This window comes from Paenibacillus tyrphae (assembly GCF_000722545.1).
Classification (GTDB): Bacteria; Bacillota; Bacilli; order Paenibacillales; family NBRC-103111; genus Paenibacillus_G; species Paenibacillus_G tyrfis.
The window spans coordinates 1-57,671 of record NZ_JNVM01000043.1; the positions used below are offsets into that span (position 1 = coordinate 1).

A 57,671-nucleotide genomic window follows, 5' to 3' on the forward strand; every position below is an offset into this window, starting at 1 on the left:
TTGGAAGGTGTCGTTCCACCTCACAAGGAAGTGGTTAAAGACAAAGCGAGCGCACCCAAACATCTGGTGGATCAGCGTCGTTTGCTCCTCCGTAGGATAGATGCGAAAGCGGAAAGCTTTATGATGCAACATGCGGGATTCACCTCCTTTGGTGATTTTATGATAATTATAGCACATATGTTCGTATTTATGCACAAGAGATGCTGATTCATCTCCCCCTTATCGAAGAGGGAGTCTTCTCAGCCTTAACGATAAAATTTTTGTCAAATTTACTCTATACCTTTATTGGATTCAAACAAGAACATCGGCCAGCCTCAAGGAGCTGGCCGAAGATCCAAAAGCGCAAAAAAACGAACGTTCAAAATTGACTTCCCGTTTATCTCGCTGCACAGCTCCCCCTCGTATTTTGCAGAATGTACAGCCTGCGATCCTCGACGACAAACTCCACATATCTTGGCGTCCGGTAATAGCTTTCCAGCTCCGTGAAAAATACCTTAAGCTGATCGTACGCTTCGGGGATATCGTCCCGTAATTCCCGTAAATCTTTTTTCCGCTCCAGCGGGGCTAGATTCAAATACACCCCCGACTGCCGCATCAGGTATTTGCCGAAATCATCCGCCTGTCCCGTGCGCGGGTTCCGGGTATAAGCCCATCCGCTGCAGGACTGCGCATTCCAGTTGGCGTACACCATTTGCTGAATGATCAACCATCGGTTAAAATGGTGCTGTCCCGCTTGCTCCAGCTCTTGAAAATGCGCATAGATCCGTTCGATGTAGTAAAGCAGCTCGTCAACCGCGCTCCCGAACGGACCATGCGACGGGTTCCGGGCCGCTGCCCCGGCAAGAAGACTGCCTTGAAATTGCTGCGCCTGCATGGCGTATTCTTCTTGAAGAATGCCGAGAAACGCATCGGATGGCTTCGCTTGTCCCTCGGCTTGAGCCAGTCCGATATTGACCATGGACTCCGGCAGCCTTACGTCGCCGTTTTTGTCCCCGCATCGCAGGGAAAACAACAAAGGAGGCTTGTCCGATTCGAAAACGCCGATTTTTTGCCCGATTCGGCGCTCGATGTCCGACAGATGCGAGGCCAACGCAGGACCAAGCCCCTTCGGAAGAGCCCCCTCCTCAACAAATGCGCAATAAGCTTCCGGAACGATAATCAGCCCTGTAGGAACACGGGCACCGAGCTGCGTTGCGACGGACAAGCCTTTGATTTTCTCATCCATATCGCTATCCGGCAGCCGCATCGTGTCCTCCCAATGGACGACATACTCCTTGACTTGTATATAATTCACCCCCTATATTATTTAGAAATATATTTAATATTTTACATAATATTACTTATTTAAGTTATATAGCTAATTATAGGTTCTGATTAAAACTTTGTAAATATTTACTTTTGTTTGACGCTGATATCGGCACAAAATCAATCAAAAAAAATCGGCTCTGTTTATCGCATCATTTGCGAAAGAGCCGATTTATATTTTTTATAGCAAATAGGGTCAACCCCCGGGTTGAAGCTGCCACAAAGCCGGAAGAATTGAAGGTATCCAATTTACTTGCGACGTATGCGCAAGAACACATTTATATGTTTTCCCTTCGTAAATCACCAAATCGTTTACGGCGTAAGAATGATAAGGCTCCCAGTTTGATACGGATGAAGCTCCATTCGTTGTTACACGAACTGAATTGCTGAATGGGGATTCGTTGCCCGCGGTATCTCTTGCTTTGACCGTGAAGGTGTACGATGTGATTGGCGATAGACCGGTCACTGTTGCAGAAAGAGTCGTCCCGCTAACACTGAGAACTTTATTTCCATTCTGATACACATCATAACCTGTTACCCCAATATTGTCGCTGGATGCATTCCAGGCAAGCGAAACGGAATTGTCGGATTTACCGGTAGAGACAAGATTGGCAGGTGCTGTCGGAGCTTGTGTATCTATCTCTCCAGGGGTCACATTATCCGTGTAAGTAATGGATTGTGAGCGATAGTTCTGTACTTCGGTTTCTACCTGTGCCGGAGTAAGCTCTGTATTCTTCGCGTGATATACCCAATCGACATCCAACTGATAGCTTCTTTTCCCGCTTACAGACATTAAAGCTTCAGGTAAGAACCACTGATTAAAGTCGATAGCCATATTAGCTCTTGGATAATATTTTCCTGAATGTGTCGCCAGCAGGGCCCCATCTGCAAAATATTTTATTTGCCCGTCTTTGACAACCAAGACCAAAGTATGCCACCCGTTGTAACTCTTGTTGCTATAATTGTAGACATTATCCTTGCTCCATGGATTATTACTGTATGTGTACCATGAGGTAGTCCACAATGCCGGACCCGATACGCCCCATCCTCCGTTGACAAGGTACTCATAGTCCAGTTCGCTGTAAGCAGGATCATTATCATACCTAAGATTAGAGATCGTAAAAAACGTTTGTGCCACGCCATCGCCATCGACTCCGGAAACGGGTGTGTCCGAGAATTTTACTCTCGCTGCATATGTTCCTTCAAAATATTTCATCGGGGTCAGTATTTCCGCCTGACTGGTACCTGCCGGAGTACCGTCCGTGCTTGAAGTTAATCTCAACAGTTTGTTAGCCGCGTTATCAGGATCAGTAACAAATGTAATGTTGCTTGCGGACCATGAACCTCCTACGGGGCCCGGTCCGGCTACGCCTGTTTTAACGGACCATTGATGTTCGGTAAGAACGGAATCGCTAGAACTTGTATAGTTAAAATCATCAAACATCGCATACGTTACATTTGACGTTGCTGCGGCTCGGGCCCCGCCTGCAACCGTAGTCATCACAAGACACGAAATCAGCAAAGTCGCTAGAAACCTCTTTTTGCTTACGGAAGATGTGTTTGATTTCATCGTAACATCACCTTTCACAGTTTATTTTTTATGCAACCTGGAACATGAAGTATTGCAGCCCACGTTTTCCGGTATTCACTCACCTCCCTCAAAAGTGCATCCAAACATATGAATGCGCTTTCTTAAATTGAGATACTTATGACTATAGGTAAACTAAGGATGAAGGTGTTAGATTGATTCGAGATAGGAGTAAAGGAAGAGGCCGCCTTGCTTCGCCCGCTTTAGAGGGAGGAAGCTGCTGTTTGGTAGAAACAAGACGACCGAAGTCTTGGAATTGGAGAACTTGAAATATAACATTAGGAAGTCGAATGGATTCGTTAATGATAGACTTTGAAAAATTGATTGTTCATTATCGTGGCTGCTCCCTTTAAATAAACTTGTTCGCCAAATGAAGGCGACTTTAATCTGGCAAGCTCAAAAGGGAGCGGAAACGGAAATTGAGCCAACTCGTATTTTAACTCCTCCATCAGTTTTTCCGATTCATAAATCCAGCCGTACAGAATAACCGCTTCCGGACTTATAAAATTAATGGCTGCAGCCAGAGCTTGAAGCAAATATAAGCACGTTTCTTTCATTAATTTTACCGCCCACGTTTCGGACCGTTCGTAGGCTCGTAAAATGTCGGAGAACGTTTCCGGAATTTTCGCCCCCTGTTCCGATCTAGCCCTATTTTGGCCATACATCAAGATGTATCTTTTGTTCAATTTGGTTTCAATGCATCCTTTTCTGCCGCAGTGGCATAATAGCCCGTTCCTATCCACTTGGATGTGGCCTATTTCTCCTGCAGCGCCTCTGTAACCGGAGTAAACCTCGCCATTTATTATTAATCCCGCACCGATTCCTTCATCAACGGAAAATAACAAGAGGTTTTCAATTCCCATGGCAGCACCGCAATAATGCTCGGCAAATGCTGCCGCTTTGGTATCGTTAATAATCACGACAGGCAGATTATAGGTTTGAGTAAGGATTTTTTTTATCTCCAACTGGTGGATTTTCAATAAAGTCGACTTGACGATAATTCCATCATGCTCATCCACGATACCGGGAGAAGCGATGCCTATGCCTTTGACAAGCGAACCGTCCTTGACTATATTGAGGCTGAGAATTTTATCAACGGCGCGTTTAATAAAAGTAGAAATCTCATCGTTGCCATAAACAACGGATTGCTTGAACTCGAACGTAATATCATTATGAAAATTAAACAATGCGCAGCGAAACGATTCGTTTTGTAAACTGATCGCGATGACAAAGCCTTTATCACGGCTGATTTCCAACGCAACGGCTTTTCGGCCGGCGCCGACTGACGACCTTTCCCCTATTTCATCGATGTAGCCTTCCGAGATGAGTTCCTCTACCAAAGAAGAAACCGTGGCCCGGCTCAATTTTAATCGATCCGCAATCTCCGCTCTGGACAGTATCCGCTCGCGATGCAATAAATTAAGAATTAAGGAGCTGTTGATTTTTTTTATCAATTGCAGGTTACCTGTTTTATTTTCCATATTCTCTTCCTTTGGATAGAACGGTTTGAGCAGCTTTATCTGCACTTGTAAGCATTTTATCAATATCTATTTTCCCTGACAAATAATCGCCGATTATAGGTTTAATCGCTCCGTGCCACTCTTCCCAAACCGGACTGTCGCCCAAATCGCCGGCATATTGCATACTATCGAGGAAGACTTTTATATGTTCTGGATTGCCTTTATAGTTATGGATAGAATCCTGCGCCACTTTCTTGTTTGCGGTAATTCCTTCAGCCAGCGAAGCGTTGAGTTTCTGAGCTTCTTCGCCTAAAAAGTATTTCACAAATTTCCAGCCGGCATCCTTCTCAGCAGCACTTGCCTTAGCGTTTACTACCCATGTGTTGGCGACAAAGGCACTGTAACGATCGCCTTTTAAGCCTTTGGGAGGCATGGCAACGTCATAGTTTAATCCTTCTTTATCGTTGGTCAATCTTCTTGCATAATTATCATAAAACATCGCAACAACGTTTCTGGACATCCAGGTGTGCTCGGCAGTTCCAATTTCACCCTCCTGATCTTTCATATTGGGTGTCAGACCTTGCTCCCAAAATTTCTTTATATACTCGAAAGCTTCTCTGACTTTGGGGTCGGAAGCCATGGTACTTTTCTTTCTCTCTTTATCGATCATATCTCCGTCAAATTGGCGCACGACCGAATACCAGCCGTAACGAATATGATTCGGCAGCCCAATGCCAAATTGCTTCTTGCTTTTGTCCGTTAATTTCACAGCCGCTTGATATACATCGTCAGTCGTCCAATTTTGATCCGGATAAGTGACTTTGGCAGCATCGAACATATCTTTGTTGTAGTAAAGCACATTGATCTGAATCGCTTGCGGTATGGCAAAAATGTTGCCTGAAGGATTTTTCACGGCGTCAAAACCATAATAGTCATCTAATTTAATTTCTTTTACTCTCTGACTCAGGTTCTCTATCGTACCTTCGTTGGCATACTGGGGAATGTAAGGCCCATCAAGCAAGAATACGGTAGGACCTTGACCGGACGCCAAATCCACCTTCAAATTGTCATAATGCGTTTGCCAATCGGTAGCTGTAATATCCACTTCGATATTCTTATTTTGTTCCTTGAATTGATCAATAATTTTGTTCATGGTATCGCGTGCCGTTTCATCGGCGTAATAAGCAACCCGGATTTTAACAGGTTTTTGATTGCCATTATGGTTTTGCATATCACTTCCCTGCGTCTCGGCAGATGAATTACAGCCACTTAAAACAAGGGATAAACTAAGGAATACCGCCGGAAATAAGCTCCATTTTTTCATAGTCGGATTGGTCCCCCCAAATTAAGTTTTGAAAAAGGCTTACCCTTTTACACCAGAGGATGTGATACTTTGAGCGAAATATTTCTGTGCGACGATGAACAAAAGGATAACCGGAAGTACCAGCAGCAGGTTTCCCGCCATTTCCAGCTCAGGTCTTGAATTGTACTGCCCGGTCGAAATATCTTTGATTCGCAATACGATCGTCCACAGCTCCTGCTTTTTACCTATGTAAATCATCGGATTTAATAATTCTGCCCACTTTTCCTGAAAGGTTAGAATCGCAAGGGTAATCATCGGTGATAAAACTAACGGCAAATGGATCCGCCGGAAAATACCGAACCAGCCACAACCATCGATTTTGGCCGCTTCATCAAAATCCGAGGGTATGGTTAAGAAAAACTGTCTCATGAGAAAGATGCCAAACGCCGCGCCAAAAAAAGAAGGAACATATAGCGGCAAGTGCGTACCTATCCACTTTAACTTCGTAAATACGACAAACAAAGGAATGATCGTAACTTGTGAAGGCAAAAACATGGTCATCACCGCAAAGGCGAATATCAGATTTCTTCCCGGAAACTTGATTCTGGCAAAGCCGAAACCAGCTAATGTGCAGGCTACCACCATCCCGATGACAGATAATATCGTTACTTTAGCGGTGTTGAAAAAATAGTGAACAAAACCAAATCCTTTTTCCGGAAATAATAATTCTTTGTAGTTGTTCCAGTGCAGCCGATCCGGAATCCACTTCGTCGAATTATAAAACTCGGCATTTGTCTTTAAGGATGCCAGGAGCATCCAGAAAAATGGTAGCAGCATGGATATCGCGCCGATCATAATCATCATCGCGCTCAGGATTTCAAAAGAAGTAAAGCGCTTTCGAAAACGTGTTATTTTGTACATGACGCTTTTATTTTCATTCACCGCGAAGTCAGTTCCGGCCATCGCTGTCACTCCTTGTGTGATGAATTTAGTGTTCGTAATGAACCCATCTTTTTTGCAATTTCAATACAACCAAAGTAATCAAAATCAAACAAACGAATACCACCCATGCGATTAGGGATGCATACCCCATATCCAAATATCGAAATGCTTTTTCGTACAAATAAACCATAAGATGCGTTTTATTGTTAGCCGAACGGTTGAATACCATCGTGTAATGCTGGTCGAAGCTTTTGAAGCCATCGGATATGGCCATGATCAGAATTAAAAAAATGGTCGGGGATAATAAGGGGACGGTTATTGTTTTAAGCTTGTGCCACCAGCTTGCGCCGTCAATTTTTGCAACCTCGTATAAAGTTTCAGATATGTTCCTCAATCCGATGTAATAGATAAACATTCCGTATCCGAGTCCTTTCCAGACAGCCACGGCTGCAAGCGAGGGAATTAATGAAGGGGAATCGGTCTGCAGAAAAGGAATTTTGGATAAGCCGATAGCCGAAAGTAATTGATTGATGATTCCCGCATCGCTATTCAGCAGCCACAACCATACCGTACCGATAATGAACCACGATGGAATCGCGGGGAAATAATAAACGGCACGAAGAGCGGTTGCGAATTTTCCCTTTATAAGCGAGATTGAATTATAAAGCAAGACCGCAAAGATCAAAGGCAGGATAACCTGGCCTGGAACATAAAGCGCAACAAAATAAAACGTATTTTTAAAGGCTTCCCAAAAAATCGTATCCTGGAGCATTTGCCTAAAATTGTCCAAGCCAACAAATTGAGGAGGGGAAATGACTTTATACCTTGTGAAAAGATAATAAAAGGACATCAAGGCCGGCAGCAAAAAAAACACGAGTGCACCTGTAACATAGGGCAAAATGAAGAGATAGCCCGCTGTGTAGTCCACAAGCTTCTTGTTCATAACCTCTCCCCTTTTTCAGAATTGTAAACGCATTCAAAAATCAATTAATTAATTCGTTCAGTGAACTAATTTATAATGTACTGGTAATTCCTTGAAATGTCAAGTGGCCTTGGCAAATCGCTCGCCATCAAAATCGGATCTGGATGATACTCCGACCGTTACTCCCAGCGCTCTAAGCATCTGCATCAATGTGTTAGATATCCAGGTACCAGCAAACAATTCGATTAAGGTTTCGTTCTTAGCAATGAATATAAGTGTTAGACTGACCCCAGAAAGTGAAACAGCGACAGCCATGGACGCGAAAAAAGTCCTAGACTGTCGCTGTTTCATTGAACTAACGTTTCCCGTCGTATTCGCTTAGCAGACCGCCGATCTTTTACTCGGCAGCCTACTATCGTACCAGGTTATTCATAATCCAGCACGGAATCTACCATTCCGACATCCGTGATGTCGAGGACCGCCTGAAAGAGATTTGGCGGATATTCAGCAATCCGATGGCATAGATACAAATACCACTCATGACCATACGTTAAATAAATGCGAACAGGATAACCCGCGTTCTTCAATCGGCTGCTCAAATCCGGCCGTATCCCGTATAACATCTCGAACTCAACCCCCGGCTCATGGATCCATTCCCGTTTGATGACTTCATCTGCGATAGACTCATCATGGGTGGCGATAGACACACGATGGCCTTTGCGGATGGCCTGCTCCACAAGCTGTAAATATCTTTCGTTTAGAGCGGATGAACGCGGTATCGTTTGCTGTTCTGGCTCCTGGTACGCCCCTTTCACGATGCGGATCCGGCCAGGGACGGGCTGCAAGTCGTTCAAGTCCTGAGTCGTCCGGTTCAATTGTGTCTGAAGCGTTATGCCGATGTTCGCATATGCGGCTGCCGCTCTTTCATAGATCCAAAGGATCGAGTCGGTCTTGGCCGATTCTTCCATGCTGACAAACAGCTCGATACCGACCTGCTGAGCTTGTGAGGCAAGTGCCGTCAGGTGCTTATACGCCAGCTCGCCGTCTATCGATAAGCCGATGTGAGAAAGATCGAACGAAACGCGAGCCGGTATTTTACGCTCTGCCAAAGCTTGAATGAGCAGCGACAGCTCGAGTGCCGCTGCTTCACAAGCTTGGACATCTGTCGTATTTTCGCCGATATATTCAAGTGATATGGCGTAACCTTTATCAACCAGCCGTCGTCCAGCCTCAAGACCGTCCTGCCGCTTCTCCCCCGTCACATACTTTGCTGCCGCACTCTGCAACAGCTGGTAGATGGCCGGCGTCTTCTCAACATAAGCCTTCAAATCGGATCGGCGGGCGATGGATTTCATCGCTACAGTAAATTTTTTTTCCAGACTACTCATTGTCACCATATAGTGATTCCTCCTCTTGTCTAATAGTGTACATTCGAGACAGGATGAGAGGATTGTAAAAAATTGCGCTTATCTAATACAGACATGGCATAAGTTTGAGGTGTTGTACCGACGATTCTAGCAAAGGCCTTCGCAAAATGGCTCTGGTCATAGAAGCCGGTGTCCACGGCAATTTCGGCAATGGGCCGCCCATTTTTCAATTCCTTCTTGGCGTGATTGATACGCAGCAGATTTTGATATGCATGAGGCGGCAGATGCGTGCTTTTTTTATACAAGCGAATGAGATGATAGCGGCTGATCCCGGCTACGTGTTCCAGAATTTCGAGTGTGATCCTATCCGTATAATGCGCGTGGATATATTCCTTGATCCGCTTCACGTACTTCTGTTCCAACATGCCATAAGGTTCATGCGTTAGATCGGAGGCATGCTTGTATACGAGCGTAGACACCAGTTCGATTAAAGCAGTTTCGATTTCGAGCGGCGAGGCGCTCCGGCTCATCGCATCCATTGTACAATTGAGCATCTTGCTGCAAGCTTCATTCTTCCCATCTTCGAGCAAGAAAGGAAACTGAAGCCGATCGATATCGGGCAGTTCAAGATGAGCGAACCATTCCGGCTTAATAAACAACATTTTGTATTTCCATTTTATAGACTCCGCAGGCTGACAGGCGTGCAGAATGAGCGGCGGAAAGCTGATCATTCGTCCCGTCTCTACCCGCCACAAGACGCCATCACACCATGCCTGCGTTTCTCCTTCATCGATTAAACCGATGGAGTACTCTTCGTGAAAATGCTTTTGATACTTCAGGTCGTTCTTCTGGCATTGCTTCGCTTCCACAAAAGGCAGCGACTCGTCTCGGTAAAAGGTCACATCCGTCATTTCCAAGCCTCCAAATTAAAATAAGCCGAATCAACACATACCGATGCCTGCCGCGTATGTATGTACATATCTAACATTACAGTTCATAGTGGTAGAACATATTGTTTATTTGTATTCTTGGAAATCGTTTTGGCAAACTGACCAGCACTAACCGGTATTCGAACTGTCGTCCTTGGCGGCATTGACAGTATCTTTTAAGTAACTGTTAACATTGATATTGTACCTGAATTGATACAAGGGGACAAAGAAGAGCAATTTAAAAAATAGATAAAAGAAGTCCACACATCTTCATCTTCGTAATTACACTCACACGGAGTCATATGACAATAAGGGCAACAGACACACCAAACGTTTTTGCACATCGAACAAGGAAAACATTATCTTCGCTCATTTTTACTCCTCTCAAATTCCGAAAGTTCCATTTCATAGCCACTATTAAGCACTATTTCTTTTCTGATTGTGTGTACCATCACTTGTGGTACGGTTCACCGCGCTGTCTATAACGGCAAGTTTTTGGGCCATCCTTTTGCGGGATGGCCCTTTCTTTGATTCGCTTTGATCACGCCATTCAGGTTCTTACTTGGATTCGATACGACCTAACGGATTGGCGTCCTCCTCCAGAGCTTTCCGGGCTGCCAGCCAGCTGGAATCGTCGAGATTGAGCTCATCGCGAAGGTAAGACCACGTGAGCTGCCGGAGCAAAGCAACTCGTTCGGGGTTCTCGTCCGTCGTTTCCGCGACGTTGTACCCGGCAATTCCGCCAAGAGAGTGTTCTGCCCCAAAGAGGGTGAGCAGGCTCTTGCTGCCCGGACTCAGGAAATAGGGGTCGGTGAACCAGTCCGGCCCCCGAGTGGACAGCAGGGATTGGTCATGATCCCCCGCCACCACCAGGGTCGGCGTCCTCATGTCGGAAAAGCTCGGGTTCATGAATGGGAAGTGCTCTGCCGCGAACGGAGTCAAGTCATCCCCACCCAGTCCGGTCGTGGCAAGCAATACGCCCGCCTTGATACGCGAGTCGGACATGTTCTCTCCCGGTTCGCCGTGGGCATCGAGGACGAGCGCACCGAGCAGCATGCTGACCGTTTGACCTCCCCACGAGTGTCCGGCTGCGGCGATACGGCTTCGGTCGAGGCGTCCGCTGAGGCCTGGAACGGAAGCTTCAATATGATCAAGTTGGTCAAGGATGAGCTTCGAGTCTTCGACGCGGAAACGCCAGATCAGTGGTGCACGGGGATCGTCAGGAGGAAGATTCAGCGTCCTCGAGTCGAGATGGGTGGGTTGAATGACCACGAAGCCACGAGCAGCCCAGTAGTCGACTAACGGAGCGTAGCCATCCAACGACCAACCAAAGCCATGCGAGAAAATAATAATAGGCAATTGGCTCCCCATCGCTGGCGCTGATACCCGCACTTGCAAATCCTCACCGCGGTCCGGGGCTGACAGCGCTACCGGCTTTACCGAGATGACTAGAGTAGAAGTACTTACGTTCATTTCCATAATTGATGTTCCTTTCTTGGTCTTCTCAATATCAGCATAGGTTGACACATCAACCTATAGCAACTGTAGCATATTGCAGTTGACACGTCAACCATGCTATTATGTTCCCATGGATAAGAGCGAACTAAACGAAGAAGAATTGAGATTATGGTATATGTGGAAAGGCTCCTTTCACAACATCTTCGGTCGCGTAATAAAAGAGATGTCCGAGCACACCGGACTATCAGAGGGCGATTATGGGATATTGGACCGGTTAGTCCTTCTGGGGGACGGCAGCCTTCGCCAACAGGAGCTGGCCGAATCAATGGACTGGGATAAGAGTCGATTGTCACATCATCTGACGCGGATGGAAAAACGCAGACTTGTGATGAGGAAACCATTAGACACAGATCGCGGTGTTCAAGTCATCATCACTACCGTTGGAAAATCGGCATTGGATGATGCCCGTCCCATCGTCTCCAAGGCAATACGCAAACATTTTCTTGATCAATTAACCGATCAAGACATTGAGTCGATTACTAAGCTGGCGGAAAGAACAAAAACAGGGTCTACAGCGTCTTGCAGTGCCCCGCCGCCATGACCGCGTTTTTTGAAGTAGATATGTTGAACGTTATTTGAACTGGCCCCTTCTACCAAACAACGGAGGGACTTTTGCTTCAGCAAGCAAAAGTCCCCCTCTAGGTACCCCATCGTTCTGTGCTCCAAAAAGCAAGCAGCAGCCCGTTTACACAGACTTTTCAGCCGAGTATGATCCATCCCAAACCCAAGCCTGGCAAAGTGCCTTTCCAAGCCCTCGGGAATCTCCAATAAACTTGCCGTTACTTATATACAGTTCACCGCGTATGATCTTAAACTATCCTGCCCGTTTGTTCAACGATCTGGCCAATTTATATCCACTGACATTTTCAACGGTTTTGATAGGCTTCTCAAGCCAGTAAAGAGGAACAGAGTTAGCAAATAGGTAGGCTCACTTGGCGAGAAGAATTGCATTATCAGATATTTTGAATCCATTTTTAAGATAAAATTTTTCTGATGGGAATCCCTTGGAAGTTGTTAAAACAATAGTATTTATATCCTGCTTTTTAATGTCAGATTCGATAAGCTCTAGAAACTTGCTGCCTGCTCCTTGTCCTTGGAATTTTTCACTTACACAAAATTGATCAATGAAATATTCCATTCCTTTTAGACATGGCTTTTTTGCTCCTAGGCTCAATCCAACAAGTTCATCGCCTATTTTTAGAACGTAACCAATAAAATAATTGTTTTTCATGTAATTCTCAAAAAAAACTACAACTTGTTCTCTTGACTCATAGACATCATTCCAAGGTTCTTTTGAGAAAGTGTCAATGAATAAATCAACACAGTCATCAAGCATGTCGTATTTCAACGAGTGTAGATCAACCTCTAATCCCATATATATTTACCTCCATCAAATTTAACGTTTCTTTGGTATTAAATTAAAATTAATAATATAGCTTGATGTTTTTCTATAATTCCTTTGAGCTAACTTATCACAATTTCCGGTAGCTGACCATGGTGCTCTGGGACGTAGAATCCGGCAAGCTCGCCGCTGTTCAAGCCGTCCTGCGGCGTCTTCGCATGCTTCATCTGCAACGGCTCGGTGAAACTTGTTTTTCATTTCAATCTCTTCCACATATAACTCCATTCTTTCTCATTGAACAACCAATGCCACACCAGACTGTTCTCATGAGACCGGACGTTGAATCCCAACTGCTCGTACAGCTTCCTGGCGCGCAGGTTTTTACCGGAGACATAGAGACTTAACCGGTCCACCCCCGGCTCTTGTTGCACAAACTGTTCCGCCCAGCGCAGCAGCAGCTTACCGACCCCCTGGCCGCGATAATCGGGATGAACCACCACGTCCGCAATATAACATTCACCCGCTTGTGGCTTATAGTCGAATAGCGATAACCCTATCCGAATTTTGAACAAGTTCCATCTCCCAAAACGGTGAATACTTTGCCAGGAAGGCGATTTTTGCCGCTTTATTGACGCGCTACTGCTGGATTGGGTCAACCATTTGATCGCGATTGTACCGACGATCTCCCCCCCTTGCAAAGCGATCATCCTTCGATTTCCCGGCAAATCGGGAACTTGTTCAAGCCATAGTTCGAAAAAAAGAGCCAGCTCGTCGCTGGCAATACTGGTTAGATGCCGGAATTTCCCGTGCAACAAGTACGCTAGTAATCGGCCAACCTGTTGGTGATAAATCGGTTGCATCGGTTCAAACGTGATCGGTGTTGTCATCTTCATTCCCTTCCTTCTCTATCGGTTTTTACCGGGGCGCGCAATTCCATTATAAAGTCTCACACGATGTGAAACTCAATAGGGAAGAACAACCGAACCCGTCGCTGGAGGAAACTTCGTACGCTACTCGGCACTGATCGCTACGCTCACTTCCGTCACGAATGCTTGCTCATCGGATGTCACCCATCCGTCTGTATAAAAAGTTTCTATAAAAGGTCCTTGAAACGGGTACCCGCCTGCTGTTGCTTAATCGTGCAAAGCGCGGCGTCAACAACCCTTTTTCGTCGTAGTATCTCAACATCCGTTGCGATTTTTTGTTGATTTTAGAGAATTATTATTATTCTGTTGGATGACAATAATGTTTTGAAGTGCAAAAATCCAGCAAGAGCAAGACCTCGCTGGATTTTTCCCGTTTTTTCAATTACAAATAAAGTTTTGAAGTAAAAAATTATGACTGAATGTCATAGTTGCAAATTATGTTTTGAAGTAGGTGATGTGGAGCGAAGCTTTGAGCTTTAGGCGTCCCAGTTTGAAACTTCGGGTGTTTTACAAGTAACGATAATTATTTCAAACCGGACCCAAGTCAGCTTATACTTATTACTACATACAGTTTCACTTCCGGTTTCCCAAAAGCAAGCTATTAACTTAGCATGTGAATACAATGAATTGCTTTTCGCTCAAAAACTCCACTGTCCTCTCGACATCCATCATCGCAGATACATGCAGTTCTTTCTGCTGCTCCTCGCTTAAGTAAAACGAAAACTTCGTCCTATATATCTCGTGGGAAAATGTTACATCCAACAATTCCTGAGTGTTCCATTGTCTTTTTGCAACAGACTCCAGCAATTTAAGAATGCCATCCTGGCGTCCGACAATCTTGATATGACCCAACCCATTAGTTATTACTTGTTCGACTCCCAGCGCTCTAAGCATCCACATCAAAGTGTTAGATATCCAGGTACCAGCAAACAATTCGATTAAGGTTTCGTTCTTACCGATGAAAATAACCCTTTGATTTGGCATCACACCAAGTTGAGCATAAACTTCACGCATTCCTATCAATTCATGCGCCGCGGCGTCGTTCAAATAGGAATATAAATGATTCGAACAAAGTACCTCTTGCATTTTCTCGCTAATCTTTCGGTGAATCGCTCCTCCAGATCCAAGGAACACAGGTCGCTTGGCATCTATAGCCGGTACCACATAAACCTTATCTTTTTTATCTATCGATTCAATTGACCAAAGCTTTCCTGCAAGAATGAGGTTATTTCCTATCTCAACAGCAGGCGTTTTATCTACAGCACCGATTCTTCGATTCAGATGAAATACATCATATTCTTCTTGAACGGAGAATACACTGTAGAATTCTCTGCTTCGCAGGATTCGTTCCCCCTCGAGCCCGACTATAAACTGTTGCCCTCCCGGTACTAGCTCTAGATATTCTTTTTTGACCATATGTTCTACTAAATCTATAATATGTTCTCTTGGAATCTCTTGATAGACCGGGTTACGAAGGATACAATCCATCAGGTCATCCAGGTGCAAACCATTTCGCTCACAACACATAGACAATATCTGATGGAACAAAACATCATAAGGCTTCGCATAAGGATGCGGTGGCTCTACCCATTTTTCCAGAAATAACTCCGTTACTGCTATGGCATGAAGTAAATGACTGGCCTTAGTTGTGTACATCTGTAAAATTTGAGGCATACCTTCTCTACGACCAGTTCTACCGATTCGCTGCTTTAAAGAAGCAACCGAAAAGGTCGAATCAATTTGAATCACCATATCCATACTGCCGATATCAATACCTAATTCAAGCGTCGCCGTGCAGACTACAGACTTCGGTTTGTTCGCCGTTTTTAGTATCTCTTCCACATACTCCCGCTCGGACTTATCGATAGATGAATGATGAACAAGATAGTCCCGGGTCGCTCCTTCGTGCTCCGCTAAACGGTTTAAGAGAACTGCTGATTCCTCAACCAATCCTCTGTCATTAGCGAAAATCATGCTCGAGTACTCTTTCGTAAGATCCCTTATATCCTGATATAACTCCAAAGGTAGTTTACTTTGCGCCTCATTCGGATAATGGTGCAGGGCATAAAATATCTCTTTATCTCCTTCATCCGATTGTATAAGCTTCACTTGATTAGTTCCCTCGGGGGATAACCAACTCGCTACATAACCATCCGGATCATTCACTGTTGCTGATAAGCCAATAATACGGATGGGATTTGCCGTATACTCTTGAACTCTAAATAATAATGATCTGAGCTGTGCCCCTCTCTCCGTAGCCAGGAAAACATGGATCTCATCGATCACTATATACGAGACTTGCTTCCATAATGTCTGCAAGAAGTTGGACCGATTAATGAAAAGACTCTCAAGTGACTCAGGTGTTATTTGCAAAATACCTGCTGGTTTATTGATAAATTTCTTTTTGTCATTTCCAGATACGTCCCCATGCCATTTATAAACCGGAACATCCACATACTCACAAAGCTTTTCAATTCGCTCAAATTGATCGTTAATTAAAGCTTTTAAAGGAGCTACATACAATACCTTTAGGTACTCCTGTCCAGATTGCTCAATATCGCTAAGGATTGGTAAAAAAGCCGCTTCGGTCTTTCCCGAAGCGGTTGCGGCTGATAGCACCAAATGATCGGTCGTTTTCAATATTTCCGGGACCGCTGCTTCTTGGATTGGACGTAGAGCAGGCCACTTAAGATCCCATATTGCTTTTTTAATTTTTGGAGATAGCAGTTCAAATGCGGACATCCTCAGTACTCTCCTTACTGATTGGTCTTTTGAAATCGTTGTAGTACGTTTGCGGTTTGTTCCGAGGACTGGTGAAGCGAATCGGAAACCTTTTTAAAGATAGTTGTGCGGTCCATAGCTGGATTTTGATGTAAGACATTAAGAGCTCCAATAAAATCTCTTACGACTTCTCCAGGAGTGATCATGGTTTCTGCGCCTGGTCTTGAATAGATGGCCATTAAGAAGCCCTTTAAATCATGCTCCGTGATATTTTCCTGATAACCATGATGGATGGAGTGGATAGTAGTGATTTTTTGAAGCAAGACAAATAATTCCTCTTTGCGAAGTGTCGATAATCGGATAACAGGCTGTGTTAAATCACGAAATTCTGCTGTTTCAAATCGGTTGGTTACTAAACGGCGCTTTAATGCTTCGTAACTGAATAACCCTCTGCGTTCGTCTTCAAGAAATTCAGAGGTGCCTGCAAATGTCACGTACATGTGCTCGGCTTTCCCTTGCGTAATATCATTAAACATACTCAGAATAATTTCGTAGTTCTTTTCTCTGGTTTGAGCATGACTAATTTTATATAAATTAATGGCCTCGTCGAAATTGATCACTAGTCCTGAGTATCCTACATGCGTTACAAACTTTGAAAATAGCTTTAAGTAATCATACCAGTTTTGGTCATCGATAATGTCCCTTACTCCGAGGTCATTTCTTGCTTCGGTCTTTGTTGCATACTCCCCTCGAAGCCAACGAAGTACACATGTTTGAAGATGACGATTGTCTTGAATATAAGCATCAAAATAACTGGCTAATATTTTTGCAAAGTCAAACCCACCCACTAAATCCTCAAGCTGAGATAGAACATTACTAATTTTCATCTTCACAGACGCAACAAAGTTAGGATCGTCATAGCTGAAATCCGTCATGTTGTTCTCTTGCTGAACGGCAAATTGAACATTCGTTATCCATTGTTCTATTATAGTTTGTAATGCTCCCCCGTCCTGCCGAGTTGCCGTAGACAAGTTTTTCATAAATTCGGAGTAAGTCGCTACGGCCTTACCTTCCCCACCAAACAACCGTCTTTCAGGTGTAAAATCAACATCAGCAACAACAAACCTCTCCTTAAAAGCAATATGTCTTACAATCGATAACATGAAGCTTTTCCCACTGCCAAAATCCCCGATAAAGAATTTAATGACCGAAGCCCCGTCTTTAACTTGAGCTAGCTCTCCCATAACTTGCTCCGTCTCTTGACGACGACCAACAATAATATGCTCCAGACCTGTCCGTGGTACCACTCCACCTGCAAGTGATTGTAAAATGGCACTGCTATCTTTTTTCCTTATCACTTTCACCACTCCTAGTTGATAACTTCGTCAATAATATCGATAAAATCAACAACGACGATATAATTTTCTCCATCTTCTTCTAAAAGGACATCTCCGAGATGCTCGATAGCTTTTTCATTAATAGCATTTATTAGAGTATTCAGCATCATTCCTCGCTGTTTAGCAAAGGCAGTACAACTTTCGATCGGTTCAACTTCATCAGTAAACATAGTCAGGAATTCTCGTTCATGGTCGGTCAGATGCGAAGCAAACAAAGTAACCTCTTGTGACGCACCACTACCTAATGAGGCTAATGGATTTTCGTTATTAACTTCCTGTAATGGCTTTTCCTTTTCAACAACTTCAGTTGAAACTGCTGCTTCTTGTTGGACTAAACTCTCCATTTCTTCAACTTGTAAAGCCGATTGAATAGCCTCGCTATCGAGCTTTAATTGTGCTATTAACTCTGTATTTAATTCAAGAGATTCTATACGATTTAAAGTCGGTTCCGGTGGTATAGTAGATGATTTAGTACCCGTTGTTGATTTTTGGACTAAGGAGAACCGTTGTTCCAATCGTTTTTGTAAGGCTTCAGGTATCATCTTTTCATCCACCTTTATTTTCCTCTTAACCCCTTGATTTGCTCGAACCAGATTCTCGACAAATCGAATCAAAGCACTCAATTCGTGATGTGCTTGGGGTGTCGGACCTCGTCGTATCACTTGTTTAACAGTAGAAGTTCTTGTACTTGTAATAACGGCAGAACGAAATATATGAGTTGATTCTGACTTTTGCTTTGGAAACCAGTGATCGATTAACGTTCCACCACTAGTTTCTAGATAATAACGGTTTGTCTCTTCAAGCGCTTTTTTATATGCTCGAGTAAGGAGTTTTGCATGTTCCTCATTAAACTGGTTTGTCCTATAATAAATAAATTGCTTTTTCCAAAGTCGGAATGGAATCTTACTAAACATTTCATCAGAATTAAAACGATCAAACGCCTCATACTGTCCGACATGTGAAGCAGACCGGATGGATGAACGAGCATACCACTCTTCTGCCAGATCTTTCCTCTCACCTTCGTAAAACAAATCCCCAATCCATTCAGGTAAATAGATATTTAATTTGGGATATCTTTCTCGATACGCTTCATACATTCGTATGAGTAATGCAACGGATCTATTGGGGTTTGGTTCAAACGAGTAAGCCATCAATTCATATGTTAATAAGAAAATGTAACTTAAATCGGTGTCTGGGTAGTTGTCGTTAACAACCTGTTCGCGCCAATAGAAGTACCATAGTTGTTGGTACTTAGTCATACTTTCAAAGGTCGGCCAATATGTATGAAAAGGTTCGAATGTAGCACTTTTCACAGTATGATTGCGGTATTTACAGGATTCTTCATAAAATCTATCAAAATGACGTGAATAGGTAATTTCAATTTCGTAACCGCTTCTAGAATGAATTTGAGTTTTTGGTTTACCACTTATTATGTCTATAGGCAAAACCTTTAAATTATATCCACCATCGGGCAGATTTCTTTGTGATACTTGTTCGTTTATTTCTTTTCCTTTCACAACCGGTATGGTCCTTTTAATATTAACTTCTTCTTTGGGATAAGTATCACTTAAATTTGTCAAATTAAACTGACGAACACGTGAGGGTATAAAAAACAGCTCGATGAGTGAAATAATCAACGGTACATAAGTCCAACAGAAAATAAGATAAAAAATACCGAGCTTGTATCTTTTTAAATAAAAATGGTGAGCTCCAAACGAACCGAGAAAAAAGCATAGTAATAGGGCTATAGATATGCTTTTTGGGGTCTGGTACATAATGTGCGTGATCAACTCCTAGAATTAGCACTATTATATTATCCTCGAAACAGAAAGCTGGGGTAAATAAAAATAGAGAAAGGCTTGTCCTGTACATAAAACTATTATGGACTTGATATTGTTTTAACAAATCCTTAGTAGTGGGAGCATCCTTGATTCTTCAACGTTTGTATCAGAAGAAATAACTCCTCATTCATCAATATGAAAATAAGTTCTATTAATTTTTTTCTTTCCAAGTACCATGATCGAAAATAATCTTAATCTTCTTTATAAGCTTTGTTTCCTGCTCATTATCTTCAACTACATAATTATCACCTTGATGCATTTTGCAATGAGGACAAATATGCATGATATACTTTGATTCGGTTACCTTACTGTAACGTTCTTCAAGTAGAATTCCATATTCTTTTGCAAAAGGGATTAATGACCTTGGTTTATTGTAAGCAAGATCGCTAATAATTGGATATCCGTATCTCAACTCATTCTCGATTTCTGGATTAAACATCAGGAATATTTGCATAGTTTTCTTACATTTCCAACACTGATACCCACTACGGATATCGATCTCCCACTCAAATCGTTCCGGATATTTATAAGGAATTGTTTCTATGAACTCCTGATACTCAGGCTTATTTGTCATTCTATTTTCTCTCATCCAAGAAAAGTAACTCGGGTGAATTAGCCACACTTCTTCAATGGTCTTTCCTTTATATTTACCAAATGTTATTGTCATTTCCATTAGTAAAACCTCTCTCGTGCAAGCCAATTTTTTATTCACATCAATTATTCAAATTATCCAGCAACCATCTTAATTGGGACTCTGCCTTACTTATAACTTCAAAATAAGATCTCAATTGGATAGTAGACTGGGTATGAATCCTGGAAATGCCGGGATCAACACGACCTCCGATTACCATGATCTCAATATCGCTTCCAATGAATGGGATTAAGTCATCTCGGTACTTCTCGGCCTGATTTTCATCATCACGAGTAATCTCTTTTGATGGTCTTTTAAATTCAATGATCAGATGTTTATTCAAGATATCATTCGCAAGCAAAAGATCCGGCCGCCTCTTCTCTCTGCTGCCCTTAAATTTCTGCTGACAATAATTCGAAATCACATTCTTCAAAGTCTCATTGGATGACTTCATAGAGTACTCTATTCCGAAGATCCATAGATTGTTTTCTAACGCGATATGCATTTCTTTTTCCAATGTTTGCGGATTGGATATTAGCTGATTTAAATGTCTGAGAAATTCAATTCTTTTCTGGGCTTGTCTAGCCACATTCGAAAGCTCCATAATTCCGAACACATTAAGCGCCGCGGCTAACGAATCAACATCTTTAGCGCTCGCTTCTTCAATTCTTTTCATGATGTCCCAGTATTCGTCTTCTTCCAGAGCTTTTATTAATAAGGATACTATCGTTTTAATCTTATCTTCGGAATCCCCATAAAACTTGTTCAATATGCGATTAATGGATTTACGAATGGCCTCTTGCCGCGGCAGGGGAAACTTCTCTATTTCCTGCTTAAATTCATGTAGAATTTCATTCTCCAACTCAATAGTTTCATCTTTAAATTTACTTTTAAGTTCATTTATTAAAAATCTCTTCATAAAGCTCGTTAGTTCAATATATCCCTTACTATTCTCATATATATAATCCCATCCCGAGTTAACAGCCTCTATTAATCCATCTGCTTCAATTTCTCCATATATTCGACTTAGAAACTTTTTGGGAACCAAAGATTCATTTTCCAGGCCAAAAAATGTTGGATCTCCGATAACTCTCCCACCAACACGAATGATGAGACCCGGATTTTTCAAGGGCTTTTTGTGATCCGAAATAACCAAGGAAACAGCTATATCTCCGGCTTCATCCAGTTTTTTTGTAAAAGCCTTCTTGGTCCCCTGAATATCTTCAAAGGTAACCTTCTCTCCATTTATATAAATATCGAAGTCAGACTGGCGACCAAACTCAAAAATAAGCAATTCACGTAATTTTTCAACTGAGGGCAAATTAAGGCCTTGATTTAAGCCCGAGAGAATAATCTTCGTTCCACGAGGATTATCTGACACTCTTGAAATGACTTCAATATTGAGTTCTTCAAGATCGTTATCGTAGTTATATAAGTCATCTTTATTAATAATCAATGTTGACGTGATACTGTTATGAGTCGTTTGTACTTCCATCTGGCTGGCTGCGACAAGCCCTGCAAACTTACCGATTCCTTTATGACCTCTGACTTTTCTTGTCTTATATGGGGTTAGTTCACCTTTTTGGACTCTCCGATTGTAGGCGATGTTTAAATAATCACTCATTACTTGACTGGTGCTCATGCCTGTCCCATCATCCTGAATGATGATCGCTTCTGTAGGAAACAGATCCAATGGAATCGTAATATGTACTTGCTCGGCATCAGCATCCCAAGCATTATCTACTAATTCCTTCAGCGCTTGTTCAGAGGACCTGTATTGATTACTAAGCAAATAAACTACTCTGGGTTGCACTTTAAATTTGGCAATATTCACAAGTACACCTCTCTTCCCCAGGTAATTAATAAATCGTTACACTACCTAATCGAATAATTCGACATTAAATGGTTTTTCCCTTCCAAAAGGCCCATCTTTATCCACGAATAGACAAACAATCCCCTTTTTAATACTAGGGACCTATGATGATTTAATCTTGTATTTAAGGAAGGAATGACATTACTTCCGTTGGAAGCGATGATTTAATAGAGAGTCTTGAATTGAAAACGGGTGTATGCTGTCTTTTTTCTCAACAATTGCATTATGCAAAATGCTCAAATAAAAGAACCAATCTTCCGGTCATCTTAATGCAAAGGGATTGGTTCTTTTGGATGCACATTTTCATCTAGTTAAGAAGACGTTATTAACTTTGAAAGGTCATGGATCATTTCAGAATGATCAAAGTACTCATTTTTCTGTCACTAAAGTAATCAGTATCCTGTCGTTATACATCCTAGAGGTCGTGACACGATTCGCGTCTGATCGCGCTGCTTTCCTTTGTCCATAATCAGAGATTATTAAGGAGATTGTCAGGTCTTCCGTGGTGACTTAGCGCCTCGCTGCGTGTTATAGCAGGTCAATTCGCGATGTAGCCGATCGCGCCACCAAGCGTACAAGGGGCTGTGACAGTCTGCCTTCCGGCAAACGATCACAGCCCCAAAACCCGCGCCCGGCGCGGTCTCCAGTTTTTTAGTGACAGGCTTAAATTAAACCAGCTTTTTGCAGCAACCGTATAAGAATGGTTGCCGTTTGCGCGCGTGTAATGTTTTCTTTCGGTGCGGCGAGACCATCGTATCCATCAATGATTCCGTGCTTGACCGAAAGTGCCGCCTGTATTTTCGACCAGTCGCCAAACTGATTGGCATCGCGAAATGGGACCAGCTCTTTTTCTGCGTCAGTGGCGGACATCGATATATCCATACCGGTTATTTTCATCGCTTTGGCCATCATGAACATAGCTTCTTCTCTGGTGATGGCTTTGTTCGGCTGGAAGCTGCCGTCTTCGTACCCGCTCAAAATCCCATTCTCGTAGGCTGCCGCCACAACGCCGGCAAACCAGTCGCTTTTCTTCACATCAAGGAATGGGCTGCTGCTGCCGGATGCTTGAAGTCCCAACCCTTGACTTAGGGTTGCAGCAAATTCGGCGCGCGTAATGGGCCTGTCCGGTTCGAACGTTCCGAGGCTTACGCCGTTCACGATCAAGCGCGATCCAGCGTCGTCAATGTATTTTTTAGCCCAGTGGTTCTCAGCATCCTTAAAGGCTGCCGGATTCCAGATGACCGCATACGTATTGTTGGCTAGACTGTTGATTTTGGCAATGTATTTTCCATCCATGTTCACGAGCTTGGTAGGGACGTGCTGCACGGTTCCATCAGCATCCACACGAATACCAGTCGCGATTTTTCCGGCATTCGCACCATCGGGAATCGTGATCGTCCGTTCCACATAAGCATTGAACTTGCCGATTTCTACTGTTTGTTTTCCGAACGTGCCTCGTACCTTGAACTCGACAGGCGGCGCCAATAGCGTGAATCCGCCTTTCTTCGCAGAATCCTCGACACGCTTGGTTGTTTCCGCCGCAGGTTTGGAAATCTCGATCTGTACGTTGATATCCTTCGGTGCGGCGTTTCCGCCGATTTGTGCCAAAAGGGCATCAATGTTGATTTGCTCAGTCGATAATGTGTACGAAGCATGTTCGGTTTTCAATTCAATGACGGCCTGCTTGGCAGCCAAGGTTTTGACCAATTGACCGTTCAACTCGCCGATGACCGTATCGGCCGATGCCGTTGCGGGGATGGTGATTTTGGCATGATTTCCGGCGGCTTTCAGCATCTCTTCCAATTTTCCGGAGTCCAGCGTGATTCGCAGAATCGTTCGTTCCCCGTCCTTACTTGTCGTAATCGTTCCCGCACGTTCGGATTTACCGTTCACCAAAACCGTGGCACCCGAATCGGATGCACCGACGGAACTCCAATAAACGCCGGAGCTAGAACCGCTAGAGTTCGAAGAATGGTCAGATCCCGATGAACCGCCGGACGGCGCTTTCGGCGTTACGCTTACCTCGTTGGTTGTAACCACGTCACCGTCCGCATCCGTGATCTTGACGACAAAGTAATAGGTTTTTCCATTCGTCAAAGATACCGCGTTATAACTGTAAACCGAAGAGCTTACCGAGGCCAGTTCTTCTCCATAAGTGCCGGGAACAGTGCTCTGATAAACCTGCTGGTAGACGGTTCCGGTCACGCTTTTCCATTTCAACGAAGCCTGAGCGTCGCCGGCGGCGGCGGTCAGAGCCGGACCTGCCGGTGTTCGAAGTGTTTGGCTATACCCATATTCGGTGCCCACTCCGTTTGTGGCATAAGCGCGAACTACATATACCGAATTTGGCGTCAGATTGCTCAGCTTGACGGCGAAGTCGCCCAATCCTGTCGAATTGGCTTCAACCTTGGTGTACGTGCTGTCCGTTGACTTTTGGTATTCGATACCTCGGGCGGCTACCGGATTTCCACCGTCCATCCATACTTTTCCGCCGATGATCACCGACGTTGCTTTCAAAGATTCGGTATAGGTGTTCGTTATAACGGACGGCACCCTAGGAGAAATAATGGCCAGATCATCTGTTGTAATCGGCTTGCTTTGGCCTACCTGGTCTCCCGCAATCGTTACGCTAAAATCTTCGATGGCATTCAGCTTCCCGGTCCCGGTATAGGAAAGAAGCAGTTCGGCGCTCGTCGGACCCGTTTGGATGACGCTGTCGACGGCAAGCCCGGCAGGGGCTTTGTTCAGCTTGAAACCATCCTTGTTCAAGGTCGAAGAAAAAGCGTAATCGGCAGGGATCGTCAGGCTAAGCTTTCTCCCATTCAAGTTCAACGTCGTCAAAGGCTGATCCGGGACGATTTTAACTTTGGGGCCGATGGACGTAAGCTGATCTTTTTTACCACTAGGGAGAACCCAAAGGCGTACACCGTCAAATAATTGAAGAGAGGGGTTGCTGGCCGCTGGTGGCAGGGTGAGACTTCTAATTTTCCCCGTATCCTTATCGATTTTCAAAAAATTTTTACTGATCAGCCAAATGTCCTGACCGTCGAACATAGCCCCCCTTGCCGATGACCAAATGTTGTAACCGGTCATTTTCCCCGATGCTTTGTCAATCTTGACTAAGGTTTCTCCTGTGATGGGAGCAAGCCAAATGTTTTGCCCGTCAAATGTGCCGCCGTCAAATCGACCGGGCTTGGCGGCGTTCGGCGTCGGCCAATCTTTGTGCTCCGTAATTTCCCCGGTATCCTTGTCAATTTTAATTACGCTTGCAGCTGTGCCCGGGATCAGCCAAATGCTTTGCCCGTCAAAAATAGCCCCGGAAAAAGCAGACGAACTGGGCGTAGCCCCCGATGGCCAATCCTTTTGCTGCGTCATCGTTCCATTGCTTGTATCCACTTTGACGATGGAGTTGTCATAAATGGAAGTGAGCCAGAGGTGTTTTCCGTCAAATACGCCCCCGCTAAAACTGATGTTAGACCCGGATATTCCGGCAGGCCAGTTATTGTAGGTGGTGAATTTCTCGGTGTCTTTGTCAATCCGGACCAACGGGTTAGAACTTGCAGGAAGAAACCATATGGATTGACCATCGAAAATAGCGCCATTAAAATTGTAGCGCGTTGGGTTGAAGCCCCCTCCAATTGCAGATAAATCGAAGCCTTTCATCACTCCGGTACGCTTATTGAATTTTACAATCTGATTCCCTTCTAAAGGAGCCATCCAGATGTTCTCGCCATCGAACGCCCCACCCCAAAAACTGCGGTCTGCTGCCAATCCGGCAGGCCATTCCGTATATTGGTTTACCTCGATGGAATCGCCAATCGGATGAGGCGTGAGCCATGCGCTAAAGTTACGCCCAGTCTGGCTTAAAATTTTGTCGCCCGGGTCAGCATAGACCTGTTGGACAGGGATGATACCGGAAATGCCTACCAGCATCGTTGCAGCAACCGCGAATGAAAGCAAGGATTGAATACGGTTTCGCATTTGAAGTTCCCCTCTTGTTTGCTTTTTTCTGCTTAATTAAAAAATGCCGTTCAGGCTATTGCGCATCACCACCATTCAATGAATCTATTTATTTTAACAGGCGATTCTCTCAAAATCCTCACAAGATCACACAAAAGATACCATGTCGTTATGAAAATGGATACCGATCAAGAAGCGACGAATTATCCAATGCAATCGTGGTTCAAGAAAAGGTTTCCGTAATTTTTTTGAAGAAGACGAGTCCTCCCTGCCCTTTTTTCCATATGCTATCAAACGGTTTTCACAACTAAAGAAAAAAGAATCGAGAACAGGCCGCCGGAGCGACTCCGACGGCCTTTCTGTACAGTAGACGAATGATTGCTATGCTTGGATGAATTGCTTTTTATACGCTTCCCAACGGGCTTCGGCACGGTTCCTGATCTCCTCCGACGGCTCCGCCCCGAACTCCTGGCGGTAGGCGCCTTCGAACCGCGCATAATGCGCCATCAGCTTCTCTATTTTCCCGCAGCCAGCATACATGTCCATCAAGAGCAGATTCACCTCTTCCTGCAGCGGATACAGCGCTAAATAACTGTTAAGTCTTCGTTCCGCTCTCGACCATTCTTCTCCGGTAAGATCGCGCTCGACCAAGCTGCGCAGAAGCGCCGTATACTGTCTGGCGTACCCTTCTTCGAGCGAGGCCTTCCACATATAATCCTTTTTGTCCAGCAGCGGGCCTTTATACAAGGCGCATAACCGTTCCGCTTGCTCTGCATCCTGCATCACTCCAAGAAGCACAGGCCCATACCGTTCATACGCCAGCACATCGTACGTCAAGCCGGCGGTTTCCAGCCTGTATCCGTCGTTTATTTTCCGGATGTCCATTCCGATCTCATGCCCTTTCAGCAGCTTCTTCAAACGGTAAATCGTATTGTGCAAATTATGCGACGCCCGGTCCTCCTTCATTTCCGGCCACAATAAATCGGCCAGATGCCACTTGCTGAGTTCCCGTCCCGGATGGCAGAGAAACAAAGCGAACAGTTCCTCTGTTTTGCGCGTTGGAAAACGGACTGGCATCCCTTCCCGATTGCGGACCTCGAAGCCCCCGAAGCAGCGGATCACGGCCGCGTGTTCCTGCGGCTCGGCAGGGAAAACAAACCGCTGCTGCTTGACCAGACGACCCACAATCCGTTCGATCGCCGCCGGTGTCACAGGCTTCAGAATATAATCGAAGGCATATACTTGAAACGCGTCCAGAGCATACTGCTTATAGGCCGTACTAAAAATAATTTTGGTCTCTTCGGACAGCTCGTTTATTTTCCGCGCCAGTTCGAGTCCGTTCATCCTCGGCATTTCCACGTCGAGAAAGACGACATCCGGCTTAAGCTCCGGCAGACGGGCCAGTGCTTCCAGCGGGTTCGTAAATGCACCCAAAATGGTATAATTCGGATTTTGGCCGATGATGTATTTCATTAAATCCAGAATCGGCTTTTCGTCTTCGACAATAATCGTATAAAACAACCTCTTCCCTCCTAATAAAGCCTCTCAGGCAAATCCGCTTGCCGACGTTTTTGACTCTAGTTCCCTTCCCATGGATACGTCCTATGGTCATTCTATTATTTCGGCCTCTCAAAAAACTCACAAAATTGCTGCCGCTGCAAGACAAAAAAGCTTCCCAACCCGGGGATTGGAAAGCTTTTTTACTTTGTCTGCTTTTGCCTGTAAAGGCTCGTCGGTACAGGAGCAAGCTAGATCAGACCGGAGCGCTGTAGCAATTTTTGAACAATCGCCGCTACTTCCGCCCGGCTCATGTTGTCGCCAGGTGCGATCTGACTGCTGCTTCTTCCGGATACAAGCCCTGCTTTCACGCTTGCGGCGATACCTGCCTTGGCATAATCCGATATAAGCCCGGCATCCGAAAAACCAGCCAGAGTCTGGCTCGTCTCGTTTACGGCCAGATCGGCCTCCAGCCCCGTAATCTTCATGGCTCTTGCGACGATGGTCATGGCCTGCTCGCGGGTAATGTTATCCATGGACCCGAACTGGCCGTTCTCATAGCCTGAGATGATGCCATTCGCGTAAGCTGCCTGGATATACGGGGAATACCAGTCCCCATCCTTCACGTCCGAGAACGACGCACCAGCCGCGTCGGCCTTCAAGCCTAAAGCTTTGACTACAATGGCGGCAAATTCTGCTCGGGTAATAGCCCGGTCAGGTTCGAACAAGCCGTTGCCCACGCCGCCGACCACCATGCGGGAGCCCATTTCGTTGACGAGCTCCTTGCCCCAATGATTTTCAACATCTTTGAATGTCACGCTATGATGGACCAGCGAAACCGTCCCCCGGCTGATCGGACTGCTGATCACCGCATAAATTTTGCTGTCCACGTTTTTGATTTTGGTCGGCACATGAACGACCGTTCCATCCGGCTCCACCATAACCCCGGTCGTGACTTGACGCGCTGTTGCCTCGTCCGATACGACCAACGCTCTTTCCACGTAGGTGTCGAATTTCCCGATTTCTGCGGTCGTCTGGCCATACGTGTAGGTTGCTTTAAAGTTCGACGGAGGCGTCAGAACCTTGAATCCGCCCTGCTGCGCCGCATTTTCAAGCTGCTTGACCTGCTCTGGCGCAGGAGCCCCCACTTCAATCCGCACCTTGATATCCTTGAGCGGCACTTGGTTGCCAAGCTGTGCGGTTATCCCCTTCTGAAGCTGTTCGGCCGGAACGATGAAAAGCGTTTTGTCCGTCTTCAGCTTGAGTACGGCCTTTTTGCTCTCCAGCTTCTTGATAAGCTCTCCGCTAAGCTCTCCAATGGACGTATCGGCGGCGGTTTTGAAGACGATGGTGATTTCCGCTTTGTCGCCCTGCTGCTCCAGCAGCTTGTCCATCAATTGCTCGTTCATGGCAATGGTCGTTGTTACCGCCGTACCGTTGGATACGATTGTTTCCGTCCCAGCCACTTCGAACTTGCCATTGACCAGAACTTCAACGGGTTTACCGCCGGTCGACGGGATACCGCCACCGCCACCGCCGCCGCCGATATATCCTCCGGTATTGCCGCCAGGGGCAGGCACGAATTTCTTGTATACCGCGGTAAACGGGTCGCTGTTGTTTTTGCCCTCCGCTACGGTAATTGCTTTAATGGTGGTTGTTTCGTCCAGCAAAATCGGCTGTGTATACACGAGCGCGTTTTCGGACGGGTCCTTGCCATTCAACGTGTAGTAGATCGTGCCTCCCGGCTCTGTTGTACCGAGTGTGACCTCGATCTTCTCTTTAAATTCTTGACCTGCTGTTCCTGCAGGCTTTGCAGCAGTCTCCGCGTACAGGACCGGTTTCTTGTTCAAGGCAATGCTGCGGGATTCTCCATTTTTCGAAACCGTCAAAATCGTTTCGGAACCCGCATTCCCCGTCGTCCATCGTAGGGAAAGGTCCGGAGTCGGCGTGTAGCCGTCTGTCACGTGATACGCCGTATCGCTGTCGCTCAGCACGACCGCCGCCGTAGACAGATCGCTCTCCGTGCTTCCAGCAAAATGGGCCAGTTGAGGATAGTAGCCCCGGATCGTTTTCCACATCGACGTCTCCATTCCCGGAAGAAGTGCTCCTTTGACCAGCTCAGACGTTTTCACGCCGATCGCTTTGGTGCCGTCCGGTTTTATCCGATACCCCTCATCGTTGGCGTACGCCGTATTCTGCTGAAGCATTTGGGTATCGAAATAATTGGTTTGCAGGATCGCACCCTTGCCAAGCTGGCCGGCAACGCCGCCAAAGAGCGATTTACCCGGCACGAGAACCCCATTCAGGCTGGCGGAAATCTGGCCGGTATTGACGGTATCGCGGATCGAGCCTTCCAGTGCATAGCCAGTGATCCCTCCCGCTCTGGCCATGTCTTTCCCGCTCGCGGTAACGGTGCCCGCATGGTAGCTGTGAACGATGGAACCGTTGTTTTCGCCGGCAAGACCGCCTGCATTCGCCTCCCCGGACGCCACGGAAACGTCACCGTAAGAGAAACTCTGCTCGATCGATGCCCCCGAAGCGTTGTTGCCCGCTAACCCGCCTGCCACTGCTTTGTTCCCTTCGGCCAAGGCCTGGATGGATACTTTCGAGAAGGACGTGACGATCCGACCCGCGTTGATTCCTGCGAGACCGCCGATCGCGGTCCCGGTGGCGTGGATTGCGCCTTTTACTGCGGCGTTTTGAATTACGCCTTCATTGCGGCCGCTAATGCCGCCGACATAATCCTGGCCGGACAATTCGAGCTCTCGGATGGAAATGCCATCCATCACGGAGCTGCTATTGCCTGCAGCGCCGCCGACGTCATTGCGGCCGGTGACGGACACTTTAGCGAGCTGTGCCGTTACATTGCGGGCCCGGCTTTCTCCGGCAATTCCACCGACATAGTTCGTGCCTTTGACAAGGATCGAACCGGCTTCCTGTACAGTGATCGATTCGCCCGACGCTTTACCTGCGATACCTCCGATGAAGTCCCCCGCTGTTGACGCCACCGTCACATCCGCGAGTTTTTTCGCTTCAACGCTGCCTGAAGCAACGCCCGCCAAACCGCCAATCTGATCGCCTGCTCCGGTGACGTTAACACTTCCGGTAATCGATAATCCTTTGAGCTCACCTTTGGCCAGTCCGACTAGACCACCGATGGCGCTTTGCCCATTCAGGGTGACGTTTCCGACGGTGGCGTTGCTCAGGTTGGCGGCTTCACCCGCCAAGCCGCCTGACATTTCCGTTGCGACAATGTTCACGACGCCCGCTGTCACTTCAGCGATAGCGGCAGCTTGCCCGGCGATCCCGGCCGTATATTGTTTACCCGATACGTCAGTCTCCTCCACGGATACCCGGGAGATGTCTTTGACGACCTGTCCTGCAATCCCGCCGGCATAATTGCCAGCAGCTACGATTTTCGATTTGCCGGTGGATGCGATGTCTTTTAACGCCTCCGCGCTTGCGCCGACAACACCGCCAACGTAGTTCGTTCCTGTAACTTCCATCGAAGCGATGCCGACGTGCGACAGCACTCCGGCATTGCTGCCCACCAAGCCGCCCGTATAATCGGCATAGCCGCGCACCTTACCGCCGCTTGCCTTGACATGGGTGATCGTAGCGCCCGGATGGTTGATTCCTGCTGCCACTCCCGTATAGGCGCCCCCGGTTACGCGGGCATCCGCAAACGTTACGTTGGTCAAGGTTCCGTAATTGTTCGAGATAAATCCATACTTGTCATATTGCTCCGCCATGTAATTGAGACCTGAGATGACATGGTTGGCACCATCAAATACGCCTTTAAAATCAGCAATCGGCGTCCACAGTTTACCCGCTAAGGCAATGTCGGCTCCCAGTATGATTTTTTGGATCGACGGGGCTTTCTTCGCCTCCCGGTCAAACCATGAATAAATCGCCGGATCATTATACAGCAGGGCGACCCCCGCCAGTTGTTCGGCGGTAATGACTATATATTGCGCGTCTTCCTTCGCCTGTCGGCTCAGGAAGGACAAATCTGGCGCGAAGCTCCAGTTCATGACGCGAACAAGCACAGGCGCGTTATGATTGACGCCGTCGACATAGCCCCAGACCGAGCCGTTAGTAGAGAAATTCCAGTTTGGCAGCTTGCCGTAATTGCTGAAATCGGCTTTCTGCACAGGCGCCGGCTGTCCGCTTGTGTCATGCTTGATTGGCGCTAAGGTTCCCGTGTAGTAAGCGTCCGCCACCTTGGCGTTCCGGAAGTTGTAGCCGATCAATGCGCCCATGTACGAGTTCGAACCGCCGGCTTGCGCCGAAACATTCGGAACCCGTTCGTATACCCGGCTCAAGCTTCCGTCATTATAGCCCGCAAAGCCCCCGGCATAAGAACGGGTAGCGCCATGCGCGCCCACGATGGTCACCGATTCCTGTGCCGCATTAGCATCTTCAATGGTACTCCCGTTGTTGATTGCTCCGGCAAAGCCTCCGCCTCTCGCATCAAACGCCGTATTCGATACATCGCCGCTGGCGCTCGCTTCCTGAATGGCGTATCGATTCACCGTCCCGGCAAAGCCTCCGGCATAAGCGCCCGCCTGACCAGTGACGTTGACGCTCCCTGCGGCGTAAGCCTGCTTGATCACTCCCGCCGCGCTGTCGCCGAGTAATCCGGCAAAGCCTCCGGCATAGATCGTATTGTACGGGTTGGTCGAAGCAACTTCGATCGGAATGCTGGCAGAGGATTGATAGATTTCCACAGCATCCGCCAGTCCTACGGCCCCACCAACATGGGTAGACGAAGGGATTCTGGACAGGGTCACGCTGTTGCCGATTTTGATTCGTTCCTGATTCGGCGACTTCACTCGCGCATAAACGATTTTCCCTCCGGCTGCTTGCCCGGCAATGCCGCCGACATGGTAATCGCTGCTGGAATCGGCCTGAATCTGACTCTCAACGCTGGTGTTGATAATGAATCCGCTGCTGAATCCCGCAACCCCGCCAAGCGTGGCCATTTTGACCCCGGTTACCCGCAAATCGGCTTGGGAAGCCGAGTTGTAGATCGAAGCCGATTTGAGCTGCCCGGCGACGGTGCCTGCGTACACATCGGCCAGATTGCCGCTGCCGGCAATTTCGATCCATTGATCGGACACGCTGGCTTCATACACCCCAGGATAAAACGGGATGGAGTAGCCGAAATCCTGCGCGAAATCCGGCTTGGACGATTCCACAATCCCGGCAATGCCGCCAACCGAACCGTTTCCTGCCGCCGTCAGGGTAATCGCCGGCGCCGCTTTGACTTGATAAATAACCGAATCATAGCTGTAGCCGGCAATACCGCCGATCGTTGCATCTTTTGCGGTGATCGGCAGTATGCCTTCGAAAGTGGCGTTGCGGACGGCTGCATGAGTCAATTTGCCCACAATGCCGCCGACGGTGCCGGTTTCGCTGACAGTCGTCACAGCACCCTTCACTTCAACTGCATCGACATCGAAAACGTTCGTGCCTTTCCCCGTTTTCTCGCCGATAATCCCGCCGACGATGCCGTGACCTTGAATATTGGCTTTTCCGGCCTCGTTTTTCGCGCTCAGATGAACATTTTTGACGATTTGACCGCTGTCCGAGCGGCCAATCGCTCCGCCCGCTACAGACTGGGCGGCGGTCGCTTTCAGGACGCCGTCGGCAAAGGAGATGCTCAGGCCGTCCCCCGTGCCGGATACGTAGGCCCCGACCATGCCGCCTGCAACGCTGGCTGCGCCTGTCGCCTGAACGCTTCCATCGGCTTGGATAAGCGCCGTAAGCGTCGCGGTATTCCCCGCCTGCCTGCCGATCAGGCCGCCGACAATCGATTGGTCTCCGGCCGCTTCGATTCCGCCTTGGACCAGGGTCACGCTGCTGTCGTGAAGGTCCGCGCCGCTGTCGCCTATGAGGCCGCCGACGATGGCCCCCGCCGCTTCGGCGGAAATTTTGCCTCCCCCTTGCACCGTGAGAGATAATTCGCTCGTTTCCCCTGCATTTTTGCCAATAATACCGCCAACCAAGGTGCCCTTGGATACCTTCGCCTGATTGGACAAAATGACACGGATTTGGGAGACGCTTCCTTTATTGAGTCCTACCAAGGAACCGACGTGCTGGGTACCGGCGACAGCAACAGGCTCAAGCGCGACATGATGAACCGTCGCACTGCTGCCGATCACCCCGAACAATCCGGCGTACTGGCCTGCGGATACCTGCAAACCGCTGATCAAATGATCGTTTCCGATAAAAGCACCTTCGAACGGAGTTTGCTCCTGATATCCGATCGGCACCCATTGCTTGGACTGAATGCGGATCGGGGCGGTGATTTCAATCTCCCTGCCCTTGAAGTCAAACCGTTCCATTCCGGTGACGGTCCCGTTGACAATGCCCGCGAGACCGGCAAGATCGGCTTCGGTTTGAATCGTAAAGCGCAATGCTGACGGCTTCTTGGTGTACCAGTTGATGTTCATGTTCACATCGTTGCCGCTGCCGCCGTCTTCCCCGCTAGGGGTTCCGCCCGTGTTGGCGCTTAGATTCAGCTCCGGATACTTGTATGCCGCATTCTCGGAGCCGTATCTCCAGGCCGTGTCGCTAAACGTCCATCCCGACAGCCCGGGGAACGTTGCGCGGTTCGCCAGCGACTCGGACAAAATCGGACTTAACCGGGAGTACATATTCAGCTCATAGTACGTGCCCCCGCCGAAATCGAGCAATCCGCTGTTAATCGCCTTGCCCTCATCCTTCAAGTAGTACGTATTGTCGATTAAATCTTTGCTTGTATTGGCGTAAAACCCTGCAAATCCGCCGGCGTAAGCGCCGTTATTTCCTGTGACCTGTCCTGCGGAATAGCTTCCTTTCACCTTGCCGGTCGTGATTTGGCCAATCAACCCGCCGGCAAAGGAATCTTTGCCGTTGGCGGTGACTTCTTTGGCCGCATACGAGTTGGCGACCGTTCCCGCGTGACCGCCTACGAGGCCCCCGACATACGTTTTCAAGCCATTGGCGGTCACTTTGGCGGAAGTGAAGCTCTTATCGATAGCGCCGCTGTTCTTGCCGACCAAACCGCCCAGCAGCGCGTAGCTGCCGTCGGTGCCGACCACATTGCCAGTCAGGTCCGATTCGATATAGGAGGCGATAATTTTGCCCGTATTTTCGCCTACGAGACCGCCCGCAACCGTCCCTAAACCGCCAACGGTCAGCACCGCATTCGAATATACGTAGTAAATCGTACCGGTATTTTTGCCGATCAATCCGCCTACAACGCCTTGATAGCCGTCGGAAACGACGGGTACTTTCTCTGCGATACTGTTGTTGGTAAGCACGGACCGGTTCTCGCCGATCATCCCGCCTGTGGTAGATGCCTGGGCTCGCACGTTCACTTTGCCCACGATACGGCTGTTCTGCACCGTACTTACAGCCTTTTCGATAGGGGTCGAGTCCGCTTGGCCGCCTCTCGCATCGTTGATGCCGATCATGCCGCCCACGGTGGAAGCCGGAGCGGATACAGGCACGGAGATCGCGAGCGAATCGATAAAGTTTTGGTTCAAAATCGCTTTTTCCGATCCCCGGTTATATCCGGTCAATCCGCCAACTACGGCCTGCTTGCCTTTCGCTGTCAGATTTACATTTTGACCGAACACCTTCTCGATTTGAGTTTCGATATTGGTACCGACCAAGCCGCCTGTCCGCACGCGGTCAGCCGCAGGTTCAACGACCATCGTCACGTTTTGCAGATTGTAATCGGCCGCGTTGCCTTTCACGACTGCACGTTCCGCTTGCCCGGCCAGTCCGCCTGCATGAGAGTCGCTGCCTGCCACGCTCAGAACCGCGTACTCCGGCAGAACTCCTTTGACGTAGGACTCGGTAATGGCTCCGTCCTTCATCAGGCCGACAAGTCCGCCCAACAACGACTCAGGTCCGCTTGCCGTCAGAAGCAGGTTTTCAGCAACAGCCCCTTGAATCGCAGCCTTGCTGCCGTCCCCTGCAATCCCGCCGAGGCGAACGCCGCTTGCTTCGGCAGCGGTCTCCATCCGCAGGCCTGTCACGTTGCCGTCCTTGCCGTTGCCGCGGATCGCGCTGTTGTTCACAGCTCCTGCAATGCCGCCGGCAGCGGAATCTTTCCCGTGCACCGTGATCTGAAGCTGCCCTTCCCCGGAGGCAAATACGCGCGGATTCACGATTTCCCCTTGGGTGAGCCCGGCCGTTCCGCCGATTTTATTGTCCGTTCCTTTGGAAAGGACCGAGAGCGAGTCGGTCGAAAGATTCGTCAAGACGCCTTTATTGCCTCCGGCGATTCCCCCGAGGACGGAACGGTCGCCTTCCGACGTGATGGCGATATTCGTTGCCGGCTGCAAAAAGCCGCCGACCAGAGCGGCGCTGTTCTCGCCTACCGCCCCGCCGATCATGTTGTCCGCCCCGGCGGACAGGAACGACACTTCTTGCACGCGAAGCGGTGCCGCCTGCGAGCCCGCGCCCGCGTTGGCCGAGAGAGCCCCGGCCAAACCGCCGAGCTTGGCGTGGTCGGCTCTTGCTTCGGCTTTGACCGCAATTTTGTTCACCGTGCTGGAGCCGATGAACAGAGCCCCGTCGTCTGCTCCAACAACACCGCCCGCAGCGGTATTGGGAGCGGAAACGGCCAGGATGAAGCTTTCACCTGTTTTAAAATCAGCCGCGCCAATTAAGGCCTGGGAAATTTCCCCCTTCGCCTGACCGGCGATTCCGCCTGCAAATCCGCCGCCCCCGCTCGATTGCAACAGCGTGTGCTTGACAGTCGAGACCGTTACTTTGCCGTTCAAATAGCCTGCGACTCCGCCGACGTTGCCGTCAGAGGCGATTTTGGCGAAGCTCTCGGCAGTGCGCCCAACCGCCGCCTGGACGATTGCACCTCCGTCTACATAGCCTGCCACGCCGCCGGTATATGTTCCCTTTCCGCCCGAGACCGCCATATCGCCGGCATAGGCCGGGCTGTTAATCGTGCCGTTACCGGCGTAGTACCCGACGATTCCCCCCGTGTACACCTCGCTGCGGTCACCGTAAGCGGCGGCCGTGACCGTAATTTTGCCTGCAAAGGCTTCGTTAACGTAATTAACGTCGCCGCCGGAGGAGACGATGCCCGCAAATCCTCCGGTATAGAGCTTTTGCAGCCCGTTGACGCTGATGTCTCCCTTGCTCTGCACATTATCGTCGGCTTTGGCGTGGGCCTTGTTCGAAACGATACCGCCCGTGTACACCTCGGACTTCCCTGTGACGCTGATGCTGCCGCTGTTCGAATAAGCGTCTTTGGCCTTGCTGTTCAAGACCAGACGATTTCCGGCAAACCCAACAAGTCCACCGGTGTGCACCCGATCGCCCGAGCCCGACACTTGAAGGGGCGCAGCATTTTTGGCGGCATTGACAAACGTCGCCGTTCCGCCCGCTTTCCCGACGATCCCTCCGGTGTAAATGCCTTCCGCACCGCTAACGTTGATGGGGACGGTATTCGTAAAGCTTTGCCCCCATGTAAAATCGCCGTACACAAGTCCGGTCACACCGCCGGTGTACGTGGAGGCGCCCGCGTTGTTCGAAATCGCGCCAGTTTGCTTGAAATCAAAGTCGGCTGCCAGATTTTGCTCGAAGGCGCCGGCAAGCCCCCCGACATAAGAACCGGAGGCTCCCGGAGAGGACACCTGGATATTTCCGGCGTTGGAGGTCAGCTTGGATAAGCTGACTTGCGCGCCTGACATAGCTCTCCCCAAAATACCGCCGCTGTACACACGCTTGTTATTCGCTGCAGACAGATTGCCGCTGTTACGAATATTCGTATTTTCCTCCGCCATGAAGAGCGGCCCGTCTACCAACCCGATAATGCCGCCTGCGTTGGCTTCATACACACTATTGGTAACAGTAACGCTGCCCGTATTTTCGATTTTCTTCAGCGTCAAGCCGGCGGCTCCGTTTAGGGCTGCGGCAATCCCTCCCGCAACCCCTTTGGTCGAGCCGTTCAGCGTCACGCTGCCGTTATTGACCGCGTTCGAAATGATGCCCGTTCCCTCGCCGACAATACCGCCGACGTACGCATCCTGCGTCGAACTCACGCGGACCGAGGCGTCATTCGTTACATTAAACACCGTGCTGTTTTGATCCATGAAGCCCGCTACGGAACCGACGGCCACCTTGTTATTAGCCGCAACCCGAATATCGCCGGTCAAATGAAAGCCGCCGACCGTAGCACCGCTCATATAGCCGACAAAACCGGCATGCTTCGACTGGACGTCTATGGTCAAGCCGGACAGATCGACGATCTGTCCAGCCTTTCCGACCAGCGTTCCTTTAAACGGGTGGCTTTCAGTTCCGATCGGCACCCAGCGGTGAGCCGCCAGGTTCAGGTTTACGCTGACCTCCAGCACCTTCTTGTCGAAATCCGTCACTCCGCTGTTGACCAGCTTGGCCACGCCTGCCAGCTTTGCGGCCGTATCGATGGTATAAGTTTTGTAATCCGCGTTGTACCAATCGGTGGCCGCGCTGCTTTCCCAAGTGTCATTGGCCGCGCTAACCATCCATGCTGCCGATACGGAGAAAACCATTGCCGCGAGCAGAAGCAAGCCTATTGATTTTCGTGTAAACCGCATGTTTCACCATCCTGATTTATTGATCGATCTTCCCATTAAGGATTAGGGATCGGCATCAAACGGCTAAGCCGGATCGCAATCGCCGCTGCCTGCGCCCGGGTCAACGGATCGGCCGGATGAATGGATTGATCCTGCCCCGTAATGACGCCGTGCTTGATGCAGAGAGCCACAACCTCGCGGGCCCAGGCCGGAATAGACGCCTCGTCCTTAAACGCGCTCAGCGTCGTATTCACTTCGCTTTCCGTCATCGCGCCGTTCAATCCGAGCAGCTTCAGGCTGCGGCCGACCATCGCCATCGCTTCGACCCGCAGCAGTTGCCCATTCGGCTTATAAGTGCCGTCCTCGAATCCGTCGACGATGCCGTTGCGTGCTGCTATCGCTACACTGCGGTTAAACCAGTCTTCCTTCGCCACATCGTTAAATTGCGCATCGGCGTTTTGATTCATCAGTCCCAGCACCCGAAGCAGCACGGTAGGATATTCCGCTCTGGTGATCCGGCTGTCCGGATCGAACCGGTCATCCGCCCGGCCCAGCATGAACAGACGGCCCGCCGCTTCATCAATCGTTGACTTCGCCCAACTGCTGTCATCCACGTCGGCGAATTTCTTTTGGCTGCTGATAAACGCTACGCTTCCGCTGCCAGTGAGTAAAAGCTTGACATAAGCGGCGTTGTCAACGACGTCGAGCGACCATGGCACGGTTGTCCAGTTGCCGTTGTCGTCTTTAAGCACAACCGCGGTAATGTCGCGTGCCGCAATCTCATCCGGCAAGGCGACTTTGGCCAAAACCTGCCGGTCCTTGTAAACCTGCGGAGCCTGAATGTCGAAGCGAACGCCTTGTCCGCCTCCCAGCAGCTTCGCTTGAAGCTCCTCCGCGATTTGTTCAAAGGCCTTCTTGTCGCTGTCGCCGTTCTTCGCCAGCAAAACCTTCAAGTGATCCGTCAGCCCCGTAACCGCGCCTGCCGGGAAGGCAAGCTCCGCAAACGGTACGGCAATGGCCACCGATTGCTTGCCGCTCGTCAATTGCTCCAGTACCTTCGAATGGATGCTGAACTCAAAGCCATTGACCGTCTTATCCTGCGATCGGATCCACCATTTCTGATCCTTAACTGTTCCGTACAGGTCCGAAATCGTGACCGTGAGACGATCGCCTTTCTTCTCGGCGGCCACCTTCTGATTATTGACCGTGACGTCCGAAGCTCCGGCCGCCGACCCGCCTCCAGGCGCGCCGCCTCCTCCGCCGTAGTAACCGCCGCCTCCGTTGGTCGGACTCCACAGAACCGCTGGCATCAGCTTGCTGACCGCCAGCGCCTTCTTCCCTCCGTCCGCACGCTTGGCGACGGCGATTTGGTCGTCCGCAGACACCGGCACCAGCCCGCTTGCCGGAAGCACAGCCCAGCCGCTCACATCATCCTGATACTTCGGTGCGGCCGCAGCGCCGTCGCTTTTCTTGTACACGCGGTAGACCAGCGAAGCTTTCGTTAAATCGCCTGCCGAGACGACATTGACGCGGGTGCGGCTGCTGTCGTTGGCCACGGTCGACGTATAAGCGGTAAGCGCCCCTTCTACCGTCACAGCCGTCATCGCCTGAAGCGACAGATCGTCCGAAATTTTGTATTCGGCTTTTACAATCGCGGCCCCGTCCTTCAGACCGCTTATTTGGCCCTCGCTGGAGACGGCAGCCGCCTCTCCGAGATGAGCGGAAAACTTCAGCTTGCTTCGATCGGCATCCGCGATTTTCACTTCCTTGAACTGCGGCTTGCCCGCCTGGTCCTTTCCGTCGGCTACCCGCAGGAAAGCTTCCACCTGCGCGGTTTCGTTCGGTTTCAGGTTCGTCACTTTGCGCAGCACCAAACCAACCGGCACCTGATAGTCCCCATTGGTCAGCGTCACAGAAGCGTAATTCTGATTGCCTGCGCGGTCCTGCGCCTTGAATTCGGCTTTCAGCGTCGGGTCGCTGCCGGTCACGGTCACTTCGCCTTCAAAATCCCCGTTTTCCTTCACGGGAACGGCCTGGCCGTTGACTTCGAGCGCCGCATCGTTGCTTGTTTTGCCCGATACCTTGATTTTTCCGTCCTTCGTTCGTTCGCCGGTCAACGGCGCGTCGATGTAAAGGACGGGAGCCATTGTATCGACTGTCAAATACAGCATAGTTATGGAGAAATCGCCCGTATTTTTGTTTCTTGCCTTAAGCTCGATGGCATAGGTACCGTCGGTTGTAAAATCCTTGAGCTGCAGAACGCCCGTGCTGCCGCCCGGCTGAGCGGCCAGGCCGGCTTTGCCCGCCGACCGGTTGTCATACAGCGCTTCGACCTCGACATCCGACTGGTCCGACGAAAGCGTAAGGCTCTGTTCCGTCTTGTTGGTCGTCACTTCGATGAATGCGGGAGCCCCGCCGTTCAGCGCCTTGGCGCTGATGCTTGGCGCGGACAGCTTCGGCTTGCTCGGTACAGGCAGCAGCGTGCTTGCCGTATCCACCCGCTTCGCAGAATGGTAATTTTCGTGCTTGTCCGCCTCTTTGGACGGCTTCGTTGCTGCGGATACACCGACGATATACTCCTGCCCAACTTCCAGTCCGGTATATTTTATTTCCCCGTCGGCCGGTTTGCCGTCCAGGCTCGAGGGGTCGACCTGGCTGGAGGTGGAGGTCGCCGTCCATCCGCCGAGCCGAATCCGCTCATATTTCCCGCTTTGAGCGTTCCAGTAAGGCTTGAGCTCCTCCTCGCTCAGCAGCAGCGATCCGAAATGAGGATACAAGTCAAGCTTGCCGTTCGCTTGCTGCAATACGTCAATGGCGTAGCTATGCTCGAAGGCTGCCTGGGCCGGTTTCTTCGCCGCCGGCTTGAAGGACAGTTCGAAGTACCCGTTGCCTGCCGGCTTGATCGCGACATCGCTAACCTCGGCGGGAGCAAGCGGATCGATGATCGTAAACTTGTTCGGCGTTGTCTTGGTCTGGAAATTGCTTGCCGACTTCAACTCCGCGCGCAAATAGTAATCTCCCTGGGAGAGCATGCCGCGAATATCCTCTTTGTCTCCTAAAAGCGATACATTGGTTACATCCATCTCCGTACGGCCTGTCGTCACGCCTCCAGCCGTGCCTCCAAGATTGCCCGCCTTCAAATCCTTGGCAATCAGCAGCCCCGCGTCGCCGGGAGCCGTAATCTCCGCTCCTGCCGAAGCCTTGTCGCTCACGACCGGATCTTTGGTCAGATACAGGCTGACCGTATCTTCCGGCTTGGCATTGCTGACCTTCCAGGAGGCCGTGAACTTGTTGACATCCGTCCCGCTCGGGTCGAGCTTGATTTCATCCAGCTTCGCCGTTTGAGGAATGTTAAGCAGCTTCGATTCCACTTTTTGATCCGCATACAGCTTCCAGGAGCCGCCGACTGCTCGTTCTTTTGGGATCGCAATGTAGACTTTCTTCGTTTCCCCGTTTTGATCCGCGATCGTTTGCGTGAACGCATTCGCTTGCGGATTCGTTTTCGTCTCGTCATAAACGAGCTTGTAGTCTTTCCCGTTGCTGTCCTTCAGCACGAGCTGCGGAACATTCTTGCCAAAATACTCCAGCTCCAGCAGCGCGTCGCCCGTGACGCTTTTCATCGGAATTTCATGAAGCTTGCCTTCGTCCGACACCTGAATGCCGCCCAAACCGAGCTTCATCGTGCCGTTATCCAGCATCGACACGCCTTCCGCCACGCTGCGGTATTCGATCTCGTGAACCGGATTTTCCGTCGATTCCCAAGAAGTCGCCAGCGTTTGCACGCCCTGGCCAATGACGACCAGCCTTGGCCCGTTCTCGGGGTCCTGCACCTGTAAGTAAAGTAGCCCTTCCGGCAAGCCTTCCCCGGAAGTGCCGAACTCGATGCCTCCGTTGAAATAATAGGTGATGCCAAGGTTAATAAACAAAATCCCGATACTGCCCCACAGCTTGTCATTGTTCGCGCCGAGCGAAACGCCGCCCAAGCTCGTTCCGCCGACGACCGGCACCTTGGAAGGGACCTGAACCTTCGCATTGACGAAGCCTTCGAAGTCGATCCGGTTTTTAAGCAAATTTTGCCCGACAAAAATGGTCGCTTTTCCGATAATGATATCCCAACCCAGAACGTCGACCTCGGCCGAGGCGCTGACAAACCACGGCGTCATCCAGTAAGCGGACACGGTCGCTTGCTTGAGCATCGCCAGCCGCTCCGACGTCGGGGTCGCCCGGTAATCCATTTTGCCGGCCAGCCTGATCCCCGATCTTTTCAGCGTCATGTCGATGCTTCCGTAAAACGTTGCCGGCTTTACGCCAAACGTAATGTCGGCTCCCGCTTCGATCGTTAACGGAACGTCGCTGGAACCGCCGGCGATCGTATCCGCCAGTTCCCGGATCGCCCCGCGCACGCCGGTCAAATAAGTCGCGCCAGCGATGAGTACGCCGGGGTCGCCCAGATCCGCGTTAAACGCGATCACATTCGGCAATATCCGCTTGTCCGGCACCTGTTTGAACTCGATTACGACATTAACTTTGGTAATATTTTTTAGATTCGCGTCAAATTTCAGGTCGTACCGGTTTTTCACGCCTTCTCTCATTTGCTCGTAATGCACAAGGTTGATTTCGCCGGAGGCCAGCTTCTCGTCTCCGCCCCCGCCGGAATTGGAGCCGTCGATCAGCCCGATGCTTTTGGTCAATTCAAAGTTCAGATCGGCGTCAATTCCCACAAAGCCCTTATCATTGAACATGACATTCTTGATTTCGGAATCGGCGATTTTCATCGACAAGGAGCCGCCGAAGGATACGGCGTCCTGCCGCAAGACGAAATCGTTAAATTTCAGTCCGAAGCCGCTGACCGAAAAGCTCGGCGCCACAAACAGGCTTCGCTTGTTGAAATACACGTCGGCAATCGTAATTTGACGCAGCGGATTCAGCCGGTCTCCCGCTTCCCCGACTGCCCATTTCAAGGAGCCGTTCAGCGAGTCGTCCTCGCCGCCCTTGGCCTTTTTGCCTTTATCTTTGCCGCTGTCTTTTCCTTTGTCTTTATCCTTGCCTTGGTCTTTTCCTTTGTCCTCGGCTTTCGCCTTGGGCTGTTGCGCCGTCAGGGACTTATCGAAGCCGTTGAAAAAATCCAGCGACCATTCGCCCTTGTGGAACACAAAGCCGCTGCTGGCCACGCTGAGGGTGCCGTCTCCCTTGACATTTAACGTATTCAGGAACGGAATGTCCTTGTAGCCCGGAATTTTGCCGACAAGGCCGAGCACGTCAAGCTGCCCCGTGGCAAAGGCTAAGTCCTTCCCGCGGTAAGCGACGCTTTTGTTAATAATGGCCGGTTCCGCCTTCGTATCGACCACATATTTGACCTCTTGGCCTTCCCCGATCCGGTTGATCATCCCTTGGATTTCAACCAGCACTTCTTCCTGATTTTTCGGGCCTGCCTCCTTGAACCGCTTCAGCTCTTCCTCGCTCTCGAAAGCTACCAGTCGGTAAGCAGGCACTTTCGCCTCCGGCAGAACCGAGCCAATATCAAATTCAGGATCGGCTGCTTTGCTCGCCTGCTGCAGCAGTTGTTTTACTTTTGCAAAAATCTCCTGATGCGTCTTGAAGTCGCCTTTCGTGACGTATCCCGGATAGGCGGTCTCCAATTCCTGCTTCAGCTGCTCGTTGAACCCTTTGGTCAAGTCGACGCTCTTTTTCACAACAGCCAGCAAGTTGGCTTTTTTAATTCGCGCCGCTTCATTCGTGCTGACGGCAAACCGCTGGCCGGTGGTGATGTCGAACAGTCCCGCAGCTTCGGGATCGGTCCCCTTGTCGCCTTTGTAATGAATTTGCACCTGATATTCGCCAAGCGGCAGCTTGGGACCGAGGTTGCTCATCTCCTTGCCGTTCGCATCCTTGGCCACTTGTCCGTTGGCGTCGACCAAATCGCCGGTCCGGTATGTAATCCGCATGTCCCCGACTTGTCCGCTGCCGGTCGGCTGCAGGATGACCGAATCCTTAACGGGCACCCGGTATCGGTTCCCTGTAGACACTTCTTTAAAGAACAGATCAAAATTCGGCTCGCTTGTCGCATTGCCGACGTTATATGCTTCAATATTGGATAAATTCAGCGTGATGTACTTGACGTCCGTCGCATAAACCTCTTTGGGAGACATCGCATAGGCATACGTTTGCGACGCCTGCCCGATCGCCGGCAGGAATACGAAATTCGCTTTGCTGGCCATATACTGCGCCTTAACGGACTCGTCCTTCATTGATTCCAGCTTCGCTTCGGTTTCGGGACTGCGCGCCGTCACCATATATTCCCGCGTCGTCGGCCAGGCCTTGCCTTGGGCCAGCACTTTAAACGAAGCCGTTATCGTTTCGCCGGGTTTAAATTTCGGCTGGATGTCCAGTCTTGCTTCTTCCGGGCTTCTCTCCTTTCGGAAAGGCAGCATCAGCCTGTTCGATTGCTTTGTGACGATTTTCCCGTTCTCCCGCTTGATTTGCCCCCGCTCGTCAAGGTCGACAAACTGGAGACCGCTGTTCAATTGCATTTCCACTTCAATTTCGGAATGCTCCATCTGGAAAGCGGGCAAATTCTCAACTTCGGCCACAATATCGAACACGCCCTCGTTTTCGTAACCGCTCGCGTCGCCTAAGGTTGCCAATTGGTTGACCGGGTCGATATAACGAACGGAAAATACTTTGTCGGGCTCTATAATTTCCCCGAGTCCGTACACCGTCTCGAAGCTTTTGGACGCGCCCTTGGCGATTGGCTTCGGCAGCCAATAGAGCGCAACGGCTGAGTCCGCGGTTCCGTAATCGTTGGTGTCCGTGGTGAAATTGAGATTCGGATTCACTTGATAATCCCATTTGGTGTTGGCCATCCGGTTCCAGTGGCCGACGATCATCTCGTCCACAATGTTGACGTCTTTTTCCGAAAAGTTGTTGAAGCCGTACGCCATGACATTCGTCGCGAGCGGATTGCTCGGATCGTATTTGTCCTTCATCACCCAATAAGCCGGCAATGTGTACAAGGCCTTCTCGTCTTCCCCGATGCCCGGGTCCAATTTGGAGGGGGCGACCAGCTTCCGTTCCACTTGCAAAGGAACCTTATAGGCGGTGCCTACCTGAAAAGCGGGACCGTCATTGCCTCCGACATTGGTATCCAGCAAAATGCGGGAGCCTACCTGAACGTCGGCGCCCGAATAATTCGTTACCTCGTAACGAACATTGATATTGCCCGAATTGCGCTTGTCCTTGACGTCCGTGTACAGCATTAAAATCTGCTTGACGGCAACCCCTTTGATGGTCCATACGGTTTCAATCTGCCGGGTGCCGTCCGGATTGTCGACAATGACGGGCGGCGTAATTTCCGAGAAAAAGGAAGGGGCGAATTTGTACGGATTGCCGAAAATATAATCCGTTCCGTCGATCCGGAATGTCGTAAAAGAGGTCTCCGGATCGTCTCCCCGGAATATCAGGTCGACATTCTTGTCATTCTTGCGCACCGGCTGCCCTTCCACCGTGCGGATGGCGAACCTTCCCGTATGATTGTCCACGGTAACTTTCACGAATGCATTGCTAAGAACCGTCACGTCTTTCTTGGCGACCTGCTCAGCTAATACGGCTATAGGTAAATTCAGTACAAGCGTAACCAGTAATACGATAGCCAAGCACTGCCTGATTGCTCTCATCAGCTATGACTCCTTCGTGCCTAAATTGGAATGGAACCCCGAAGCGCGGAGCTGCCGCCCCGGCGCTTCGGTCGCCATTTTCTTGCCTGTCCCCGGTTCGTTACCGGTCGTATCAGTCCATTTTCCCAATGAAGAAGGAAGCGAACTCGCGCTCTCGTTCCTGCGTTCTGACGACAATGGTATACCAGCCTGTCTCCGGGAACGCGACTTCGTATCGATTGCTGAGCAGTTGCTCCATCGTGACCTGCTGGGCGATATATTTCATCTGTCCTTCGCGGTATAGACCGCTGTGATAAAGAATGTCATAGCGCCCCTGCTCGTTAATCATGCTTTTGCCTTCCACGTTCATCTCGTTGTATCCGGAGACGGTAAAGGTAATATGACTGCGGTCGAACAGCACGCTCTCCGCCAGCGCGGATGACAGCATTTGGCCGTTGCCCGTAATCAGCAGCCCTCCGCTGGAGAGAACCATCACTTCCTGAGTCACGCTTGAGGAATTGCCGACTTCATCCGTCACCGTGTAGGTTACCGTTTGTCTGCCCAGCTTGCTCAAATCGAGATTTTGCACGGCGACCTTCAGCTTGCTAGGGTCCGATACGTTGTCGGAAACCGTGTAGCCCCCCAAATCGACCAGCGGATTGAAGTCTTTCTTGTTTTGCGTGACGGCAACAACGGGATTTTTCAGGGTAATCGTCGGCGGCGTATTGTCCAACCCTTCCACGCGGATAACGGTTCTCGTAACGTTGCCCAGCAGATCGGACAAAGCGATGCGCAGCTCGCCATTGGTCGAATACAACGCCGAATAGGAATAATTGCCGTTCGCGTCGCTGATCCGGTTGGCATAGCCAGAATCTTGCTCTATGGGCACCGTGCCTATAAAGACCTGATTAGGCGCGTTCACTTTTCCCTTCAGCGTCACTTTTACTTTGCCTTTGGCGTATTTCTTGCCCTGAATCGTAACGATTTTTTCTTCCGGCAGCGGATTTCCGTTATCATCCGTAAACTCGTAGGCGATGCTTTCCGGCGCCGGCAATTCGCCGACAAGATTCGTGATGTTCTCTTCCAGTACATTGGTGTTGCCTAGGAGGTCGGCTACAGTGAAGCTTGCGGTGCCGTTCTGAAGCTGCGTCACCCGGCCGTTAGGGTCTTTCGGATCGTTGCCCCGGACCACAATAAAATCTTTGCCTCCCGCATCGGCTTTCTCTACGCTCAGCGTCACTCCCTGAGCGAGCATCACTTGTCCGGACGCATCCTGAATCGTTTTAAACGTTTGGCCGCCTTGCTCCCCATATGCGTAGGATTTCACGATTCGTGCTCCCGGCTGGGTTCTGTCGATATTCGTGACGGTCGCCGTAGCCGAACCGGTATGGCCTGCTTCATCTTCAAACTGGAATGTGAACGTTCCGTTGTCCGTAAAGGTGTAGGTGTCTCTTCCATCGTTGTTCAAAATGCGGACATCCTTCGACGTATGCAATTTGACCTGCACATTCGATGTCGTCGGTCCGGTTATTTTTTGCTCAATGACTCCGACCGGCGGCGTGTTGTCGATATTTTTGACGACAACCAGCAGTTGATCCTTCCTCTTGCTATCTACGACATCGCTGAGTTCGAACGTATACAGCCCGTTTTGCGGAATCTCAAACGTGTTGCCCGAAACCCGCACCGGCGGCGCCGGATTCAACGAAGCCGAAGGGACAACCTTGATCCCGGCGGGGACGGTAATTTTCAGTGATACGCCCCCGGCTACCGGTCTGAGCGTGCTGTGGACGGCAAGTCCGTAAACCGGGTCTTCGACAGAGGTATAGCCTCGCGTGTCAATGGTCGTTTCCCGGCTCACGATGCCGGAAGGCGACTTGAATTTTACTTTGAGCTTCAATTGATCAGCTTGCCCGCCGGACACTTCGGCTTTTACGAAATTACTGTAAGGCATCCAAGGCTTCCATGTCGCTCCGCCATCCGAAGAAATGGAATATTCGAAGCCATCCTTCGATGCATTGCCGAGCATAAGCTTGGCAATCGCATAGTACCCGTCCGATTCGTTGCCCCCGATATAAACCAAATCCGATTGCAGTACTTCGATAGGCGCACTATCCTCCCGGACGAGCCGGAAAGCATCGGTATGCCGGATCGCGCCGTTACCTGCGCCGTCTATGGCGTACACATACAGCACGTAATCGGCGACCTCGCCCTTGGCCAGCTTCGAATTATCGATCGTCACGACGCCGTCTTCAGGCAGCAGCATCCAATTCCCCGACGTTTCGGCAGGCGGCTTGTCCGTAGACTTCACCCATTGGTATTGAGTGATCATCCCTGCGGCATTGTAAAGCTCCGTCGCCGTCACCGTCACGCTGTGTGAGGCTTTGGGATAACCTACCCCGGGCAGGCTGAAGCTCACCGCGGGCGCGGCGTTATCAAAACGGTAAGGCGTATAGTAGTAGTAATACCGGTCTTCCCCTTGCTTCCTCAGCTTGATGTGCAAATATTGCAAACCGTTCAAGGTTTCATCCTTCGGAATCAAATAAGCGTTGTCGTATACCGCTCCGGTGACGCTTAAACCGTAAACGGAAGACGTTACGCCGGCTCCATAGACCGCCGAGCCGACGCTATGGCCGCCAACCGGCGGAACAAGACCGTTCAAAGCAAGCGTCAGCGGATAGTACGCCTTGTCCTCGGGACGGGCCGCGGACGGGCTGAACGCATATACGGCCTCTCCCACCGATAACCCGCTAATGGAGAAGGTGATCGGGTGGCTTTTCACGTACCGTTCCGACGCTTCCGGCGCAAAAGCGACACGGATGTTTTCCTTCGAGTTCACGATGGCGCGTTCGGCAATCTTCACGGACGTCTGGTTCCCCGCTTTATCCGCCGCTTTCAGATACAGCTCATACTCGCCGTCCTCGACAACATGATTCAGCGTCGTCACGATCCGGCTATCCGGAATTTTCGCCCAGCCGATCTCGCTCGGCTCTTCGCCCGGTTTCACCCATTGGAACAAAAGCTGCTCCGTGTCCAGTCCGCTGTGCTTGTCCTCCAGCTCCACCGGCACTTTGACTTCCGCCGTATTATTGCCGCTGGGAACTCCCGGCTTGATGTCGGGCGGCTGATTGTCCAGCAAGATCGGCGCCGCCGCATACACCCAGTTCGAATCATCGTGTTTAAAATCGGCGGCCGGCCAAAGCGACAAGTCGCCGTACTTCCCTACAGCCTTAAGCGCTTCGCCGTCGGCGTAGCCCTCGGCGTCTTGGTCGGAGCTTCCCGGGTGATTGTTCTTGTACTCCGATTTCCAGTCTTCGTATTGCTTCGCATGATCTGCCTTGAATTGTTTGGTCTTCTTGTATTGCATCAGCTGCCGTGCGGTATCCCAGGTCATATCCGCCGTCCAGGTATGCAGGTACCATGTGCCGCTGTTTTCGGGAGCAAACGCTTCTGCCGGAGGCAGCAGCAAATTCGTTTTGTTGTTGACGCCCATCAGGTTGAAATCCGGCATTTCTCCGGGATATAAGCCTTCCCGAGGCTGCTGGCCCGTTAACGAATACCGTTTGACCGCCGCAAACTGATCCGCCTCTTTCGCCGCCAGCGGATTTTCCGCTTTCTTGCTCCAGTAGTAATAAACAAGTCCTACCCCCGCCGCATTGTCCGAGCCCGATCCGGTCATGTTGAGCGGACGATAAATCCCGCTGCCCGGTCTGACGATGCCCGACTCCGTGGGATCGTCCTTCGGTGTTATAATGTCGGGGTCGTTGGCGTCAATCGTAATTTTCCCTTTTTTCCCGTAGGTTTCGCCGTTGGCCCCGCCGTCCTCGTAACGGAAGCCCAAAACGGGCTTGGTATTGTCGATCGACAGTTTGGCCCAATCGATCCTTGTCTCGGGGACTGATTTTAACGCGTCATCGGAATTCTCGACTTTTCCGGTATTGACTCTATCCATCAGAAGATTGCCCGCGTAATCCTGAATGACCCCCGTATCCGTATGGTCTGGTTTACTATCGTGCGTAAGCGCGATAACCTTGAGTAGAGATACGTCGGAAGTCGCCTCCGTAACCGTAGCCCGGAATCTCCACGTTTCCGAGTTCTCCCCTTCCACATAGTAGGCTTTCATTCCGTTGTTGAATTTAAGATAAAGGCCTTTGGCGTTCCAATTCTCCCCTTCCTTCACGATCGCTTTTTCCGTTAGATTTACGATGAAATCGACAACATCCCCTTTGTTCAACGTGCTCCCGGTCAAAATATCGGGCTGAATGCCATTCGTGCTTGAAGAGTATCTCGGTGGAACGGCATCGATAACGACTCTGTACCCCGAATGTTCATAGTCAAAGGGATTCACTTTCTTCCCCGCCAAAAAGCTGTTGCTTGAACTGCCGGCTGCCGTAAATCCATCAAGGATTTGTAGCGGGTTTCCTGCGCCGTCATGAAATTCCGCTTCATCGATCTTGGTCCACAACGACTTCTCTTCCATTTTCTTCTCCTGCAATCCGCCGCCGCCTTCAATCGGACTATTGCCTGTGTGATGGTAATCGGAAGCGGTGTAATCATACGGCAATGCTTTCACATACTGCTTCGCTTCATCTGCGGTCAAACCGAGCTTCAAGCCTTGAGGCTGGCCGTTTGCCGGCAGGGCTGTTCCCGCAGGGTTCATAAACAGCTTATGGCTGCTCAGTCCGGCAAGCGCTACTGGCGCATTGGCCTGCACCGGTTTGCTAAAGTTATAGGTCAAATGCAGGCTTTGATCTTTTTTCAGAAACAGTTCTTGCTGCCCAAGCTCTTTGTTCACCCGCTCCGTTCCGTCTGAGGTAAAGGTATAATTCGCAACGGCGGGCAATTCGACATCGGCGAAATAGATGCGGATGTTCTCAACCGTCGTACCCGTGCCATTCGTCTCTGTCTGGATCATGATCTTGTCCTGTGACCCAAAACCGATCCAGCCCGAGTCAATATTGTATTTATCTTCCTCGTCTTTCGTGGAATGCTCGTACCATCGCTCCGCGCCATTCGTAAAAACCTTGATATAGGCACCATTATTGCTGCTGCTGTTCAGCTTTCCGACTTTCACGATAAACTTGGCGGTTCCCCCTTCGGCGATCCGCTTCAGTTCCGGGATTTGTGCGATGTCGATCGTTCCTCTAAAAAAACCGCGGACATGATCTATATCGGTATCGGTGAATTGGCGATTCTCGCAATCGTAATCGTCGTCCCCCAACGACAATGATATTCCGGCCATGGAAGGAGCTCCGCATGGATAGGCCACTCTGGAGAAGACAGAGAAAAAATTCAGTTCTTTGGAATCGTAATTTGTCGTCCAAGAAGGCATATCCTTATGATTCACGATTTTTGCGCCATACACATATCTCTCCAAATAATCCTTGTTCGTGCTCTCCGCCGCTTGAACCTGACCGAACGCCGGATGGAGCAGCAGCGTTATCAGCATGCATACCGCGAGAAGAATGGAAATCCGTTTGCTTATCCGTTTGTTCACGCTCGAACCTCCTGCTATCTAAGGTTACTTTGTTGCATTGACTTGCAATATGCTGTTCATGTCTTCCGTATTCACGACAAGGTGAATGTTGTTCATCGTGCGCAAAGAACCGGAAATGATGCCTACCACATCTCCGGTTTTATCCAGGATCGGCCCTCCGGACATCCCATTGACGATTTGGGCCGAGACCAGAATCCGGTCTCTGCCGTTGATCTGCGCTTTCGGGCTGTTCACGATGCCCTCGGTGATAATTTTGGTTTCCTTCATCGGGTAACCGATGGCGAATACCTTTTCCCCATGCTTAACTCCGCCGGCCCGAAGGTTCAAATATTCGTACGTTTCCTTCGGTCCGCCGATCCCGGAGGGCGAAAGCTGCAGCACCGCGGAATCGGTCGTCTCATCCTGAGACACGACACGGCAGGATTCATCCACCGTGCCGTCATGAAGCACGCAAGCGATTCGCTCGCCTTCGTGAACTACATGGGCAGCGGTGAGCGCCGTACCGTCCTGCTTGACCACAAAGCCCGTGCCCGTATCCTTTAATGTGCCGTCAGCCCGGAACACGCGGATGTAAAAGGTCGCATTCTGCGCGAACGCATATATGCTTTCCGCATCGTATACCTTCGGAGGATCCGCTCCCGAAATGGAAAACGAGCTTAAAACCAAGCAGATCCCCCCCAAAAACACCAGCAGGCTGCGACTTATTTTTCTCAATTTACTCACCTCGCTTCTGCAATTCAAATTAGTACACTTCCAACAGATGATCCCAAATTTAGGCAAAAAGATCCGCTTTCTAGTTCTTATTTCCCATGAATTATAACAAGGCATTCTCTCAAAATTCTCACAAGACCTAAAAAAGAGGTTACCCTTCGTCCAGTGGACGCTAGGATAGCCTCTCATGATCGTTTTTTATCGAATTTGCAAGTGGAGCTGTCGATAGCTTTAAAAGATGGATCTGCCCACCGTTGCCCCTTCCCAGAAAATAAATAACGAAATTTTTGCGCAATCGCGTGCCTGCTGTTTATGCTGACAAGCGGACTTTGAAGCTTATATTTGATGAAATCGATGTCGTGGAGCAAGCTATGCGGGTCGCTGGAACGTGGGTTGATGGACCTGCGGGTTACATCGTGTGTTATGCGCTTGCATCGCAGAATCTCCAGTTGGGCCTCGACGTGATAGCAGATACGGTCAATCCCACCCAAGTAACGCGCCAAGCTTGGCGCAATGTGGCGGAATCTCTTGAAACTCCGTTTGTGGAAATCGAAGTGGTCTGCTCTGACGATCGTGAACACAGGCATCGAATCGAAACGCGTGTAGCCTATATTCCCGGCTTAGTTTTACCCACATGGGAGAAGGTCATGAGCCGACAGTACGATGTTTGGGACCGAGATCACATCGTCATCGACACAGCTCACCAAACTGTGGCCGAAAGCTTGAAGACGTTGTGTGAACAGTTGGATCGGGAGCGTAGAACATTATAACGCGGCGATGGAACCGATCCATCGCTTATTTTGGTTAATTCGTAATTCGTTCAACAAACGGGCAGCTTTGCTCAACAAATGAGTGACGGTTTATCCAGTGCCCGGTTATAGCTCAGCAGGATTGCGCAATTCATTAAGCCCAAGGCCATACTTATATCGGATCTTCGTAACTTCCTTTGGAAAGCTCAAGATAAACGGCTAGCTTCTCTTTTGCAAGTGAAATAATGTGATCTAGTTCCTGACGCTTGGCTTCCAGATCCAACAGATATTTCGAAAGTATTTCGGTTCGCTTATTTAATGTGGGAGTAAATTTGGCAGGGTCTTCCCCTTGCTGTATTTTGTCCATCACACAACCGTCGCGGGTAAACTCTTTGATCTCCTCAAGTGATAGACCTAACTTTTTTAGATTATTCAAACATTGAATATACGAAACCTCGCTCTCGGTGTAGGAACGTGCCCCTCCCTCTCTGCGACTCGGTCCCTTCAGAACTCCAATTTTCTCGTAATAACGCAATGTATAAGGGGTTAAACCTGTCCTTTCTGTTACTTGGCTAATGGTCAGCACGGGATGCATCCTCCTTTGTCATGTGGGTTTGATATTATCGTACACCTTAGAGCTAGATCGAAGTCAAGTGTCTAGCATCCCATTCTTATAATATCCCCCCTTGACTTCGAGTCGGCTCTAATTTGTATACTGCAGCCATAACATTCTAGGAGGAATTGCCATGATATCTGAATGTATTGGTCATTGATCAATCAATATTATATGAGCGATAATCAAGAAAGGAGAAATCAGAGTGGAAATTATTCCTGAAAACCTTACGTGGAAAGACAGCTACAAATTATACACAGGCTCCATTTTGCCTAGGCCGATTGCTTTGGTCTCTACAATCTCTAAAGGAGGTATTCCTAATCTTGCGCCTTTCAGTAATTTTTGCGGCGTATGTCCTCGACCTTTTATCGTAGCTTTTGCCCCCCTCATTCGTCCCGAAGATGGTACAAAGAAAGATACCACACGCAACATTGAAGAAACAGGACAATTTGTTGTCAATATCGTTACAGAGGATATTGTCACAAAAGTGAACGAAGCATCCATAGAATTTGCATCCGATATAGATGAGTTTCAAGAGACCGGTTTAACACCTATTCCCAGCTCGAAAGTGATGCCCTATCGAGTTAAAGAAAGTCCCATACAAATGGAATGTGTATTGGAGAACATGCTGGCATTTGGGGAAGGAGCCGGATCATCAAACCTCGTTATTGGTCGTGTCGTTCAAATGCACATCGAAGATGTACTATACAAGTATGGGAAAATAGATTTGGCCAACCTTAAGCCGGTAGGTCGTCTCTCTGGGGAATATTATGCGAAAATGTCGGACTTATTTACATTGAAACGCCCCGAACGACACTGACGGGCTCTTAAGAAGCAAAGAAACCAATCATTTATTACGGAAAGCAGGAACAGGCAAGCGATCAGCAAATGTATCCTTGCATTGTTCTGGCAACCGGCACTTTAATAAGGCGATAGTCAAGACTTCACATGGTCTCTGCACTAGTTTAGATGGCTGAACTACGACGGATACGACAGTTCAATCTCCAACTAAGACTAGGCTGCCGACATTGATCGGCAGCCTAAGTCTGTCTTTGGCCATTGACGTAAACAACCCGACACGATAAATGTAGTTTTATTCCATACGTTTGCGCGTCAGCTACGCTGGTATTTCTCCAATCAAAGCGAAATTCCCAGTGGCCAGTCCAAAGCTTATTTTACGAAGAGTGCCTGTTGAGAACGGCATCCCAACTTACTGCTCATCCTTTTATTTTTGAGTATCTAAGAATCCTTTTGTACATCGATTTGTTCTTCAAAGTGTTAAAGATGCTCATATCAGGCTGTGTATTAATCTCCAAGACCCAGGGATTCATTTTATAATCAATTGCTATATCAACTCCAAATGCTCGTTTACTTCTATAACTTTTACCAAGGACAGTGCTTGCATCTTTCCCTAATTTCTCAATGATTTGAATGTACTGTTTCCTTGATTCGTCATTCAGATGTGATTTGAGTAAGGTATCTATGGGTAAGGGAGTTCCTCCAGAATGATAGTTTGTTACTATTTTATTACGCTTTGCTTGTCTTCCAATACCCCCTGTCACATCTAATATTCCTTCTCCATTCTTTTGCACCATAACTCTGATATCGAACGGACGATTATTGTGTTTTAACAATACAATTCCTTCTTGAACAATATATTTATCTCGAATTAGAATCTTTTGAATCGAAGCAAATAAGACATTTAATGAGTTAAAATTAAGTGCATTCGATCCAGTGCGTAAAATAAAGTTATTTTTTCCCCTAGTTATTTTATATATCCCATGACCGCCTGTTCCCTCATCAGGCTTTAAGTAAACTGATCCATACAATCTCAGCATGGTTCTAATGTTAGACAAAGTTGCTTTTCGAGTGTCTGGCAAGAATGCGCGTATCATTTTATATTTCTTCATGAAATTGTACTTTCCTAATTTGCCCATTTTATATTTTACCTTTTGCACACGTTCTGCCTCCAATTGCTTTAAGCTTGTTTTGTGAATTGAAACGATCCCAGTAACAGTAATACCATTGAGATCTTGTTGTTCTTTTTTGAATTAAAAGTAAACTACTCATATTTCTGGGTACAGTACATTATCAAACGGGGCACCCCAATGGGTGTCCCAAGTCATTTCTAGCTGTTATCGATGATAACGATTCATTGGGCTGAAACAAGTGCGCAGGGGGACCGTTCAAACATATTTTTCTGGAGTTCTCGGCCGCAGGCAGTGCGTAGTAATACTTCCAACATCATTTAGATCAGCTTCCGTCACTGTGGCTCGGTGAATCTTGCCTTTACACATCAATCTAGGCATTGATCGGTCTCCTTTTACTTAAGTATTTATCACATACATACGCTTCAGCCTCGGCTCTGGATTGTGTGGATACCTATTTGTTTGCATGCCGTAGGCAAAAGCCGCTGCTTTTTCTTATCGTCAATATAAAGGCTTTGACAAGTTGTTGAATTCAGCGCGGCTGGACCTGGATGGCAAGAGCATCGCTGCCTAGTTTCAATCTGTCAATCCTTGGACTTCACAATTGCGCACCTATACGCTTCATTTACTGCAACGGTCTCTAGCGGGGAGTATCGCCAGCCATTTGCCCCCGACATTTATAAATCATATGGTGAATGAGACTGAGGAAGCGATGCGCATTTTTGCTACACTTACAAGCGGCCAACTGCCTCCTCCGGGACCGGCGGTTCACCAGCATTTATTATGCTTCAAGACGCTAGGGGCCACGCGGCAGCTTTGTCAGGACAATTTGATCTGGTAGAGTAGAGCTGGAAAAACAAGGGCGAGGAAATCGAGCGCTATTTTCAAAACTTCTATCTTAAAGCGATCGGGCTTGCGGGTTATATGCGTACTGCCTTGATCGATTTCCCTGCTTTGCAAAGGTTCAATCAGGAAGCCAATTCCGTTATGCTTCTTTTCATGAAATTTCTGTCCGAAGTGGAGGATCTCACGGTTGGAAAAGAATTACTGGGCACGTTAGATCAACTGTTTATCGATCATATGTACCGCGAAGAGTGCTATTATTTGACTAAACTCTTTCAAGCTTCTGCAGGTGTGCCTCACCCTGATTGCGATCCTACCAAACCTAGAGATGGGAAATAGTTTAATAACAGGAAGTGATTACTACGCTGACCCACAGCTAGCACGAGGCTATCGCCTTTAGTGACTTGAATAAAGTTCTTGTTTAAATGCGAACAAATGCTTCTTATAATAATCAAGAACGCCCGTTCTCTTTTTTTAAAATTGCCAGAAGCGCTACACTGAATTATTGATATTCTAATTACACACAATTTGAGGTGAAATTTTACTCAAGCTTATTTTAGAGGCATATAATTAAAATTACACGGTTGACAATCCACATAACCGTCTTTATCCAGCTTAAAAAAACAAATGAGTTTGCGTATCGCCAACCTGGGCTTTGCAAAAAGAAAGGCCGGCAGGGCCGCCTAGACATGAAAAAATTTTCGTGGAACCGAGCCGGGGTTGCTTTGAAAAAAGTTGTGGAAATGAAATAAAACATTCTCGTAAAAACCAAAACAAAAAGGCATCTTATTTTCTTCTTGTAGAATAAAGATGCCTTGAGCATTTAAGGACCCTGCTAGTGCCCTATCAGGCTACCTTAACCCGTTTTTAAAGGCGCAGTAGCTCTTTGGATTTTGCATTTTTATTACGCCAACGAAGATACTTCTGTTTCGGCGAGTAACCAGGAGTAGGTGTTGACCTTCTTGGTTCGTTAGTTCGGACAAAAAGCATAGAAGATCCCTCCCGTTATTAATTTCATCAGGAGGGCTCAAAAGCCGATGATCGGGGACCGAGACGGTACTTCGACCCTATGAATTTACAGAGCACCGGCAAGGTCCGAGGAATGAACGACCGTTTATTCAGGGTATTATTGAAACTCTCAGATGTCACGATTATAAATCAAAGGTATTGTTTTTTTAGCAAGTAGTTTTTTAATTTGGCTCACCCTCGGTTGAGAGACTCCAATTAACCCATGGAAAATTATTGTATTCTGAAACGTAGTGAGCCTTTACAAATATTCGGACGAAGACAGCACGATCCTCTGGGAAGCCGGATGAGCGCAATGAAACAATCGATCCGTCTCGATCGTCTCCACGATCCTTCCTTTATCGACGATTGCCACTTGATCGGAAAGAACATTGACAGCCAAAACGTCGTGCGAAATAAACAAATACGACAGACCATATTTTTCCTTGAGTTCCTTCAGGTGCAATAGAATCTGCTTCTGCACGATCATATCTAAACTGCTAACCGGTTCATCTAGCACAATCAGCTTCGGTTTCAGCGCGATCGCTCGGGCAATGTTCACGCGCTGCAGCTGTCCCCC

Annotated in this window: 30 protein-coding genes and 2 pseudogenes (1 of these 32 running past the window's edge); 5 read left to right on the forward strand and 27 right to left on the reverse strand. The window is 48.9% G+C overall.

Features of this window, described 5'->3' with window-relative positions; translation table 11 throughout:
* The 10 genes from ET33_RS38095 to ET33_RS32545 form a co-directional block, all read right to left on the reverse strand.
* Nucleotides 1–177, reverse strand: a 177-nt coding sequence (locus ET33_RS38095) for a helix-turn-helix domain-containing protein (protein ID WP_407668126.1), incomplete at its 3' end; no start/stop codon positions are given.
* A gap of 199 nt (nt 178–376) precedes the next feature.
* Entirely contained in the window at nt 377–1,246 is an 870-nt protein-coding gene (locus tag ET33_RS32500; RefSeq protein ID WP_036692212.1) for a hypothetical protein, read from the reverse strand.
* Nucleotides 1,247–1,501: 255 nt separating this feature from the next.
* Nucleotides 1,502–2,875 carry a carbohydrate-binding protein gene (locus ET33_RS32505; RefSeq protein ID WP_051775919.1) on the reverse strand — a complete coding sequence of 458 codons (1,374 nt, stop codon included), beginning with the start codon at nt 2,873–2,875 and terminating at the stop codon, nt 1,502–1,504.
* Between the two features lie 317 nt (nt 2,876–3,192).
* Complete coding sequence (locus tag ET33_RS32510; RefSeq protein WP_036692215.1) at nt 3,193–4,374, reverse strand: ROK family transcriptional regulator; 1,182 nt, start codon at nt 4,372–4,374, stop codon at nt 3,193–3,195.
* A complete protein-coding gene (locus ET33_RS32515) occupies nt 4,364–5,677 on the reverse strand; it encodes an ABC transporter substrate-binding protein (RefSeq protein WP_036692217.1) in 1,314 nt (437 codons plus the stop codon). The genes ET33_RS32510 and ET33_RS32515 overlap by 11 nt, the downstream gene beginning before the upstream one ends.
* A 39-nt stretch (nt 5,678–5,716) precedes the next feature.
* Nucleotides 5,717–6,619 carry a carbohydrate ABC transporter permease gene (locus ET33_RS32520; RefSeq protein ID WP_036692219.1) on the reverse strand — a complete coding sequence of 301 codons (903 nt, stop codon included), beginning with the start codon at nt 6,617–6,619 and terminating at the stop codon, nt 5,717–5,719.
* 25 nt (nt 6,620–6,644) lie between these two features.
* Nucleotides 6,645–7,541: a carbohydrate ABC transporter permease gene (locus tag ET33_RS32525; RefSeq protein ID WP_036692221.1), complete on the reverse strand. Its 897-nt coding sequence runs from the start codon at nt 7,539–7,541 to the stop codon at nt 6,645–6,647.
* A gap of 404 nt (nt 7,542–7,945) precedes the next feature.
* A complete protein-coding gene (locus ET33_RS32535) occupies nt 7,946–8,908 on the reverse strand; it encodes a proline dehydrogenase family protein (RefSeq protein WP_036692298.1) in 963 nt (320 codons plus the stop codon).
* 29 nt (nt 8,909–8,937) lie between these two features.
* Nucleotides 8,938–9,756: an AraC family transcriptional regulator gene (locus ET33_RS32540; protein WP_235206882.1), complete on the reverse strand. Its 819-nt coding sequence runs from the start codon at nt 9,754–9,756 to the stop codon at nt 8,938–8,940.
* A gap of 618 nt (nt 9,757–10,374) precedes the next feature.
* Entirely contained in the window at nt 10,375–11,295 is a 921-nt protein-coding gene (locus ET33_RS32545) for an alpha/beta hydrolase family protein (protein WP_036692227.1), read from the reverse strand.
* A 202-nt stretch (nt 11,296–11,497) separates the two neighbouring features.
* On the opposite strand from ET33_RS32545, the gene ET33_RS32550 reads away from it, so the two are divergent.
* A complete protein-coding gene (locus ET33_RS32550) occupies nt 11,498–11,875 on the forward strand; it encodes a MarR family winged helix-turn-helix transcriptional regulator (protein ID WP_235206884.1) in 378 nt (125 codons plus the stop codon).
* Nucleotides 11,876–12,262: 387 nt separating this feature from the next.
* Here the strand turns inward: ET33_RS32550 and ET33_RS32555 are convergent, their stop codons facing one another.
* The 13 genes from ET33_RS32555 to ET33_RS32615 form a co-directional block, all read right to left on the reverse strand.
* On the reverse strand, nt 12,263–12,709 hold the full coding sequence (locus ET33_RS32555; RefSeq protein ID WP_036692232.1) for a GNAT family N-acetyltransferase: 447 nt from the start codon (nt 12,707–12,709) through the stop codon (nt 12,263–12,265).
* A 221-nt stretch (nt 12,710–12,930) separates the two neighbouring features.
* Nucleotides 12,931–13,563, reverse strand: a complete 633-nt coding sequence (locus tag ET33_RS32560; RefSeq protein ID WP_036692301.1) for a GNAT family N-acetyltransferase — start codon at nt 13,561–13,563, stop codon at nt 12,931–12,933.
* A gap of 645 nt (nt 13,564–14,208) precedes the next feature.
* Nucleotides 14,209–16,344 carry a DEAD/DEAH box helicase gene (locus ET33_RS32565; protein WP_036692235.1) on the reverse strand — a complete coding sequence of 712 codons (2,136 nt, stop codon included), beginning with the start codon at nt 16,342–16,344 and terminating at the stop codon, nt 14,209–14,211.
* A 14-nt stretch (nt 16,345–16,358) separates the two neighbouring features.
* Entirely contained in the window at nt 16,359–17,681 is a 1,323-nt protein-coding gene (locus tag ET33_RS32570) for an ATP-binding protein (protein WP_051775923.1), read from the reverse strand.
* Nucleotides 17,682–17,692: 11 nt separating this feature from the next.
* Nucleotides 17,693–19,495 carry a TerB N-terminal domain-containing protein gene (locus ET33_RS32575; protein ID WP_036692241.1) on the reverse strand — a complete coding sequence of 601 codons (1,803 nt, stop codon included), beginning with the start codon at nt 19,493–19,495 and terminating at the stop codon, nt 17,693–17,695.
* 217 nt (nt 19,496–19,712) lie between these two features.
* Nucleotides 19,713–20,234, reverse strand: a complete 522-nt coding sequence (locus ET33_RS32580) for an exodeoxyribonuclease X C-terminal domain-containing protein (protein ID WP_036692244.1) — start codon at nt 20,232–20,234, stop codon at nt 19,713–19,715.
* 40 nt (nt 20,235–20,274) lie between these two features.
* Nucleotides 20,275–22,026, reverse strand: a complete 1,752-nt coding sequence (locus tag ET33_RS32585; protein WP_036692246.1) for an ATP-binding protein — start codon at nt 22,024–22,026, stop codon at nt 20,275–20,277.
* A 702-nt stretch (nt 22,027–22,728) separates the two neighbouring features.
* Nucleotides 22,729–26,046, reverse strand: coding sequence for an S-layer homology domain-containing protein (locus tag ET33_RS36835; protein WP_051775925.1), 3,318 nt, complete (start codon nt 26,044–26,046; stop codon nt 22,729–22,731).
* Nucleotides 26,047–26,406: 360 nt separating this feature from the next.
* On the reverse strand, nt 26,407–27,546 hold the full coding sequence (locus tag ET33_RS32595) for a response regulator (RefSeq protein ID WP_051775927.1): 1,140 nt from the start codon (nt 27,544–27,546) through the stop codon (nt 26,407–26,409).
* A 227-nt stretch (nt 27,547–27,773) separates the two neighbouring features.
* Nucleotides 27,774–38,117, reverse strand: a complete 10,344-nt coding sequence (locus ET33_RS32600; RefSeq protein WP_036692249.1) for an S-layer homology domain-containing protein — start codon at nt 38,115–38,117, stop codon at nt 27,774–27,776.
* A 35-nt stretch (nt 38,118–38,152) separates the two neighbouring features.
* Nucleotides 38,153–45,769 carry an S-layer homology domain-containing protein gene (locus ET33_RS32605; protein ID WP_036692254.1) on the reverse strand — a complete coding sequence of 2,539 codons (7,617 nt, stop codon included), beginning with the start codon at nt 45,767–45,769 and terminating at the stop codon, nt 38,153–38,155.
* A 112-nt stretch (nt 45,770–45,881) separates the two neighbouring features.
* Entirely contained in the window at nt 45,882–51,242 is a 5,361-nt protein-coding gene (locus ET33_RS32610) for a DUF5011/hyalin repeat domain-containing protein (protein WP_036692257.1), read from the reverse strand.
* A gap of 24 nt (nt 51,243–51,266) precedes the next feature.
* Nucleotides 51,267–51,956 carry a S1 family peptidase gene (locus ET33_RS32615; RefSeq protein WP_161783583.1) on the reverse strand — a complete coding sequence of 230 codons (690 nt, stop codon included), beginning with the start codon at nt 51,954–51,956 and terminating at the stop codon, nt 51,267–51,269.
* A 368-nt stretch (nt 51,957–52,324) separates the two neighbouring features.
* Between ET33_RS32615 and ET33_RS32620 the strand changes: the two genes are divergently transcribed.
* Nucleotides 52,325–52,723, forward strand: coding sequence for an AAA family ATPase (locus ET33_RS32620; RefSeq protein ID WP_235206885.1), 399 nt, complete (start codon nt 52,325–52,327; stop codon nt 52,721–52,723).
* A 151-nt stretch (nt 52,724–52,874) separates the two neighbouring features.
* On the opposite strand, the gene ET33_RS32625 is transcribed toward ET33_RS32620, so the two are convergent.
* Nucleotides 52,875–53,288: a MerR family transcriptional regulator gene (locus ET33_RS32625; RefSeq protein WP_036692269.1), complete on the reverse strand. Its 414-nt coding sequence runs from the start codon at nt 53,286–53,288 to the stop codon at nt 52,875–52,877.
* A 232-nt stretch (nt 53,289–53,520) separates the two neighbouring features.
* Here ET33_RS32625 and ET33_RS32630 point away from each other — a divergent pair, with 232 nt between their 5' ends.
* Nucleotides 53,521–54,135, forward strand: a complete 615-nt coding sequence (locus ET33_RS32630; protein WP_036692272.1) for a flavin reductase family protein — start codon at nt 53,521–53,523, stop codon at nt 54,133–54,135.
* 397 nt (nt 54,136–54,532) lie between these two features.
* Here the strand turns inward: ET33_RS32630 and ET33_RS32635 are convergent, their stop codons facing one another.
* Entirely contained in the window at nt 54,533–55,273 is a 741-nt protein-coding gene (locus tag ET33_RS32635) for a YheC/YheD family protein (RefSeq protein WP_235206883.1), read from the reverse strand.
* Between the two features lie 193 nt (nt 55,274–55,466).
* Nucleotides 55,467–55,624 (reverse strand): annotated as a pseudogene (locus tag ET33_RS38100) (aspartate 1-decarboxylase); the annotation flags it as partial.
* Between the two features lie 223 nt (nt 55,625–55,847).
* On the opposite strand from ET33_RS38100, the gene ET33_RS40735 reads away from it, so the two are divergent.
* On the forward strand, nt 55,848–56,084 hold the full coding sequence (locus tag ET33_RS40735; protein ID WP_152570735.1) for a hypothetical protein: 237 nt from the start codon (nt 55,848–55,850) through the stop codon (nt 56,082–56,084).
* A 23-nt stretch (nt 56,085–56,107) separates the two neighbouring features.
* Nucleotides 56,108–56,425, forward strand: a pseudogene (locus ET33_RS40740) (DUF2935 domain-containing protein); the annotation flags it as partial.
* Between the two features lie 928 nt (nt 56,426–57,353).
* Here the strand turns inward: ET33_RS40740 and ET33_RS32645 are convergent.
* Nucleotides 57,354–57,671 carry the final stretch of an ATP-binding cassette domain-containing protein gene (locus ET33_RS32645; protein ID WP_036692276.1) on the reverse strand. It continues 462 nt past the right edge of the window, so 318 of the gene's 780 nt are visible here — the last part of the coding sequence; its start codon lies beyond the right edge, outside the window; it ends in the stop codon at nt 57,354–57,356.

What these genes read in the sequence shown, in the direction of transcription:
- ET33_RS32525 (WP_036692221.1), bottom strand. Translation starts at nt 7,541, where the DNA reads ATGAACAAGAAGCTTGTGGACTACACAGCGGGCTATCTCTTCATTTTG.
- ET33_RS32515 (WP_036692217.1), bottom strand. Translation starts at nt 5,677, where the DNA reads ATGAAAAAATGGAGCTTATTTCCGGCGGTATTCCTTAGTTTATCCCTT.
- ET33_RS32535 (WP_036692298.1), bottom strand. Translation starts at nt 8,908, where the DNA reads ATGAGTAGTCTGGAAAAAAAATTTACTGTAGCGATGAAATCCATCGCC.
- ET33_RS32505 (WP_051775919.1), bottom strand. Translation starts at nt 2,875, where the DNA reads ATGAAATCAAACACATCTTCCGTAAGCAAAAAGAGGTTTCTAGCGACT.
- ET33_RS32520 (WP_036692219.1), bottom strand. Translation starts at nt 6,619, where the DNA reads ATGGCCGGAACTGACTTCGCGGTGAATGAAAATAAAAGCGTCATGTAC.
- ET33_RS32600 (WP_036692249.1), bottom strand. Translation starts at nt 38,117, where the DNA reads ATGCGGTTTACACGAAAATCAATAGGCTTGCTTCTGCTCGCGGCAATG.
- ET33_RS32500 (WP_036692212.1), bottom strand. Translation starts at nt 1,246, where the DNA reads ATGCGGCTGCCGGATAGCGATATGGATGAGAAAATCAAAGGCTTGTCC.
- ET33_RS32575 (WP_036692241.1), bottom strand. Translation starts at nt 19,495, where the DNA reads ATGTACCAGACCCCAAAAAGCATATCTATAGCCCTATTACTATGCTTT.
- ET33_RS36835 (WP_051775925.1), bottom strand. Translation starts at nt 26,046, where the DNA reads ATGCGAAACCGTATTCAATCCTTGCTTTCATTCGCGGTTGCTGCAACG.
- ET33_RS32605 (WP_036692254.1), bottom strand. Translation starts at nt 45,769, where the DNA reads ATGAGAGCAATCAGGCAGTGCTTGGCTATCGTATTACTGGTTACGCTT.
- ET33_RS32560 (WP_036692301.1), bottom strand. Translation starts at nt 13,563, where the DNA reads ATGACAACACCGATCACGTTTGAACCGATGCAACCGATTTATCACCAA.
- ET33_RS32580 (WP_036692244.1), bottom strand. Translation starts at nt 20,234, where the DNA reads ATGGAAATGACAATAACATTTGGTAAATATAAAGGAAAGACCATTGAA.
- ET33_RS32550 (WP_235206884.1), top strand. Translation starts at nt 11,498, where the DNA reads ATGTCCGAGCACACCGGACTATCAGAGGGCGATTATGGGATATTGGAC.
- ET33_RS32555 (WP_036692232.1), bottom strand. Translation starts at nt 12,709, where the DNA reads ATGGGATTAGAGGTTGATCTACACTCGTTGAAATACGACATGCTTGAT.
- ET33_RS32545 (WP_036692227.1), bottom strand. Translation starts at nt 11,295, where the DNA reads ATGGAAATGAACGTAAGTACTTCTACTCTAGTCATCTCGGTAAAGCCG.
- ET33_RS32510 (WP_036692215.1), bottom strand. Translation starts at nt 4,374, where the DNA reads ATGGAAAATAAAACAGGTAACCTGCAATTGATAAAAAAAATCAACAGC.
- ET33_RS32565 (WP_036692235.1), bottom strand. Translation starts at nt 16,344, where the DNA reads ATGTCCGCATTTGAACTGCTATCTCCAAAAATTAAAAAAGCAATATGG.
- ET33_RS32620 (WP_235206885.1), top strand. Translation starts at nt 52,325, where the DNA reads ATGCGGGTCGCTGGAACGTGGGTTGATGGACCTGCGGGTTACATCGTG.